The organism is Streptomyces chattanoogensis, from assembly GCF_001294335.1.
GTDB lineage: Bacteria > Actinomycetota > Actinomycetes > Streptomycetales > Streptomycetaceae > Streptomyces > Streptomyces chattanoogensis.
In genome coordinates, this window is the sequence record NZ_LGKG01000196.1 from 225,561 (window position 1) to 283,231 (window position 57,671).

The 57,671-nt window shown below is 72.0% G+C and carries 45 protein-coding genes, 2 tRNA genes and 1 pseudogene (2 of these 48 cut by a window edge); 11 read left to right on the forward strand and 37 right to left on the reverse strand.

Translation table 11 applies throughout. The annotated features are described in order from the left end of the window. The 3 genes from ADL29_RS37530 to ADL29_RS37540 all read left to right on the forward strand — a co-directional run. Nucleotides 1-1,019, forward strand: the 3' portion of a protein-coding gene (locus ADL29_RS37530; protein WP_053927952.1) for a hypothetical protein. Its footprint begins 1,516 nt before the window's first position; the window shows 1,019 of its 2,535 coding nt (coding positions 1,517-2,535); its start codon lies off the left edge, out of view; it ends in the stop codon at nt 1,017-1,019. 198 nt (nt 1,020-1,217) lie between these two features. After that, nucleotides 1,218-3,680 (forward strand): hypothetical protein, encoded by a 2,463-nt coding sequence (locus tag ADL29_RS37535; RefSeq protein WP_053927953.1) that lies wholly within the window; start codon nt 1,218-1,220, stop codon nt 3,678-3,680. Between the two features lie 145 nt (nt 3,681-3,825). Further along, nucleotides 3,826-6,231, forward strand: coding sequence for a hypothetical protein (locus ADL29_RS37540; protein WP_157878672.1), 2,406 nt, complete (start codon nt 3,826-3,828; stop codon nt 6,229-6,231). Between the two features lie 18 nt (nt 6,232-6,249). On the opposite strand, the gene ADL29_RS37545 is transcribed toward ADL29_RS37540, so the two are convergent. The 4 genes from ADL29_RS37545 to hrcA all read right to left on the reverse strand — a co-directional run bounded on the left by ADL29_RS37545 (nt 6,250) and on the right by hrcA (nt 10,356). Then, nucleotides 6,250-6,993 (reverse strand): 16S rRNA (uracil(1498)-N(3))-methyltransferase, encoded by a 744-nt coding sequence (locus ADL29_RS37545; protein WP_053927955.1) that lies wholly within the window; start codon nt 6,991-6,993, stop codon nt 6,250-6,252. After that, entirely contained in the window at nt 6,990-8,078 is a 1,089-nt protein-coding gene (locus ADL29_RS37550) for a nitronate monooxygenase (RefSeq protein ID WP_053927956.1), read from the reverse strand. Before ADL29_RS37550 ends, ADL29_RS37545 begins: the two co-directional genes overlap by 4 nt. A 124-nt stretch (nt 8,079-8,202) precedes the next feature. Next, on the reverse strand, nt 8,203-9,339 hold the full coding sequence (gene dnaJ, locus ADL29_RS37555; RefSeq protein WP_046928070.1) for a molecular chaperone DnaJ: 1,137 nt from the start codon (nt 9,337-9,339) through the stop codon (nt 8,203-8,205). Then, a complete protein-coding gene (gene hrcA / locus ADL29_RS37560) occupies nt 9,340-10,356 on the reverse strand; it encodes a heat-inducible transcriptional repressor HrcA (RefSeq protein ID WP_046928069.1) in 1,017 nt (338 codons plus the stop codon). It lies immediately after the preceding gene. A 216-nt stretch (nt 10,357-10,572) separates the two neighbouring features. Here hrcA and ADL29_RS37565 point away from each other — a divergent pair, with 216 nt between their 5' ends. Both ADL29_RS37565 and ADL29_RS37570 read left to right on the forward strand, forming a co-directional pair. After that, nucleotides 10,573-11,310, forward strand: coding sequence for an MBL fold metallo-hydrolase (locus ADL29_RS37565; protein WP_053927957.1), 738 nt, complete (start codon nt 10,573-10,575; stop codon nt 11,308-11,310). Nucleotides 11,311-11,375: 65 nt separating this feature from the next. Continuing rightward, nucleotides 11,376-12,209 carry a DUF3097 domain-containing protein gene (locus ADL29_RS37570; RefSeq protein WP_053927958.1) on the forward strand — a complete coding sequence of 278 codons (834 nt, stop codon included), beginning with the start codon at nt 11,376-11,378 and terminating at the stop codon, nt 12,207-12,209. On the opposite strand, the pseudogene ADL29_RS37575 reads toward ADL29_RS37570, so the two are convergent. From ADL29_RS37575 to lepA, 5 genes and pseudogenes are all read right to left on the reverse strand, one after another. Further along, nucleotides 12,187-12,766 (reverse strand): annotated as a pseudogene (locus tag ADL29_RS37575) (Uma2 family endonuclease). The gene ADL29_RS37570 and the pseudogene ADL29_RS37575 overlap by 23 nt on opposite strands. A 102-nt stretch (nt 12,767-12,868) precedes the next feature. Next, nucleotides 12,869-14,101: a radical SAM family heme chaperone HemW gene (hemW, locus tag ADL29_RS37580; RefSeq protein ID WP_053928075.1), complete on the reverse strand. Its 1,233-nt coding sequence runs from the start codon at nt 14,099-14,101 to the stop codon at nt 12,869-12,871. 46 nt (nt 14,102-14,147) lie between these two features. Next, nucleotides 14,148-16,244: a SpoIIE family protein phosphatase gene (locus ADL29_RS37585; RefSeq protein WP_053927959.1), complete on the reverse strand. Its 2,097-nt coding sequence runs from the start codon at nt 16,242-16,244 to the stop codon at nt 14,148-14,150. Between the two features lie 323 nt (nt 16,245-16,567). Further along, on the reverse strand, nt 16,568-18,454 hold the full coding sequence (locus ADL29_RS37590; RefSeq protein WP_053928076.1) for an AMP-dependent synthetase/ligase: 1,887 nt from the start codon (nt 18,452-18,454) through the stop codon (nt 16,568-16,570). A 361-nt stretch (nt 18,455-18,815) separates the two neighbouring features. Continuing rightward, on the reverse strand, nt 18,816-20,684 hold the full coding sequence (gene lepA, locus ADL29_RS37595; RefSeq protein ID WP_053927960.1) for a translation elongation factor 4: 1,869 nt from the start codon (nt 20,682-20,684) through the stop codon (nt 18,816-18,818). A gap of 327 nt (nt 20,685-21,011) precedes the next feature. Here lepA and rpsT point away from each other — a divergent pair, with 327 nt between their 5' ends. Continuing rightward, nucleotides 21,012-21,278, forward strand: a complete 267-nt coding sequence (rpsT, locus tag ADL29_RS37600; protein ID WP_046928064.1) for a 30S ribosomal protein S20 — start codon at nt 21,012-21,014, stop codon at nt 21,276-21,278. Nucleotides 21,279-21,626: 348 nt separating this feature from the next. Here the strand turns inward: rpsT and holA are convergent, their stop codons facing one another. Next, nucleotides 21,627-22,613 (reverse strand): DNA polymerase III subunit delta, encoded by a 987-nt coding sequence (gene holA, locus ADL29_RS37605; protein WP_046928063.1) that lies wholly within the window; start codon nt 22,611-22,613, stop codon nt 21,627-21,629. A 95-nt stretch (nt 22,614-22,708) separates the two neighbouring features. On the opposite strand from holA, the gene ADL29_RS37610 reads away from it, so the two are divergent. Beyond that, on the forward strand, nt 22,709-22,963 hold the full coding sequence (locus ADL29_RS37610; protein ID WP_046928062.1) for a hypothetical protein: 255 nt from the start codon (nt 22,709-22,711) through the stop codon (nt 22,961-22,963). A gap of 60 nt (nt 22,964-23,023) precedes the next feature. Here ADL29_RS37610 and ADL29_RS37615 read toward each other — a convergent pair whose 3' ends face one another. Continuing rightward, nucleotides 23,024-23,806 carry an arylamine N-acetyltransferase family protein gene (locus ADL29_RS37615; RefSeq protein WP_053928077.1) on the reverse strand — a complete coding sequence of 261 codons (783 nt, stop codon included), beginning with the start codon at nt 23,804-23,806 and terminating at the stop codon, nt 23,024-23,026. An 83-nt stretch (nt 23,807-23,889) separates the two neighbouring features. Continuing rightward, on the reverse strand, nt 23,890-24,378 hold the full coding sequence (locus tag ADL29_RS37620; protein ID WP_053927961.1) for an RrF2 family transcriptional regulator: 489 nt from the start codon (nt 24,376-24,378) through the stop codon (nt 23,890-23,892). A 220-nt stretch (nt 24,379-24,598) separates the two neighbouring features. On the opposite strand from ADL29_RS37620, the gene ADL29_RS37625 reads away from it, so the two are divergent. After that, nucleotides 24,599-26,137 carry a substrate-binding domain-containing protein gene (locus ADL29_RS37625; RefSeq protein ID WP_053927962.1) on the forward strand — a complete coding sequence of 513 codons (1,539 nt, stop codon included), beginning with the start codon at nt 24,599-24,601 and terminating at the stop codon, nt 26,135-26,137. Here the strand turns inward: ADL29_RS37625 and ADL29_RS37630 are convergent. The 7 genes from ADL29_RS37630 to ADL29_RS37660 all read right to left on the reverse strand — a co-directional run bounded on the left by ADL29_RS37630 (nt 26,067) and on the right by ADL29_RS37660 (nt 37,378). Beyond that, a complete protein-coding gene (locus ADL29_RS37630; RefSeq protein ID WP_053927963.1) occupies nt 26,067-28,715 on the reverse strand; it encodes a ComEC/Rec2 family competence protein in 2,649 nt (882 codons plus the stop codon). The genes ADL29_RS37625 and ADL29_RS37630 overlap by 71 nt on opposite strands. Further along, nucleotides 28,712-29,752 (reverse strand): ComEA family DNA-binding protein, encoded by a 1,041-nt coding sequence (locus ADL29_RS37635; protein WP_245689795.1) that lies wholly within the window; start codon nt 29,750-29,752, stop codon nt 28,712-28,714. Before ADL29_RS37635 ends, ADL29_RS37630 begins: the two co-directional genes overlap by 4 nt. Nucleotides 29,753-29,864: 112 nt before the next feature. Next, nucleotides 29,865-30,710 carry a DegV family protein gene (locus ADL29_RS37640; RefSeq protein ID WP_046928057.1) on the reverse strand — a complete coding sequence of 282 codons (846 nt, stop codon included), beginning with the start codon at nt 30,708-30,710 and terminating at the stop codon, nt 29,865-29,867. Nucleotides 30,711-30,888: 178 nt separating this feature from the next. Then, the gene (locus tag ADL29_RS37645) at nt 30,889-31,683 is read right to left on the reverse strand and encodes a hypothetical protein (RefSeq protein ID WP_053927964.1); all 795 of its coding nucleotides are present in this window, start codon (nt 31,681-31,683) and stop codon (nt 30,889-30,891) included. Between the two features lie 197 nt (nt 31,684-31,880). Next, a complete protein-coding gene (locus ADL29_RS37650) occupies nt 31,881-34,769 on the reverse strand; it encodes a leucine--tRNA ligase (RefSeq protein ID WP_053927965.1) in 2,889 nt (962 codons plus the stop codon). A 284-nt stretch (nt 34,770-35,053) separates the two neighbouring features. Continuing rightward, complete coding sequence (locus tag ADL29_RS37655; protein ID WP_053927966.1) at nt 35,054-37,012, reverse strand: S53 family peptidase; 1,959 nt, start codon at nt 37,010-37,012, stop codon at nt 35,054-35,056. A 293-nt stretch (nt 37,013-37,305) separates the two neighbouring features. Continuing rightward, a tRNA-Ala gene (locus ADL29_RS37660) sits at nt 37,306-37,378 on the reverse strand. 152 nt (nt 37,379-37,530) lie between these two features. Between ADL29_RS37660 and ADL29_RS37665 the strand changes: the two genes are divergently transcribed. Further along, complete coding sequence (locus ADL29_RS37665; RefSeq protein ID WP_063788606.1) at nt 37,531-38,865, forward strand: glycosyltransferase 87 family protein; 1,335 nt, start codon at nt 37,531-37,533, stop codon at nt 38,863-38,865. A gap of 102 nt (nt 38,866-38,967) precedes the next feature. Here the strand turns inward: ADL29_RS37665 and ADL29_RS37670 are convergent, their stop codons facing one another. The 9 genes from ADL29_RS37670 to ADL29_RS44350 form a co-directional block, all read right to left on the reverse strand. Continuing rightward, nucleotides 38,968-39,201, reverse strand: a complete 234-nt coding sequence (locus ADL29_RS37670) for a hypothetical protein (protein WP_030066616.1) — start codon at nt 39,199-39,201, stop codon at nt 38,968-38,970. A gap of 3 nt (nt 39,202-39,204) precedes the next feature. After that, nucleotides 39,205-39,453, reverse strand: coding sequence for a hypothetical protein (locus ADL29_RS42195; protein WP_107095181.1), 249 nt, complete (start codon nt 39,451-39,453; stop codon nt 39,205-39,207). A gap of 322 nt (nt 39,454-39,775) precedes the next feature. Further along, nucleotides 39,776-39,848: transfer RNA gene (locus tag ADL29_RS37675), tRNA-Ala, on the reverse strand. 111 nt (nt 39,849-39,959) lie between these two features. Beyond that, the gene (locus ADL29_RS37680; protein ID WP_053928080.1) at nt 39,960-40,613 is read right to left on the reverse strand and encodes a histidine phosphatase family protein; all 654 of its coding nucleotides are present in this window, start codon (nt 40,611-40,613) and stop codon (nt 39,960-39,962) included. Continuing rightward, entirely contained in the window at nt 40,610-41,044 is a 435-nt protein-coding gene (gene rsfS, locus ADL29_RS37685) for a ribosome silencing factor (protein ID WP_053927967.1), read from the reverse strand. Before rsfS ends, ADL29_RS37680 begins: the two co-directional genes overlap by 4 nt. Nucleotides 41,045-41,206: 162 nt before the next feature. Then, nucleotides 41,207-43,021: an LCP family protein gene (locus ADL29_RS37690; RefSeq protein WP_053927968.1), complete on the reverse strand. Its 1,815-nt coding sequence runs from the start codon at nt 43,019-43,021 to the stop codon at nt 41,207-41,209. A 23-nt stretch (nt 43,022-43,044) separates the two neighbouring features. After that, a complete protein-coding gene (gene nadD / locus ADL29_RS37695; RefSeq protein WP_053927969.1) occupies nt 43,045-43,656 on the reverse strand; it encodes a nicotinate-nucleotide adenylyltransferase in 612 nt (203 codons plus the stop codon). Between the two features lie 52 nt (nt 43,657-43,708). Continuing rightward, nucleotides 43,709-43,870, reverse strand: a complete 162-nt coding sequence (locus ADL29_RS44345; protein ID WP_169795290.1) for a hypothetical protein — start codon at nt 43,868-43,870, stop codon at nt 43,709-43,711. Nucleotides 43,871-44,010: 140 nt separating this feature from the next. Continuing rightward, complete coding sequence (locus ADL29_RS44350; RefSeq protein WP_169795291.1) at nt 44,011-44,166, reverse strand: hypothetical protein; 156 nt, start codon at nt 44,164-44,166, stop codon at nt 44,011-44,013. A 132-nt stretch (nt 44,167-44,298) separates the two neighbouring features. On the opposite strand from ADL29_RS44350, the gene ADL29_RS37700 reads away from it, so the two are divergent. Beyond that, complete coding sequence (locus ADL29_RS37700) at nt 44,299-45,399, forward strand: M48 family metallopeptidase (protein ID WP_053927970.1); 1,101 nt, start codon at nt 44,299-44,301, stop codon at nt 45,397-45,399. Between the two features lie 34 nt (nt 45,400-45,433). Here the strand turns inward: ADL29_RS37700 and ADL29_RS37705 are convergent, their stop codons facing one another. The 5 genes from ADL29_RS37705 to proB all read right to left on the reverse strand — a co-directional run bounded on the left by ADL29_RS37705 (nt 45,434) and on the right by proB (nt 50,750). Then, entirely contained in the window at nt 45,434-46,567 is a 1,134-nt protein-coding gene (locus ADL29_RS37705) for an SCO2583 family membrane protein (protein WP_053927971.1), read from the reverse strand. Between the two features lie 118 nt (nt 46,568-46,685). Next, the gene (locus ADL29_RS37710; protein ID WP_053927972.1) at nt 46,686-47,306 is read right to left on the reverse strand and encodes an SCO2584 family spore wall biosynthesis protein; all 621 of its coding nucleotides are present in this window, start codon (nt 47,304-47,306) and stop codon (nt 46,686-46,688) included. Nucleotides 47,307-47,414: 108 nt separating this feature from the next. Continuing rightward, nucleotides 47,415-48,683 (reverse strand): glutamate-5-semialdehyde dehydrogenase, encoded by a 1,269-nt coding sequence (locus tag ADL29_RS37715; protein ID WP_053927973.1) that lies wholly within the window; start codon nt 48,681-48,683, stop codon nt 47,415-47,417. Nucleotides 48,684-48,845: 162 nt separating this feature from the next. Continuing rightward, the gene (locus ADL29_RS37720) at nt 48,846-49,340 is read right to left on the reverse strand and encodes a hypothetical protein (RefSeq protein ID WP_053927974.1); all 495 of its coding nucleotides are present in this window, start codon (nt 49,338-49,340) and stop codon (nt 48,846-48,848) included. Nucleotides 49,341-49,622: 282 nt separating this feature from the next. Next, nucleotides 49,623-50,750, reverse strand: a complete 1,128-nt coding sequence (gene proB, locus ADL29_RS37725) for a glutamate 5-kinase (RefSeq protein ID WP_078971594.1) — start codon at nt 50,748-50,750, stop codon at nt 49,623-49,625. Between the two features lie 439 nt (nt 50,751-51,189). Here proB and ADL29_RS37730 point away from each other — a divergent pair, with 439 nt between their 5' ends. Continuing rightward, nucleotides 51,190-53,286 (forward strand): hypothetical protein, encoded by a 2,097-nt coding sequence (locus ADL29_RS37730; RefSeq protein WP_053927976.1) that lies wholly within the window; start codon nt 51,190-51,192, stop codon nt 53,284-53,286. Between the two features lie 148 nt (nt 53,287-53,434). On the opposite strand, the gene obgE is transcribed toward ADL29_RS37730, so the two are convergent. The 4 genes from obgE to ADL29_RS37750 form a co-directional block, all read right to left on the reverse strand. After that, the gene (gene obgE / locus ADL29_RS37735) at nt 53,435-54,871 is read right to left on the reverse strand and encodes a GTPase ObgE (protein WP_053927977.1); all 1,437 of its coding nucleotides are present in this window, start codon (nt 54,869-54,871) and stop codon (nt 53,435-53,437) included. A gap of 148 nt (nt 54,872-55,019) precedes the next feature. Continuing rightward, entirely contained in the window at nt 55,020-55,277 is a 258-nt protein-coding gene (gene rpmA, locus ADL29_RS37740) for a 50S ribosomal protein L27 (RefSeq protein ID WP_046928041.1), read from the reverse strand. A gap of 14 nt (nt 55,278-55,291) precedes the next feature. Beyond that, complete coding sequence (gene rplU / locus ADL29_RS37745) at nt 55,292-55,612, reverse strand: 50S ribosomal protein L21 (protein ID WP_046928040.1); 321 nt, start codon at nt 55,610-55,612, stop codon at nt 55,292-55,294. 244 nt (nt 55,613-55,856) lie between these two features. Further along, nucleotides 55,857-57,671 carry the 3' portion of an Rne/Rng family ribonuclease gene (locus tag ADL29_RS37750; protein ID WP_053927978.1) on the reverse strand. 1,662 nt of this gene lie beyond the right edge of the window, so the window shows 1,815 of its 3,477 coding nt (coding positions 1,663-3,477); its start codon lies off the right edge, out of view; it ends in the stop codon at nt 55,857-55,859.

Sequence of the window (57,671 nt, forward strand, 5' to 3'; positions counted from 1 at the left end):
CGATGGCCGCCTCCGACGACCTCTCGGCCGAACAGCTGGACTACCTCCGGGATCTCGACGAGCCGGCGGTGAACGCCCTGCTGTTCGGCTGCACCGGCCTCTTCGATACCCCTCTCCTCGAACGGCCCGAGCGGGAAAGGCTGCTGGCCGGACTGCTGGGCAGCGCGGACGGCCGCCCGGTCCCCAGGGAACTGCTCGCGGTCCTGGAGCGACAGCTCCACGGCCGGGACCGCAGCTGGCTGACGGCCTTCATGGAATCCGGTGAGGTGGAGGTGGCCCGCACGATCCTGAACGCACGGCAGCTCCGCATACCGGCCACCCGGCTGCGGCTGCTGGCCGCCGTGTGGGAGCGCGGCGGCCCCGACGCCGTACGGGAGATCCTGGCCATGGACCGCCTCCCGGTCACCCTCCGCCGCCAAACCGAAAAGCTCCTGGACGCCCCGGACGGACTGGAGCGGCTGCGCGGCCGGCTCGCCGAGGAGGACACACCGGACCGGCTCCTGGCGTTCCTCACCAACGCGCCGCGCCGGCCCGGGAAACAGCTGCGGCAGCTCCTCGAAGAGGGCCTGGAGCCGCCGTGGTCCGCGCTGGTCGCGGCGCAGAATGCCGGGACGCTCCCCGCCGGCCTGCTCGGCCCGCTGGCGGAACTCCCCGACTGCCCCCGCGAACTGCTCCTGGCGATGCTGGCGACCGACCCCACGTACGGGAAGAGCGACAGGGACGGGCAGACCGGCTGGGTCCGCGACGCCCTCCGGAGCGCCAGGCTCGCCTCCGACGACATCCTGAGCCATGCGGCCCCCGCCCGCGAAGCCCTCGCTCTTCTGCGGCGTCACACCGGCGACGGCACGGCCGCACCCGACGGGCGGCCGGCGCGGAAGCTCGGCGCGGCCCTGGCCCGGGAGCATCTGGCCGACGACGTCGAGGCCTGGGCCGTGGCGCTCCAGCTGCTGCCGACGTTCGCCGGCACGCTGCCCGAACTCCTCATGGCGGCCGGGGCGGTGACGCACAGACAGCAGTGAGGCCCCGGTCGCCGCGGTCCGTCCGGTGCGGTCCCGGCGTTGTCAGTGGTCCGTGCCACGATCGATGACGTACCGGGTTGACGTACCGGACTGACGTACCGGATGCCGTCGGGCAGACCGCCGTCCGGTTCGTTCGGCCCGGCCCGTCCGTCCCGTCCGTCCCGCCTGTCCTGCTCCGTTCCGTGAAAGGCCCCGCCCGTGACCGACAGCTCCCACTGTGCGCTTCGCCTCGCGCTGAGCCTGGCCGACCCGGCCACCGCCGATGCGCTCGCCGAGCGGCTGCGGCCGGAGCTGCTGGCCGCGCTCGCCTACCGGTTCGGGCTGCCGGAGGAGGCGGTGGAACACCTGGTGGGGGCGGAGCCCGCGCGGATGCGGGCCGCGCTGACCGCGGACCCCGAGGAGTGGCTGATACGGGCGGCGGAGCTCGGCGATCCGACGGTCGGGCGGGCGCTGTGGGAAGCGCGGTACCGGCCCGGCTGGGACATCCCGGTGAGCGCGCGGGATCGGCTGCTGCCGGTCATCCTGAGCGCCGCCGATCCCCGGGACGAGCGCTGGTACGAGGACGGCGGCCTGGTCGAGGCGATCGAGGACGAAGCCGACGCCCCCACCCTCTTCTTCGCCCTGACCAGCGGGTTCCCCCGGCTGATCGGCTATGCCACCGCAATGCTGGGCCCGTATCTCCCGCCGCCGGTCATGCTGGACGCCGCGGCCGCCGTCGCCGAGCTCACCGACGGCAACGGGGTCGCCTCGTTCGTCCGCGGCATCGAGACCATCCCTGAGCTGGGCGATCTGGGACACCCCTGGTTCCTGGACGTGCTGCGGCAGGCCGCGGATGCCCCCGACCCGGTGGCGTTCCTCAGGGAGCGCCGGCCCGCCGGGGAGTGGACCGACCCCGCGCACGTGCGCGCCCTGCTGGCGCTGCGCAGCGGCAACGGCCCCACGGTCCGTCCCGACGGTCTGGACTGGGAGCTGATCCGGCGCGAGCACGAGCGGCTCCCGTTCGGCCAGGAGACCGGCCGCACCCCGGACTTCCGGGTGGGCAGCCGGCTGCTCCGGCTCGTCCGCTGGGAGTGCTGCCCCGCCGACCTGGTCATGGACGGTTTCCGCGAGGCCCCGGAGGACACCGCACGGTCCGCCGAGCTGCCCTTCGAGGCGCTCACCATGCCCTCGAAGGCCAATCGCTGGCGCCTCCTCGCGGACGCCCTCGGGCCCGGCATCCGTGCCGGCCGGCTGTCCGCGGAGCGGGTGCTGGCCGAGGTGACACCGGCGGAGGCGGTGCTGGTCTCGCTGCCGTACGACCACGAACCGACCCGCAAGGCGCTGGCGGACCTGCTCGGCCGGCTGGGCACGGACCCCGTCAACTGGCTGACCTGCTACGCCCGTATCGGGCGCACCGACGGCAGCGTCGCCGACCTGATCGCCGACGCCTGCTCGACAGACACCCGCAGGACGCGCCGCACCAGCTGGCCGCGGCCGTCGGCGGCGCAGTTCCCGGCCTCCCCGCCCGAGAACACCCGGCCGGCGTTTCTGGCCATGTTCCAGTGCGCCTCCGAGGAGGCGCAGATCGCCGTCGTCCCGCACTTCGACGCGCGGGCCGTCCAGCACCTCCTGATCTACGGGGATCCCCCGCCGGCGGTCCGCGAGGCGGCGGTGGCCGCCCACGGCGTGCCGGCGCAGGTGGCGATGGCCGCCGCGCACGGCCTTGGCGACGAGAAGCTGGAGTACCTCCTGGATCTCGACGAACCGGCGGTGGACGCCCTGCTGTTCCACGACCCCGACCTCGACCCGTCGGAGCGGAAGCGGATGCTGGCCGGACGGCTCCGCGGCGGCGGCATCCGCCCGGTCCCCGGGGAACTGCTCGCGGTACTGGACGACCTGAGCGTCAGTCATGACCGCGACTGGCTGCTGGCCGGCCTGGAATCCGGGGACCTCGGCGTGGCCCGCAGGATCGTGGACCGGGTGCGGCTCCATGTGCCCGCGTCCCGGCTGCGGCTGCTGGCCGCCGTGTGGGAGCGCGGCGGCCCCGACGCCGTCCGCGAGATCCTGGCCATGGACCGCCTCCCGGTCACCCTCCGCCGCCAAACCGAAAAGCTCCTGGACGCCCCCGACGGACTGACGCAGCTGCGCGACCGACTCGCCGAGGAGGAGTCCCCGGCCAAGCTGCTGGCATACCTCAGCAGGTCGGCCCTCCATGCCGAGGAGCAGGTGCACCGGCTCCTCGGAGAGGGCCTGGAGCCGCCCTGGTCCGCGCTGGTCGCGGCGCAGAATGCCGGGACGCTTCCCGCCGGCCTGCTCGGCCCGCTGGCGGAACTCCCCGACTGTCCGCGGGGCCTGCTCCTGGCTGCGCTGACGAGCCCCGCCGTGCCCGCGATCGACTGGATCCACGACGCCGTCAAGAGCGGCAAGCTCACCCCTGTGGACATCCTGACCCACAAGGCCCCCGCCCGCGATGCCCTCGGCTCTCTGCGACGCTGCGGCGACAGCGGGCCGGACGCCCCGGGCCTGGAGCCGGTGCGTGAGCGGGCCGCGGGCCTGGCCCGGGAGCATCTGGCCGCGGACGCCGAGGCCTGGGCCGTCTGTCTCCAGCTGCTGCCGACGTTCGCCGGCACGCTGCCCGAACTCCTCGCCACGGCCGGGGCGGTGACCCGCGTTCACCCGTGAACGCGCAGGCCGCAGCGGTCCGGACGGTGCGCCCGCTGCGTTGTCAGTGGCCCGTGTCACGATCGAAGACGTCACGATCGAAGACGTACCGAACGAAGACGTACCGAACGGTGCGCACCGCCCGCCCCGCGAAGGGAATCGTCAGGTGAACAACAGGCCGCCCTCCGTACTTGGTCTCGCCCTGCAGCTCGCCGGGCCGGCCACCGCAGGCGCGCTCGCCGAGCGGCTGTGGCCGGAGACGGTGGCCGCGCTGTCCGAGCGTCTCCGTGTGCCGGAGTCGGCGGTGGAGACCCTGACGGCGTGGGAGGAGCAGGGGCTGTGGCGCGCAGCGACCGATGACGTCGGGGAATTCCTGCTCCGCGCGGCGGCGACCGGCGATCCGGAGATCGCCCGTGTGCTGTACGTCGAACGGCACCGCCGGGTACCCGAGTTCCTGTCGGCGATCCTGGCCGCGGCCGACCCCACGGACCCGCGCTGGTATGCGGCGGGCGGGCTGGTCCCGGCCGTGCTGGAGAACCCCGGCGGCCTCGAGCTCGAACCGGCCCTGCACGGCCCCTTTCCCGAACTGGTCGAGCACGCCGTCCTCCACCTGGGCCGGGACCTGCCGCTGCCCGTGGTGCTCGATGCCTGTCTGCACCTCGCCCGGCTTGCCGGTGCCCCGGCGATCGGGAACCTCGCCAAGAGCATCGAGGCGACGGCGGACGAGCTCGCCCACCCGGGGCTGGCCGAGCTGCTGCGCTCCGCCGCCGCGGCGCCGGACCCGGGGGCCTTCCTCCAGGAGCGGCGGCCGGCCGGCGAGTGGACGGACCCGGCCCATGCGCACGCCCTGCTGCGGGTGCGCATGGAGGAACGCGACGTCGAGCAGCCCGCCGGTCTCGGCTGGGAACTCATCCTGCGCGAGCACGACCGGCGGCCCTTCGGCGGGAAACGGGTTCCCTCCGAGAACCGTCATGCGAACCCCTTGGTCCGCCTCGTCGGGTGGGAGGGCTGCCCGGACGAGCTGATCGGGGAGTGCCTCCCCGACAGCTCCTGGGCGGTCCTCCGCGCCGGCGCCCGGATGCCCTTCGAGGAAGTGGCCAGGATGTGGACCGGAAAGGGGCCGGACGGCAGGATCGTCAGGCACGGTGTCCTCACGGGCCATCTCGACCGCGTGCTCGGCGAACTGACACCGGCGCGGGACGTGCTGGACGCCCTCCCCTACGACCATGAGCCGACCCGCGAGGCCGTCGCCGCTCTGGTCGCCCCGCTGGGCGCGGACCCGGTCAACTGGCTGACGTTCTACGCCCGCATGGGCCGCACCGACGGCACCGCCCCCGAGCTGATCGCCGACGCCGCCTCGGCCGGCTCCCCCAAGAAGCGCACCACCACCTGGCCGCGCCCCCTGGAGGCGGTGTTCCCGGTCACCGCCCCCGGGGATTCGCGCGCCGTGTTCCTCAACGTCCTGCAGTGCGCCCCGGAGGCCGCGCAAATCGCCGTCGTACCGCATCTGGACGCCCGCGCCGTACAGCACTTCCTGGTGTACGGCGATCCCGCCCCGGCCGTCCGGGAGGCGCTCGTGGCCACGCACGGCGTACCGGCCCTCGCCTCGTACGCCTCCAGCCGCAAGCTGCCCGACGCCACGCTGGAGTACCTCCTCGACCTCGACGAACCGGCCGTCGACGCCAACCTGTTCGCGCACTGCCACATCGACCAGCGGGAGCGGGAGCGGATGCTCGCCGGGCGGCTGCGCGGTGGCGGGACGCGCAGCGAGGTGCCCGGGGAGCTCCTCGACGCGCTCGACGAGGTCAATCTCGGCCACTACCGCCACTGGCTGATCGCGGGGCTGGAATCCGGCGATCTCGGGGTGGCCCGTAAGATCGTCGGCCGCCTCAGATTCGCGATGCCGGCGGCGCGGCTGCGGCTGCTGACCGCCGTCTGGGAGCGCGGCGGCCCGGACGCCGTCCGCGAGATCCTGGCCATGGACCGCCTCCCGGTCACCCTCCGCCGTCAGACGGAGAAGCTCCTGGACGCCCCGGACGGACTGGAGCGGCTGCGCGACCGGCTCGCCGCCGAGGAGGACCCGGCAAAGCTGCTCGGGCACCCGCCGTCGCGACTGGTCGGCGACGGCGTCCCGCTCCCCTGGGCCGCGCTGGTCGAGGCGCAGCGCACGGGCCGTCTCCCGGACCATCTCCCGGCCGCCCTGGCGGAGCTTGCGGACTGCCCACGGGAGATGCGGCTGGCGGCGCTGCGCAGCACGCCGCCCGCGCACCCCCGGGGCTTCTACGACCGCGGAAACTGGGTCTGGCGCACCCTGGCATCCGGCGCCCTGACCCCCGAGGACCTGCTGGCCCACGCCGCACCCGCGCAATCGGCCCTGCACCACCTCGTCGAGGCCGTCACCAAAGCGCCGGCCACGGACCGCCTGGCCTTGCGCGCCCAGGTCACCGCCCTCACCGACGCCCACCTCGGCGGCAATGCCGAAGCCTGGGCCGTCTGTCTCCAGCTGCTGCCGACGTTCGCCGGCACGCTCACCGAGCTGATATCCACCGCCGGTGCGGTGGCCCGCGTCTGACCGCGGGGCCGTCCGGGGTCAGCTCCAGCGCCCGGTACGCCCCAGCAGCAGCGCCGTGGCGGCCGTACCGGCGGTGGAGGTGCGCAGGACGGTCGTCCCGAGGCGGTACGGCTTGGCGCCTGCCTCGGCGAAGGCGGTCAGCTCCTCCGGGGAGACGCCGCCTTCGGGGCCGACGACGAGCACGATCGAGCCCTCGGCGGGGAGTTCGGCGGTGGCCAGGGGGGTGCTGCCCTCTTCGTGGAGGACGGCGGCGAAGTCGGCGTCGGCGAGGAGCGCGGCCACCTGCTTGGTCGTCAGCGGATCGGCGACCTGGGGGAAGGTGAGGCGCCGCGACTGCTTGCCCGCCTCGCGGGCCGTGGCGCGCCACTTGGCCAGCGATTTGGCGGCCCGCTCGCCCTTCCACTGGGTGATACAACGCGCCGCCGCCCAGGGCACGATGGCATCCACGCCGGTCTCGGTCATGGTCTCGACGGCGAGCTCGCCGCGGTCGCCCTTGGGCAGCGCCTGGACGACGGTGAGGGTGGGCACCGGCGGGGCCTCGGTGCGGATTCCGCTGACGGCGACGGTGAGGCGGTCCTTGCCCTCCACGGCGCCGACCGTGCCGTAGGCGCCCGTCCCCTGACCGTCCGTCAGCACGACCTCCTCGCCCACCCGCAGCCGCCGCACCGACACCGCGTGCCGGCCCTCCGGCCCGTCCAGGGTCAGCGAGCCGCCGGCCCGTACGTCCGCGAGGGAGTCGACGAGAAAGACCGGGGCGGTCATGAGGCGCCGCCCCCGGCAGAGAGGTTCAGCGCGGCGCGCGCCGCGTCCATCTCACCCGCCAGGATCTCGACGAGCCGCCCGGCGGGCAGCTCCCGGGCGAGCCGGTGCCCCTGCCCCGCCCAGAGGCTGAGGCCCTGTGCGTCACCGGCCTTGGCCGCGGCCTTGCGCACGGTGGAGGTGAGGTAGTGGACGGCGGGGTAGGCGGCCGGGGCGTACGGTCCGTGCTCGCGCATGAAACGGTTCACCAGGCCGCGGGCCGGACGCCCGGAGAACGCCCGGGTCAACTCCGTATGCGTGAACAGGGGGTTGGTCAGCGCCTGCTTGTGCAGCGGGTGCGCGCCCGACTCGGGGGTGGCGAGGAAGGCGGTGCCCAGCTGGGCCATCGACGCCCCGGCGGCCAGCACCGCCGCGATCTGTGACCCCCGCATCAGCCCGCCCGCGGCGATCAGCGGGATCTGCACCGCCTCGCGGACCTGGCCGAGCAGCGCCAGCAGTCCCAGCCCCGCGCCGCTCCCGTCCGCATGCGGATCGTCCCGGTGGGTGCCCTGGTGGCCGCCGGCCTCGATGCCCTGGACGCACACCGCATCCGCGCCCGACCACTGCGCGGCCTGTGCCTCGGCGGCCGTGGTGACCGTGACGACGGTGTACGTACCGACCTTGGCGAAGGAGTCGAGAACGGCCCGCGAGGGGCAGCCGAAGGTGAACGACACCATCGGCACCGGGTCTTCCCGCAGTATCGCGAGCTTGGCCTCGTAGCCGTCGTCGCTGGGCCCGTCGATGTCGCCGAGCTCGGTCTCGTACCAGGCGGTCTCGCCGGCGAGCTGCTCGCGGTAGACCTCGACGGCGGCGGGGTCGGCCAGCGAGGGCTGCGGCATGAAGAGATTGACGCCGAAGGGCCGGTCGGTCAGCGACCGCAGCTGTTTGATCTCCTGATACATGCCGTCGGCGGTCTTGTAGCCGGCGGCGAGAAAGCCGAGACCGCCGGCGCCGCAGACGGCGGCGGCCAGCCCGGGTCCGGAGCCGCCTCCCGCCATCGGCGCCTGCACGATCGGGTAGCGGCAGAGATCGGTCAGTGCGGTGGGCATGGCTACATCGTGTCACGGGACGCGCCGAGCCCCCGCATCAGGGGCTCGGCGCAGGTCAGGGGCCCAGAAGGTACGGACCTAAGGGCCGTTGCGGTGTCTTCCCGGGGGACAACCCCTGGTGGGACTACCGCCCGTTGAACGCATCCTTGAGGCGCGAGAACAGGCCCTGCTGCCCCGGCTGGAACTGCCCCGTGGGCCGTTCCTCGCCGCGCAGCTTGGCCAGCCGCCGCAGCAGCTCCTCCTGCTCGGGGTCGAGCTTGGTGGGCGTCTGCACCTCGACATGGACGATCAGATCGCCGCGGCCGCCGCCGCGCAGATGCGTGACACCGCGCTGGTGCAGCGGGATCGACTGGCCGGACTGGGTACCGGGCCGGACATCGATCTCCTCCACCCCGTCCAGCGTCTCCAGCGGGCACTTCGTGCCCAGCGCCGCCGCCGTCATCGGGATGGTGACCGTGCAGTGCAGATCGTCGCCGCGCCGCTGGAAGACCGGGTGCGCCAGCTCGTGGATCTCGACGTAGAGGTCACCGGCCGGGCCGCCGCCGGGGCCGACCTCGCCCTCGCCCGCGAGCTGGATGCGGGTGCCGTTGTCGACACCGGCGGGGATCTTGACCGTCAGCGTGCGACGGGAGCGGATCCGGCCGTCACCGGCGCACTCGGGGCACGGCGTCGGCACGACCGTACCGAAGCCCTGGCACTGCGGACACGGCCGCGAGGTCATGACCTGGCCGAGGAAGGACCGGGTGACCTGCGAGACCTCACCGCGGCCGCGGCACATGTCACAGGTCTGCGCGGACGTACCGGGCGCCGCGCCCTCGCCGGTGCACGTCGTACAGACGATGGCGGTGTCGACCTGGATGTCCTTGGTCGTACCGAAGGCCGCCTCGTTCAGCTCGATGTCGAGCCGGATCATGGCGTCCTGGCCGCGGCGGGTGCGCGAGCGCGGGCCGCGCTGCGAGGCCGTGCCGAAGAAGGCGTCCATGATGTCGGAGAAGTTGCCGAAGCCGGCACCGAAACCGCCCGCGCCGCCGGCGCCGCCCGACTGCGAGAGCGGGTCGCCACCGAGGTCGTAGACCTGCTTCTTCTGCGGGTCCGACAGCACCTCGTAAGCGGCGTTGATCTCCTTGAACCGCTCCTGGGTCTTCGGATCCGGGTTCACGTCCGGGTGCAGCTCGCGCGCCAGCCGACGGAAGGCCTTCTTGATCTGGTCCTGCGAGGCGTCACGGCTGACGCCGAGGACCGAGTAGTAATCCGTGGCCACTTACGACTCCGCGAGGATTTGTCCGACGTAACGTGCCACTGCGCGTACCGCTCCCATCGTTCCGGGGTAGTCCATGCGGGTCGGTCCGACCACGCCGAGTTTGGCGACTGCCTCGTCGCCCGAACCGTAACCGACGGCCACGACCGATGTGGACGTCAGGCCTTCGTGGGCATTCTCATGCCCGATACGTACGGTCATGCCCGAGTCCTTGGCTTCCCCGAGCAGCTTGAGCAGCACCACATGCTCCTCAAGGGCCTCCAGCACCGGGCGGATGGTCAGGGGGAAATCGTGTCCGAAGCGCGTGAGGTTGGCGGTGCCGCCGATCATCAGCCGCTCTTCGGTCTCCTCCACCAGAGTCTCCAGCAACACCGACAGCACTGTCGAGACCGTGCCGCGGTCGTCCTGCTCGAAGGACTCCGGGAGATCTTGCACCAACTGGGGCACATCCGTGAAACGGCGCCCCACCACACGGCTGTTGAGCCGCGCCCGCAGATCCGCGAGCGAGGTCTCGCCGAACGGCGCCTGGCAGTCGATCAGCCGCTGCTCGACCCGTCCGGTGTCGGTGATCAGTACGAGCATCAGCCGGGCCGGGGCCAGCGCCAGCAGCTCGACATGGCGGACCGTGGACCGGGTCAGCGACGGGTACTGCACCACCGCCACCTGGCGGGTCAGCTGCGCCAGCAGCCGGACCGTGCGACCGACGACGTCATCGAGGTCGACGGCGCCGTCGAGGAAGTTCTGGATGGCCCGCCGCTCCGGGGACGACAGCGGCTTGACGCCCGCCAGCCTGTCGACGAAGAGGCGGTACCCCTTGTCGGTGGGGATCCGCCCGGCGCTGGTGTGCGGCTGGGCGATGAATCCCTCGTCCTCCAGGGCGGCCATGTCGTTGCGGATGGTGGCCGGGGAGACGCCGAGCTTGTGGCGCTCCGTGAGCGCCTTCGAGCCGACCGGCTCCTCCGTGCCGACATAGTCCTGGACGATGGCGCGCAGCACTTCGAGCCTGCGTTCACTGAGCATTCCGCGCACCTCCAGTCCTGCCATGTCGCCATCCGGTCACTCCTGGCACTCACACGGGCCGAGTGCCAGACCGTAAGCCAGTGTACGGCCGGGTAGCGCAACCGCGGCAAGGGCAGCCGTAACGAACCGTCGCCGAACCTCCGCCGGGTGACCGTGATCGGTCGTTCTTGGCCGGTCTGTCGGGCAACGCTATCGCGATGGAGCTAGCGTCTCGGTATGCACAGTGCTTGGGAAGAGGCCGGGTGGGAACGGCTCGGTGAAGGTGTCGCCAGGCGGCGGATGCCGGGCTGGGACGAGACCATCGGCGTGATCGCCGGATCGACCGGGGTGATGATCGTCGACACCGGCGCGTCCCTGCGCGACGGCGCCGATCTGCGGCGTGCGATCCGTGGCGTGCTGGGCCGGGACGTGACGCATATCGCGCTCACCCACCCGCATTTCGATCATGTCCTGGGCACCGCCGCGTTCGCCGGGGTCGAGGTGTTCGGCGCGACCGGGCTGGCGGATCTGCTGCTGCGCGAGCGGGACGAGCTGCGGCGGGACGCGGAACGCCACGGCATCGACGCGCATGCCGCCGCCGAGGCCACCGATCTGCTGGTGCGCCCGCATCACCATGTGCACGACGAACTGGCCGTCGACCTCGGCGACCGGCAGGTCATCCTCGCCAATGTCGGCCCCGGGCACACCGCCCACGATCTGGCCGTCCTGGTGCCTGGCCGGCACGGCGCCCCCGCGATCGTCTTCTGCGGCGACCTGGTCGAGGAGTCCGGCGAACCGAGCGCCGGCCACGACGCGCTGCCGCAGCAGTGGCCGGCGGCGCTGGACCGGCTGCTGGCCCTCGGCGGCGAGGACGCGGCGTACGTACCGGGGCACGGGGCGGTCGTGGACGCCGCCTTCGTACGGGCGCAGCGGGATGCGCTCGCCGTGCGCTTCGGGGTGACGCCCCCCGCCTGATCCTCCCGCCCGGCAAGCCCGTCCCTTACGCCACCCGCTCACCAGAACAGGACCCCCGCCACCCCATGCGCAGCAAGCAGTACGGCCCCGACCTCACCCCTCCCTGGAAGAAGCAGCAGCCCGCGCCCGAGGTGGCGGCCGAGGCCGATCTCGTCGTGGAGGAGGTCACCACCGGCTTCTGCGGCGCCGTGATCCGCTGCGAGAAGACGGCCGAGGGGCCGACGGTCACCCTGGAGGACCGCTTCGGCAAGCACCGGGTCTTCCCGATGGCGCCGCGCGGATTCCTGCTGGAGGGCCGCGTCGTCACCCTCGTACGGCCCCGGAGCGGCCCGGCGCCGAGCCGTCCGGCCCGTACGGCGTCGGGATCGCTCGCCGTGCCCGGCGCCCGCGCCCGCGTCGCGCGCGCCGGGCGCATTTATGTGGAAGGGCGGCACGACGCGGAGCTGGTCGAGCGGGTCTGGGGCGACGACCTGCGGATCGAGGGCGTGGTCGTGGAGTACCTGGAGGGGATCGACGATCTGCCGGCGATCGTGCGGGGGTTCGCACCGGGGCCCGATGCCCGGCTGGGGGTACTGGTGGATCACCTGGTGCCGGGGTCGAAGGAGTCCCGGATCGCGGCCGAGGTCACCGGGGAGCATGCGCTGGTCGTCGGCCATCCGTACATCGATGTGTGGGAGGCGGTGAAACCGGCGTCGGTGGGGATTCCGGCGTGGCCGTCCGTCCCGCACGGCCAGGACTGGAAGACGGGGGTGTGCCGGGCGCTGGGCTGGCCGGAGAACACCGGAGTGGCGTGGCAGCGGATCCTGGGCTGCGTGCGGTCGTACAAGGACCTGGAGCCGGCGTTGCTGGGGCGGGTGGAGGAGCTGATCGACTTCGTTACGGTCGGCGGTGCGGCTTGACGTTGGGGAGGGTGCCGAACTCCGAGGTGTCCAGCTCGATGCCGAGCATGGGCAAGGACACGGACTCGCCGAATTTACTGATGTGCTGACACCGGTAGTCGGCCTCTTCACCGCTGTAGGCAGGATCGGTGAGCAGCACGCACTGAGCCATGATGGGGTCGATGATGAGGGATCTTTCCCGCTGCGTAGATCGAGCGCTTGACGCCGTAATCGCGGTCGACGCTGTTCTTGGAGACGACCTCGACCAGCATCGTGATGAGCTGGGCGGGCAGCAGGCGGCCTGATTCCGGCCCCGCATCGCGGTCCAGCACGACGAGGTCCGGCTGAGGCTCACTGGTTTCGCTCAGCAGATCGATGTTCTGCGTCTGGAGGCAGTCCCACTTCTGGTCCGGGATCTGCCGCAGCGCCCTCAGCACGATCCGGTTGTGCACCAGATCCGGCCCCGCCATCATCACGATTTCCCCCCGCAGGAGTTCCGCCTTGAACCCATCGGGAACCTCAAGGCCCTCGAACATCTTGACGATGTGTGTGATCGGCCGGTCATCCACCGCAGTCATCTCCGTGGCCCTCCGCTTCCACCATCGTCCTAGTACGACGGCAGCCTGGGGACAGCTCGGGCGGATGCTCAGCGCACCCGCATTGGTTCACTCGTACGAGTATCAGTCCACCAGATCCCGCACCACCGCGTCAGCCAACAACCGCCCCCGCAGTGTCAGAACGGCCCGTCCGGCCTCATACGGCCCCGCCTCCAGCAGCCCGTCCGCCAACGCCCGCTCCGCCGCCCGCGCCCCCGCGGAGGCCAGGATGTCCAGCGGGCAGCCGTCCGCCAGCCGCAGCTCCAGCAGGATGCGCTCCACCCGCCGGTCCTCGTCCGGCAGGATCTCGCGGCCCGCGCCCGGGGAGCGGCCCTCGGCCAGGGCCTGGGCGTAGGCGCCGGGGTGCTTGACGTTCCACCAGCGGACGCCGCCGACGTGGCTGTGGGCGCCGGGGCCCGCGCCCCACCAGTCGGCGCCGGTCCAGTACAGCTCGTTGTGGCGGCAGCGGGCGGCCTCGGTGGTGGCCCAGTTGGAGACCTCGTACCAGGTGAAACCGGCCGCGGCGAGGCGTTCGTCGGCGATGAGGTAGCGGTCGGCGTGGACGTCGTCGTCGGTCATCGGGACCTCGCCACGGCGGATCCGGCGGGCGAGCTGGGTGCCCTCCTCGACGATCAGGGCGTAGGCGGAGATGTGGTCGGGGCCGGCGCCGAGGGCCGCGTCGAGGGAGGCCCGCCAGTCGTCGTCGGTCTCGCCGGGGGTGCCGTAGATCAGGTCGAGGTTGACGTGCTCGAATCCGGCCGCGCGGGCCTCGGCGACGCAGGCCTCGGGGCGGCCGGGGGTGTGCGTACGGTCGAGGATCTTCAGGACGTGCTGCCGGGCGCTCTGCATGCCGAAGGAGATGCGGTTGAAGCCGCCGGCGCGGAGGTCGGCGAGGTAGCGCGGGTCGACGGATTCCGGGTTGGCCTCGGTGGTGATCTCGGCGCCCGGGGCGAGGCCGAATTCGTCGCGGATGGCGGCCAGCATGCGGACCAGATCGGCGGCGGGGAGGAGGGTCGGGGTGCCGCCTCCCACGAAGACCGTCTCCACCGGGCGCGGGTCGTCGCCCAGCACCTTGCGGGCCAGCCGGATCTCCTCGACGACGTGGTCGGCATAGTTGTCGCGAGAGGCCAGGGCGCCGCCGGAGCCGCGCAGCTCGCTCGCGGTGTAGGTGTTGAAGTCGCAGTAGCCGCAGCGGGTCGCGCAGTACGGAACGTGGAGGTAGAAACCGAGGGGTCGCCCGGCCGCCCCTGCCAGCGCAGAGCGGGGCAGCGCCCCGTCCTCGGGCATCGGCTCACCATCAGGCAGTGCGGAAGGCATGGCATCCATTGTCCGTCATGGCGGAGGCGTGGCGTCCCGCCGCCCGTTACGCCTCCCCCGCCGCCTGGAGGACCAGCAGCGCCAGGTCGTCGTCGGGCGGGGTGGGCGCGAAGGAGTGCACCGTGTTGCGGATGTGATCCGCGATGGCGGTGGCACCCAGGCCGGTGCAGGCGGCGAGGGCCGTGGCCAGGCCGTCCTCGTCGTCGAAGAGCCGGCCGTCGGAGCGGCGCTCGGTGACCCCGTCGGTGACGCACAGCAGCGTCTCCCCGGGGCAGAGGTCGAACGATTCGCTGACGTAGCTCGCGTCCTCGACGACGCCCAGCAGCATCTGCGGCGCGGCGACGACCCGGACCGCGCCGTCCGCGCCCAGCACCAGCGGGAGCGGGTGGCCGGCGCTGGCGAGGGTGCAGCGGGCGCCGCCGGGGCCGCCGTGGTACGGCACGATCTCGCCGTAGAGGAGGGACAGGAAGCGGGCCTGCTCACCCTCCTCGCGGATCTCGACGGGGGCCTCGGCGCCCGCGCCCGCGGCCGCCACGGCTGCCGCGACCGCCGCCACGGAATCGGCGGCCTCCCGCGCCATCGTCTTGTTGAGGCGGTCGAGGACCTCGGCGACCCCGAAGCCGTCGCGGGCCAGCAGCCGCAGCACCGGGCGGGCCAGGCCGGTCACCGCGGCCGCCTCGGGGCCGCTGCCGCAGACATCGCCGAGGGCGAAGCACCAGCGGCCGTCCCCGGCGTCGAAGAGGTCCCAGAAGTCGCCGCCCGCCCAGGCGCCCTCACGGGGCTCGTAGACCACCGCGGACTCCACGCCGGGCACCTGCGCGCGGCCCCGGGGCAGCAGCCGGCGCTGCAGAACCTGGCTGATGCGTTCCTGACGGCTGTAGGCGCGGGCGGTGGCCACGGCGCGGGCGACCCGGCGGCACAGGTCCTCCACCAGGCCGATGACCTCGTCGGGGAAGCGGAGCAGACCGGCCCGGCCGAGCAGGAGGGTGCCCAGGCGGCGGCCGCCCGCCACCAGGGGGCAGGCCAGGGCCGCGCCACCAGGGCCGTAGCCGTTCGGCTCCGGCGGCCAGGGCCAGCGGACCGCGGCGGGCGTGCTGCTCAGGCCGGAGTGGTGGCCGGCCATCGGGGGCGGGTCCTGTTCCAGGGCGCTGCGCAGCGAATCGATCCGGCTCTCGTGGGAGTGCCAGACGCGGGCCAGCCGCTGCGCCTCGCCGTCCCCCTCGATGCCGCGGCCGGGCGCGCCGCCGTCGCCGTCGTACAGCCACACCGCGCACCAGTCGGCGAGCCGCGGCACGGTCAGCTGGGCGGCGAGTGAGGCGACCTGGTCGGCGTCGAGCTGGCCGGAGAGCAGATCGGAGGCCTCGGCGAGGAAGGACAGGGCGCCCTGGTGCACCCAGTCGCCCTCGGAGACGTGCCGCACGGTGCGGCGCGGGGTGGGCGCGAGGAGTTCGGCGGCGTGCAGGCCGCGCTGCAGCAGCTGGTTGTCGAAGACGCCCTCCGCATCCGGCCGGGCGCCGTTCTCGGTGCCCGCGGGCAGCCGGAACCATACGGTCTTCCGGGCGCGGCGGTAGGTGATGCCCCAGGACTCGGCGACCGCGCTGATCAGCTGCAGTCCATGGCCGCCGCCTTCGGACGCCGGGGCCTCCTCGCGGGCGCGCACCGGGCGGGCCGGGTGGTGGTCGGAAACCTCGATGACGACGGCGGTGCGGGCCGTGCCGTCCGGCCTGTCGGGGTCCGGGGGCGGGCCTGCGTACGGATCCGGGCTCCCGTAGAGATCGGCGCTCCGGTACGGGTCCGGGCCCTGGTACGGATCCGCGCCCTTGTAGGGATCAGCGGTCTCGTAGGGATCAGCAGCCTCGTAGGGATCCGGCCCGTCCCCCGGCTCCAGGCAGCAGCGCAGCTCGACGGCGGTGCCCGCGTGCACCACGGCGTTGGTGACCAACTCGCTGACCAGCAGCACCGCTTCGTCCGCCAGCCGGTCGGTGAGATCCGCCGAGCCGGGCAGCCCCTGGGCGGTCCAGTCGGCGAACACGGTGCGGACGAACTGCCGGGCGGCGGCCGCGGCGCGCGGGTCGCCGGGCAGATGGGCGGCGCGGGAATGCCCGCCACGGGGACGGCCGTCGGGCATCGCGCACGCCGTCATGATGCCGGCCGGCAGGGCGTCCAGTGATGCGTCCGGTGGTGATGAAGTTGTCGTCCTCATTGACCAACTCCCGAGCAGCTCCGCGTCAGCGCCGGGTGCGCCACCGACAGAGTGACAGACCGAGCGCGGCCATAAGCACGGAGTCACCGAAGTTGCTGCTCAAGGGGGTCGATTCGGCTGACACGCCAAGGGAGTTGGCCGACATGTACCAGATGTCCGGTGGTGAACCCGCTCCCGGCCGCCCGTACGGGGCGGCGGGGCGGCCGGCGACGGCACTCACGCCACCCCGGGCCACCCCGCCCCGCCGGCCGGCGGGTCCGCCGTCACGCCTCCCGCGCCCCGGCGTACATCTCCTCGATCAGGTCCTTGAACACCCGCTCCACCACCGGCCGCTTGACCTTGAGGCTGGGCGTCACCTCGCCGTGCTCGATGTCCAGGTCGCGCGGCAGGATGCGGAACTTGCGGATCTGCTGCCAGCGCTGCAGCCCCTCGTTCACCCGCTCGACATAGCCGTCGACCAGCTCGCGGACCTGGTCGGTGGCGACGACCTCGGCGTATGTGGCGCCCAGGCCGCGCTCCTTGGCCCAGCCCATGATCGTCGGCTCGTCGAGCGCGATCAGCGCGGTGCAGAAGTTCCGGTTGGCACCGTGCACCAGCACATTGGAGACGAACGGGCAGACCGCCTTGAACTGCCCCTCGACCTCGGCGGGCGCGATGTACTTGCCGCCCGAGGTCTTGATCAGGTCCTTCTTGCGGTCGGTGATCCGCAGATAGCCGTCCGCGGACAGCTCGCCGATGTCACCGGTGTGGAACCAGCCGTCGGACTCCAGCACCTCGGCCGTCTTCTCCGGCAGCCCGTGGTAGCCCTGCATGATGCCGGGACCGCGCAGCAGGATCTCCCCGTCCTCGGCGATGCGGACCTCCGTGCCCGGCAGCGGCTTGCCGACGGTGCCGGTGCGGTACGACTCGCCGGGATTGACGAAGCTGGCGGCGCTGGACTCGGTCAGGCCGTAGCCCTCCAGGATGTGGATGCCGGCGCCGGAGAAGAAGTAGCCGATCTCCGGGGAGAGCGCCGCCGAGCCGGACACCGCGGCGCGCAGCTGCCCGCCGAACGCCTCCCGCAGCTTGGCGTACACCAGCGCGTCGGCGACCTTGTGCTTGGCGCCGAGCGTGAACGGCACCGAGGCGTTGCCGGTGCGCTTGAAGTTGTCCTGCGAGACCTTGGCGTACTCGCGGGCCACCCCGGCCGCCCACTGGAAGATCTTGTACTTGGCGCCGCCACCCTCCCGGGCCTTGGCCGCGACACCGTTGTAGACCTTCTCGAAGATCCGCGGCACCGCGGCCATGTAGGTGGGCCGGACCACCGGCAGATTCTCGATGATCTTGTCCACGCGGCCGTCGACGGCGATGACATGCCCGACCGAGATCTGACCGGCCGTCAGTACCTTTCCGAAGACATGCGCCAGCGGCAGCCACAGGTACTGCACATCGTCCTCGGTCACGAGCCCGGTCGCCTGGATCGCGCGCGCCATGTACGCCCAGCAGTCGTGCGGCAGCCGTACGCCCTTGGGGCGGCCGGTGGTCCCCGAGGTGTAGATCAGCGTCGCCAGCTGGTCGGCGCGCAGCGCGGCGACCCGCTCCGTGACGCAGTCCGGGTTCTCCTCCAGATGGGCGGCGCCGCGCTTCTCCAGGTCGGCCAGAGAGAGCACCCAGCCGTCGGGGTCGTCCTCGGCGGGCCGGGCGTCCGCCTCGTCGATGACCACGACATGCGCGAGCTCGGGCAGCCCGGCGCGCTGCTCGCGGGCCTTGGCGAGCTGGGCGGCGTCCTCGGCGATCAGCACCCGGCTGCCGGAGTCGGCCAGGATGTAGGCCGTCTCCTCGGCGTTGGTGCTGGGGTAGACCGTGGTGGTGGCGGCGCCGGAGCACAGCACACCGAGGTCGGCGAGGATCCATTCGACGCGGGTGTTGGCGGCCAGCGCCACCCGCTCCTCCGGCCGGACGCCCAGCGCGATCAGCCCGGCCGCGACGGCATGGACCCGCTGCGCGGCCTCGGCCCAGGTGAGCGCCTTCCAGCCGTCGGGGCCACTCCCCGAGGACGGCGGGACCGGATAGCGATAGGCCTCGGCATCAGGAGTGGCCGCCACCCGCTCCAGGAAGAGTGTCGCCACCGAGGGCGGCCGGTTTTCGATCAGCGTGTGGGTGTCCGTCACGGCATCCTCCGGGGCCCGCATCGTTGCTGGTGACTCGCGAGTAACCTTTGAGCGTGATCAGAGTAGAGCGCGTTGCGCCGACGCGTAAGGGGCTGCGGCCGACTCGTTCACGATGTGACCAGTGCGATAGGTGCACAGAGCACGCATAGGGCATGCGCATCCTCCGACAAAGCGCCCACGAGGCCCTGCGACAGGACTGAAACTCCAGGTCACGGCCGTATCACGGGGCACGCAAACCGGACCTGCAACGCTCCGTACGCGCCACGAATGCACCCCGCGTACGCGCCGATGCCCACCCGGACAGACGACAGGGCGCCGGTTCCCGGGGAACCGGCGCCCTGCTGTTCACGTGCCGTGTCGGCTACTTCTTCTTGTCGCCGTCGGTGTCCGAGGACAGCACCGCGATGAAGGCGTCCTGCGGCACCTCCACGCTGCCGACCATCTTCATCCGCTTCTTGCCTTCCTTCTGCTTCTCCAGCAGCTTCCGCTTACGGGAGATGTCACCGCCGTAGCACTTGGCGAGGACGTCCTTGCGGATGGCGCGGACCGTCTCACGGGCGATGACCCGGCTGCCGATGGCGGCCTGGATCGGCACCTCGAAGCCCTGCCGCGGGATCAGCTCACGCAGCTTGGCGACCAGCCGGACACCGTAGGCGTAGGCCTTGTCCTTGTGGGTGATCGCGGAGAAGGCGTCCACCTTGTCGCCGTGCAGCAGGATGTCCACCTTGACCAGGTCGGACGTCTGCTCACCGGTGGGCTCGTAGTCCAGCGACGCATAACCGCGCGTCTTGGACTTCAGCTGGTCGAAGAAGTCGAAGACGACCTCGGCGAGCGGCAGGGTGTAGCGGATCTCGACCCGGTCCTCGGAGAGGTAGTCCATGCCGAGCAGGGTGCCGCGGCGGGTCTGGCACAGCTCCATGATCGCGCCGATGAACTCGCTCGGGGCCAGGATCGTGGCCCGTACGACCGGCTCGTGGACCTGGTCGATCTTCCCGACCGGGAACTCGCTCGGGTTGGTGACGGTGTGCTCGGTGCCGTCCTCCATGTCCACCCGGTAGACGACGTTCGGCGCGGTGGCGATCAGGTCCAGCCCGAACTCGCGCTCCAGGCGCTCGCGGATGACCTCGAGGTGCAGCAGCCCCAGGAAGCCGACGCGGAAGCCGAAGCCGAGGGCCGCGGAGGTCTCCGGCTCGTAGACCAGCGCCGCGTCGTTGAGCTGGAGCTTGTCGAGGGCCTCGCGCAGCTCGGGGTAGTCCGAGCCGTCGAGGGGGTAGAGGCCCGAGAACACCATGGGCTTGGGATCCTTGTAGCCGCCGAGCGGCTCGGTGGCGCCCTTGGTGTGCTGGGTGATCGTGTCGCCGACCTTGGACTGCCGGACGTCCTTCACACCGGTGATGAGATAGCCCACCTCGCCGACGGAGAGGCCGTCCGCCGGCGTCATCTCCGGCGAGTTCGTCCCGATCTCCAGCAGCTCGTGCGCGGCACCGGTGGACATCATCTTGATGCGCTCGCGCTTGTTGAGCGTGCCGTCGACGACCTTCACATAGGTCACCACACCGCGGTACGCGTCGTAGACCGAGTCGAAGATCATCGCGCGGGCGGGCGCGTCCTTGACGCCGACCGGCGCCGGGACGTCGCGGACCACGCGGTCCAGCAGCTCGGGCACGCCGACGCCGGTCTTGGCCGACACCTTCAGGACGTCCTCGGGCTCGCAGCCGACCAGGTTCGCCAGCTCGGCGGCGAACTTCTCGGGCTGCGCGGCCGGCAGGTCGATCTTGTTCAGCACGGGAATGATCGTGAGGTCGTTCTCCATCGCCAGGTAGAGGTTGGCGAGGGTCTGGGCCTCGATGCCCTGGGCGGCGTCGACGAGGAGGATGCACCCCTCGCACGCGGCGAGGGAGCGCGACACCTCGTAGGTGAAGTCGACGTGGCCCGGCGTGTCGATCATGTTGAGGATGTGGGTGGTACCACTGCTCTCCTCGCCCTCGGAGGGCGACCAGGGCAGCCGGACCGCCTGGGACTTGATCGTGATGCCGCGCTCGCGCTCGATGTCCATGCGGTCGAGGTACTGCGCGCGCATCTGCCGCTGGTCGACGACACCGGTGAGCTGGAGCATCCGGTCGGCGAGCGTCGACTTGCCGTGGTCGATGTGCGCGATGATGCAGAAGTTACGGAGGAGAGCCGGGTCGGTACGGCTCGGCTCCGGCACGTTCGTAGGGGTCGCGGGCACGCAGGGTCCATTCAGTGAACGCGGGTTTGGCGGGACTCGGATATATGACGTCTCCCCCATGGTCCCATGCGCGGACGGCGCGGGTCGTTTTGGGCGGGGCGGGATGGGGCCGGGACGGGGATCCGGACGCTGCCGGGCGGGGGAGGCGAGAGCCGGTTTCCGGCCGCCGGGGCGGCTCCGGCCGGCTCCCGGGGAACGGCTCAGCGGACGGCTCAGGGCCGGTTTGGGAGGGCGTAGACCCTGCTGGTAACCTGGTCCACTGCGCTTCGTGCCCTCTCTCGTACGCGGCGCATCTCGAAACTCCAACGAACCTGAAAAGGCTCTTTCGTGGCGAACATCAAGTCCCAGATGAAGCGGATCAAGACCAACGAGAAGGCTCGTCAGCGCAACAAGGCTGTCAAGTCCGCTCTGCGCACCGCGATCCGTCGCACCCGCGAGGCCATCGAGGCCGGCGACGCGCAGAAGGCCGCCGAGGCCCAGGCCCTGGCTGCCAAGAAGCTCGACAAGGCCGCCAGCAAGGGTGTCATCCACAAGAACGCCGCCGCCAACAAGAAGTCGGCGCTGGCCAAGAAGGTCGCGGGCCTCAAGGGCTGAACCCTTCGCGTGACTGCTTGATCCGCAGTACCCCTGCCGACAGGGACCCAGCGGCCCCTCTCTCCGCTCCCTGATCGGTGCACCACCGCGCCGCACACGGCCTGCGTTCGCCACGCGGGTGCGGCGCACCCGGCCCGGCCGGCGGATCCCGCCGACGGAGCCGCAACTGCTCGAAACAAAGGCCCCGCCTTTGCCCCTTCCCCAGGGGCGGAGGCGGGGCCTTTGTTCGTGGGTGGCCGGTGTGGGCTGATCGCCGGTGTGGGCTGGTGGCCGGAACGGTGAGCGGGGCCCGGAGGAGCCCTCGGCGGCGTGCGGCCCGGCCAGGGAGCTGCGGCCCGGCCAGGGCCCTCAGCGGTGGGACCGCGCCGCGCGGGCGATGGCGACGACCGCCTTTTCCAGGGCGTACCCGGGGTCGTCCCCGCCGCCCTTGACGCCCGCGTCGGCCGCGGCCACCGCACGCAGCGCCGTGGCAACGCCGTCCGCCGACCAGCCGCGCATCTGCTGGCGCACCCGGTCGATCTTCCACGGCGGCATGCCCAGCTCGCGGGCGAGGTCGCCGGGGCGGGCACCGCGGGGGGCGGAGGCCAGCTTGCCGATGGCCCGGACGCCCTGGGCGAGGGCGCTGGTGATCATGACGGGGGCGACGCCGGTCGCCATCGCCCAGCGCAGCGCCTCCAGCGCCTCGGCGGCCCTGCCTTCGACGGCACGGTCCGCAACGGTGAAGCTCGAGGCCTCGGCGCGGCCGGTGTAGTAGCGCGCGACAACGGCCTCGTCGATCGTGCCCTCGACGTCGGCGGTCAGCTGCGAACAGGCCGACGCCAGCTCGCGCAGATCGCTGCCGATCGCATCGACCAGCGCCTGGCACGCCTCCGGCGTCGCGGACCGCCCGGCCGCCCGGAACTCGGCCCGTACGAACGCCAGCCGGTCCGCCGGCTTGGTCATCTTGGCGCAGGCCACCTCGCGCGCCCCGGCCTTACGGGCGGCATCCAGCAGCCCCTTGCCCTTGGCGCCACCGGCGTGCAGGAGGACGAGGGTGATCTCCTCGGCGGGCGCGCCGAGATACGCCTTGACGTCCTTGATGGTGTCCGCGGAAAGGTCCTGGGCGTTGCGCACCACGACCACCTTGCGCTCGGCGAAGAGCGAGGGGCTGGTGAGCTCGGCGAGGGTGCCGGGCTGCAGCTGGTCGGAGGTGAGGTCGCGGACATCGGTGTCCGCGTCGGCGGCGCGGGCGGCCGCCACCACCTGCTGCACGGCACGGTCGAGGAGCAGGTCCTCCTGGCCCACGGCGATCGTGACGGGGGCGAGCGGGGCGTCGTTAGCTGTCTTCCTGGCCATCGCGGTCCAGCATCCCACGCCCCACTGACACCCCTGTCCCGGCCGCCGTCCCGGCCGCCGCTCCGGGCGCTCTCCCGCTGCCGGACAATGGTCCGGTGAACGATGCACAACACCTACGGCATGTCCTGGTCCTCCCCGACCGCGATGCGGCGGAGGAGCTGGCCGAGCAACTGACCGAACATCTCGGCCTCCGCGAGGAACCCCAGCTCGTACGGGACGCCCTGGCCGGCGAGGACGACGCCGAGGACGCGCAGTGGCTGGTGGTGGTCGAGGACCCGGACGCGGCCTACGACCCGGCGCGGCTGGACGGGCTCGCGGCGGAGTACGAGGGGTGGCGGGAGGCGGAGTAGGGGGGGTGCCCGGGGCCGTGGTGGCCTGTCCGGCGCTCCCCCTACCCGGCCACCACCGGCCTACCCGGCCACCACCGGCTCACGGTCCAGGGTGATGCCGAAGTAGGTGCGGTAGGCGGCCAGCACCTCGCCCTCGGCCAGCTCGCGCGCGTCGCGGGCGGCGCCGAGCCCGGTGGTCACGAGCGACCGGCCGGAGAGGGTGACCCGCCCGGTCTCCGTCAGCCGCGAACAGACCAGGGACCGCACGAAGTGGGACCGGGGTGAGGTGCGGTGCCACCAGCACCCGGCCTCGAAGTCGGTGAGGACGCGCGGGCGTTGTTCGATGCGGTACTGCGGGGTGCCGTCGCGCAGGACGTCGAGGTCGCCGTCCGGCGTCTCCTCGATGCGGAAGACACCGCCCGGGTCCTCCTGGTCGGCCCGGCTGTCCAGCCGCAGCGGAAGGTGACTGTTCCTGCCGAAGCCGACGTCCGCGAGCCAGGGCCCGGTGGGCAGATCGACCCGCAGCACGAGATGGTCGTACGGGATGCCGAGCCCGTCGGGGCCGAAGACGCGGGCGGCCAGCAGCTCTACCTCGTAGCCCAGGCCGCGGAGCAGCGTGGCGAACGCCCCGTTCAGTTCGTAACAGAAGCCGCCGCGCCGGGCGTCGACGATCTTGTCGAGCAGCGGCCGTTCGGCGAGCACGATCTCCTCGCCGAGGTGGATGGAGAGGTTCTCGAACGGGACATGCCGCAGATGGCCCAGGTGCAGGGCGCGCAGCGCATCGACGTCCGGGGCGCCGGGGCGCAGGGCGCCGATGCGGAGGAGGTAGGCGTCGAGGGCATCGGGGCCGACCGCGGTGTCCATGGCTTCCATGATTTCCCTCGTGTTTCCGGTACGGGCGACGGCCGTGCGGGGTGCGCTGCCGGTGTGCGTCGGGCGTGCGATGGTCATCCGCCCGGCGTCCGCTCGGAGGCGAACCAGCGGCGGGTACGGTCGGCCACCGCGGCGGGCGTGCCCGCGATGACATCGGCGAGGGTCTGGGCGGCGAGCTCGCGGCGCCAGGCCAGCTCGGCCTTGCGCATCGCCGTCGAAATGCCGCAGGGCCGGCCGTACTCCCGGTCGGGCGCCTCGGCACCCGACCCCTTGCGGCGGATCTCGGTGCACCGGAACGCGTCCTCCGTGCCCTCGATCGCCGCAACGACATCCATCAGGCTGATCCGCTCCGGCGGCCGGGCGAGCCGGAAGCCACCGCGGGCACCAGGTGTGGAACTCAGGATTCCGGCCCTCACCAACGCCTGTAGCCGCTTGTTCAGATAGGCCTGCGGAAGCTCGAAGGACGCCGCGAGCCGAGCCGTCGACACGGGCCCTTCGCCCTCCAGCCAGGCCAGCGTCACACAGCAGTGCAGGCCCCACTCGACGCCCTCGCTCATCCTCATGGCCGCGAGTCTATCGAATCTGGAGGTTGGAGGTCCTGGTTCCGTGCCGTCTCCGTGCCGTCTCCGTGCCAGCGGTCGGCGGGCCTGCGCGGGGCGGCGGCCCGGCCCCGGAAGACGGTGGATGAATGGTGGATGACCGGCTGCCGAAGCGCCCTCGGAACCTCTGCCGCCTCCCTACATTGCAGACATCCCACCACCCGATCATCTGCGCGAGGTTGCCGTGGCTCTGCCGGACACCGAGACGATTCTGACCGCGGCCGGGCTCGTGGCGACGGCCGCCGTCTGGGCCATGGAGCGCTTTCTGCCGGGCCGGAAGCGGATCGGCTACCGCGTGCAGATGGACACCGCGATCGGCATGAATCCCCAGGACGCGCACAGCGTGGTGCAGTTGCGGCTGCTGCGGCAGGACCAGGAGATCCGTGACGCAACGCTGGCGCTGCTGCGGTTCGAGAACGACGGCGGCAAGGACATAGTGCGGCAGGACTACCAGGAGCCGCTGACCGTCGAGTTCGCGGGGCGCACCGTCATCGGGGTCGAGGTGCCGGACGCCAACCCGACGGATCTGGTCGGCATGCTGACCCGTAACGGCGGTGGGCTGCGGCACGACGGCGACCGGCTGCTCGTCCCCAAAGTGCCGTTGAACAAGCGCAATCACTTCAAACTGCTGGTGCTGCTCTCGGGCCCGGGGGACGGAGCCGACGGTGGGAACGGAGGCGGGGCCGGGAGCGGCGGCGGTCCCGGTGAGGTGACCGTCGGCGGGTTCATCAGCGGGGGCCGGATCCGGCGCAATGCGCAACGCTGGGGACCGCGCAAGCTCAGCCTCGCCCTGGGCGGCACCTTCATCGTGCTGCTCGGCCTGCTGGGCGGGCTGCTGCTCAACGGCCGCACGGCACCGGTGCCCAGCGAGTGCGCCGGCGGACGCCTGACCATCGACGGGTCCACGGCGTTCGCCCCGCCGATGCGGGAGATCGCCCGGCAGTACCGGGCCCGGTGCGCGGGCGCCGACATCACCGTCCTGGAGAGCGGGAGCCTGTCCGGCCTGGGCAATCTCAGCCGGGAAGCGAAACCGGCCACCACCGAGGGGCCGGGCTTCATCGCCGTGTCGGATGTACCGGCGCCGTCCCTCTACCGCCGTCTGGAGGGTGAGCGGGTGGGCGTCATCCTGCTCAGTCTGGTGGCCAACGAGAAGGCCGGGGTCGACGACCTCACCCTCGGCCAGGTGCGCAGGATCTACGACGGGACGTACACCAACTGGAAACAGCTGCACGGCAACGACCTGCCGATCCACCTCGTCAGCCGGGACGCGGGCTCGGGCACCCGGCGGGCGTTCGAGACGTCCGTGCTGCACCGTTCGGAGCCGGGCGTGGTGTCGTCGTACGACTGCGGCGACAAGGACCGTGACGAGCGAGCGCGCCTGACGCGCTGCGAGGTGAACGGCACCAAGAGCCTGCTGGACGCGGTGGACCGGGTGCCGGGTGCGATCGGCTACGCCGAGGTGTACGCGGCGGCGAAGCGGCAGCACCTGGTCAGCGTGCGGCTGGACGGACATGAGCCGGACATCGAATGGGGACAGCAACGTGATTACCCCTTCTGGACGGTGGAGTACCTCTACACGTACGGGCGGCCCGAGGACGGCTCACTGACCGCGAAGTTCCTGGCGTTCATGGACTCCGACACGGCGAAGAACATCATGCGGATGTACAAGCACGTGCCCTGCGCCGACCGGCAGAGCCTGCCGGACACCGTCTGCCGCCCCTGAGACCGCGCAGCCGCCTCTGCCGTCGCCGCAGTCCCCGCCGGCCGCGGACCGCCGCGGTCAGCCGGTCCCGGGTGCCCAGGACCGCGAGGGACCCGTCGGTGTCGGTGCGCAGCACCCGCGCGCCCTGGGCACGCAGCGCCGCGACGGTACGGGGCGCGGGATGGCCGTACGGGTTGCCGGCGCCGACGGATATCAGGGCCAGGCGCGGCGCGAGGCGTCGTATCAGCCGGGGGTCCTGGTAGGCGGAGCCGTGGTGCGCCACCTTGAGGACGTCCACGGAGGGCAGCTCGGGGTGAGCGGCCAGCAGGGCCTGCTGGGCGGGCGGTTCGAGGTCGCCGAGCAGCAGGAGGGTCAGCCCGCCGGTGCGGACGAGCAGGGTGACGCTGGCGTCGTTGGGGTCGGGCGGGACGGCGTCCGAAACCGGGGCGCCCAGTGGTGCGGGGGCGGGCGGCCAGAGGACTTCCCAGGTCAGCGGGCCCAGGCGGCGTCGCTCCCCTGGTACGGCACGGATGACCGGCACCCCGGCGGCCGCGGCCCTGCGGCGTACGAACGCGGCTTGGCCCGGGGGTTCTTGGAGCGTGGTGGTCTCGATGGCGCCGACCGCCCGGCCGTGCAGCGCTCCGGGGAGGCCGTCCACATGATCCGCATGAAAATGCGTCAGGACGAGAAGCGGGATACGGCGGACGCCCAGGTCCGTCAGACAGCGGTCGATGGCGCGGGGCTCGGGGCCGGTGTCGACGACGAGGGCCGTACCGTCTCCGGCGGCGAGGACCAGACCGTCGCCCTGCCCGACGTCACAGACCACGGCCCGCCATCCCGGTGGCGGCCAGCCGGTGAGGATACGGGTGAACGGGGCCGGGCGGCAGACCGCCAGGATCAGGGCCAGGACGCAGAGCACACAGAGCCAACGGCGGCGCAGTAGCCGGCGGCCGACCGTGACCAGGGCAACGGTGGCGGCCGCCAGCAGCAGACCGCCCGGCCAGCCACCCGGCCACCCGAGCTCGGCGCCGGGCAGCGACGCACCCGTACGGGCGATCACGGCGATGCCCTCGGCGGGCCAGGCCGCGCACCAGGCCAGGGCCTGTGCGACCGGTGGGGCGAGCGGGGCGGTGGCGAGGGCCGCGAACCCGAGGACCGTGGCCGGGGCCACGGCCAGTTCGGCGAGCAGATTGCAGGGCACCGCAACCAGGCCGACCCGGGCGGCGAGCACGGCGACGACGGGGGCGCAGACCGCCTGTGCGGCCGCCGCAGCGGCCAGCACCTCGGCCGCGCGGGGCGGCACCCGGCGCCGCTGGAGGGCGGCACTCCAGCGCGGGGCCAGCAGGAGCAGCGCGCCAGTTGCCAGAACGGAGAGCACAAAGCCGTAACTGCGGGCCAGCCAGGGGTCGTAGAGCACCAGCAGCAGGACCGCGGCAGCGAGCGCGGGGAGCAGGGAGCGCCGGCGGCCGCTGCCGATCGCGAGCAGGGTGATCAGCCCGCAGGCCGCGGCCCGCAGCACGCTCGGGTCCGGCCGGCACACCACGACGAAGGCGAGGGCGAGGGTGCCGCCGATGAGGGCGGTGGCCCGCAGGGACAGGCCGAGGCGCGGAGCCAGGCCGCGGCGTTCGGCGCGCAGCGCGAGATGCGGCGGCCCGATCAGCAGGGCGAGGACGAGGGTGAGATTGCTGCCGGATACGGCGAGCAGATGGGTCAGGTCGGTGGCGCGGAAGGCGTCGTCCAGGTCCGGCGGCACCCGGGAGGTGTCGCCCACGACGAGGCCGGGCAGCAGCGCCCGCGCATCGGACCGCAGCCCGTCGGTGGCCTCGCGCAGTCCCGCCCGCAGGCTTCCGGCCAGCCGCTGCAGGGTCGACGGCGGACCGGTCGTGACCGGTGGCTCGTCGGCTTCGGCCCGCAGCACGGCGGCGACCTGGTCCGTCGGCGACAGCGGCGGTGCGGCGCGCGCCACCACCCGGATACGCGTCGACGGCAGCAGCCCGCGCCACGCCGGGAACGGCCCGCCGTGTGCCTCGCCGCCAGGGCGCCCATGCCCCTGTACGACGGCCAGCACCGGAGTACGGACGGCCGTCACCGCGCCGTCCGGTGCGGTGACCCGGACCGCCTCGGCGGTGAACACCAGCGCCGGGGGCGTCCGCTGGGATCCGCGCACCTTGGGCCGGGTCAGCCGCGGATCGCCGGTGACCGTCAGCTCGGCCGTGACGCGCCCGTACCGCTGCGCCCAGCCGGGCAGCGGCCCGCGCCGCAGATCCGCCGCATGCAGCGCCGCGGACGCGGCCCCGGCCGCGGCACACAGCAGCACCGCCGCCAGCGCCACGAAGGCACCGGCCGACCGGCGCCGGGGAGAAGGGGCGCCCCGTCGGCGCACCACCGCCACCCGTAACGCGAGCGCCGCGAGCACCACCGCCCCGGCGCAGGCCCCCGCCACCACGCCGCCCGGGGCGCCCAGGCCCATCGCCGCGGCGCCCCAGGCCGCCAGCGCCGGCCCGACGAGACGGAGATCCGCCGGGCCCTCCTCATGCGGGTCCGAGTCGCCGTACGGCGAGCCCGCCGAGGCATGCGCCGGGGCGCGGGTGGTGGTCACGGCTGCACCAGCGGACGGAGGTCGGCGAACCGGCGCTCGCCGATCCCGGTCACCTGACGGAGCTGCTCCACGGCGGTGAATCCACGGTGCTGGGTGCGGAATTCGATGATGTGCCGGGCGAGGACGGGCCCCACCCCGGGGAGGGCATCGAGCTGCTGCTCGGTCGCCGTGCTCAGGCTGACCGGTCCGCCGGGAGCGCCCCCGCCACCCGGCGGACCGCCCCCGGCGCCGCCGGCTCCCGCGGCGGCGCTCCCGGCATCCGCCATGCTTCCCGCGCTCGCCTCACCCACCACGATCTGTTCGCCGTCGGTCAGGAGCCGCGCCCGGTTCAGCCCGCGGGTGCTCGCCCCGCGGAGGACTCCGCCCGCGGCCCCCAGCGCATCGGTCACCCGCGATCCCGGCGGCAGCCGGTGGATCCCGGGGTGCCGCACCTTGCCCGTGACATCGACGACCAGCTCGCGCGCCGTACCGCCGGGTGATCCGCTCGCCGCCGGGCCGGGCGGCGAGGAGGACGGCCGGGGGAGGCCGGCGTCCGGCGTCACCGCCGCCCGCGCGGCCGCCGGGGCCCGTACCGGCTCCGGACCCGCACCCCGGAAGTGCTGTACGGCGAGCCCCACGGCGACCACGAGCACCAGGGTCAGCGCGGCGAGCGCCTTCGGGTCGGTGCCGCACCGTAACTGCACCCACAGCGGCAGCCGTTCGCGCACCGCGAGCCACAACCGCTCCGGGCGGCGGCAGCCCGGTGGACCGGGCGGACCGGGCGGGGGCGTGTGGTCGTGAGGGTCCCGCGGCGGGTCGTGCCGGCGCCGGGGCGGGTCGGGCGAGTCGGGTGGCGTACTCGGCCCCGGGCCGGCCGGACCGGCTCCCGCAGCCGTATCCGCCTCGCTGAACAGGGCTGCGGCCCGCTCCCGGACCGACATGACCGAGCGGACAGAAGCCGACGAGGCGGCGGGAGGAGGAGGGGCGGAGGGAGGAGAGGCGGCGGCCGCGGCATCAACCGCACCGGACACGGACGACGAAACCGGTCGGGAGTTCATGTCCTCGACGCTAAGCACTTCGCGCCGACCTCGCCGGAGTGCCTCAATTTCTGTGGATGACGGGCCAGTTGTGGATAACCCCGTCACCCGAAGGAGACCACCGGAACCACCCTCACCTCGGTGACACCACAGCCGCCAGCAGCCCCGGCCCCGTATGCGCGCCGATCACCGCGCCCACCTCGCTCACATGCAGCTCGTGCAGGCCCGGCACCCGCTCCCGCAGACGCTGGGCCAGCGCGTCCGCGCGCTCCGCCGCCGCGAGATGGTGAACCGCGATATCGACCTCGCCCTCCCCCGCCCGCTCCGCGGCGATCTCCTCGAGCCGTGCGATGGCCTTGGACGCCGTACGGACCTTCTCCAGCAGTTCGATCCGACCGTCGGCGAGCTGGAGGAGGGGCTTGACCGCCAGTGCCGAGCCGAGCAGCGCCTGTGCCGCGCCGATCCGGCCGCCGCGGCGCAGATAGTCGAGGGTGTCGACATAGAAATAGGCGGAGGTGCCCGCGGCCCGCTTCTCGGCGGCCGCCACCGCTTCGTCCACGTCCCCGCCGGTCTCCGCCACCTCGGCCGCCGCGAGGGCACAGAACCCGAGGGCCATCGCGACCATTCCGGTGTCGACGACACGCACCGGCACCGGCGCTTCCTTGGCCGCGAGCACCGCCGCGTCATAGGTGCCGGAGAATTCCGAGGAGAGGTGCAGCGAGACAATGCCGCTCGCACCGCTCGCCGCGACCGCGCGATAGGTGTCCGCGAAGGTCGCGGGGCTGGGGCGCGAGGTCGTCACCGGGCGGCGCTTCTGCAGCGCCTGGGCGACGGATCTCGCGGAGATCTCGGTGCCCTCTTCCAGGGCCTGGTCCCCCAGGACGACGGTCAGCGGTACGGCCGTGATGTGGTGACGCTCGATTGCCGCCCGCGGCAAGTAGGCCGTGGAATCGGTGACGATGGCGACATGGCGGGACATGACTGGGAGGTTAGCCGGGGAACCCGGCGGCCGACAGTGCGGGCCCGTCCCCAAGATCTTCCAGGTTTCACCAAAGGTCTGCCAAGAGGCCTGCGGCCGCGTCGACGACGCAGAGCTTTTCTCTCCCCCCCGCCCCGCCCGCCCCCACCCCTCCCCGTTCCGCTCCGAGTCGTCGGGACTACGTACGCTCCCCCGGCGAAGCGCCACCGTCCCTTGACGCCCCACCGGCCCGTCGCGCGCCACCGGCCCGCGGCACGCCCTCCGCCTCCGGCTTCTTCTCCCACGGATACCCCGGCCGGGCATGCGGGTCCCGGGCAGTGATCGCCGGAGTCTCCTCACCCACCGGGCCCCAGGAGTACAGCCCGTCCGCCGCGGCCGCCTTCGCCGTCGGCTCACCCGCCGGATCCGACGCCGATTCCGGCACCGGCTCCCGCGTCCAGTGGCGCAGCGCACCCGCCTCGACATCGATCTGGTCGCTCAGCGCCGCCAGGTCGTCGTCCGCGAACTTGCGGGCCCGGTCGCGGGCCGCCCAGCGCAGGGACTCCGCGGAGTGAGTGATCCGCTCCATGCGTTCGCGCAGGTCCGGAAGGCGAGCGGCGATGGTGGCGCGGTCGGGCTCGCGCTCCAGGCACCTGAGCTCGTCGTCCAGCTCATGGCCATGGACGCTGAGGCGCTCGAAGAGGCCTGTCGACTCGGCGAGGGAGGCGTCGTCCGCCGAACCGGCGCGCAGCACCTCCTGCGTGGCGCGCATGGACGTACGCAGCGAGAGCCGCAGCTGTGCCAGCTCACCGACCACGCCCGGCTGGGCGAGCCGGCGGGCCCGCAGCCCGGTGTCCTCGACGGTGCGCCGGGCCTGGGCGACCGTGCGGTCCACCCCGCGTTTGGCCGCCTTGACTGCCTTGACCGTGACGAATATCCCGGCCGCGACGAACAGCACGAAGAGCAGCGCGAAAATGGCGAGGGCTACTTCCATGAGCTCTCCCCGGCGGTTTCCATGAGCTCTCCCCAGCGGTCTCGGCGCCGGTCCGTCCCCCGCGCCCCTTCCTCAACGGTAAACGGCGCGGGCAGGCCCGGGGTTCCCGCAGAACCCCCAACCTGCCCGTAGGGGAAATCCCTGATACAGCGGTCCACGGCGCGCCCGGAGCGGTCCCCGGGCGCGCCGCCGGCCGGTTACGCCGGGACGATGTTCACCAGCTTCGGCGCCCGCACGATCACCTTCCGGATGCCCGCGCCGCCCAGCGCCGCGACCACTCCCGGGTCGGCCAGCGCGGCCGCCTCCAGGTCCGCGTCGGAGATCGTCGGGGCGACCTCCAGCCGGGCCTTGACCTTGCCCTTGACCTGCACGACGCAGGTCACGGTCTCGTCCACGACATACGCGGGGTCGGCGACCGGGAAGTCCGCGTGCACCACGGATTCGGTGTGGCCCAGCTTGCGCCACAGCTCCTCGGCGATGTGCGGGGCCAGCGGGGCGATCAGCAGGACCAGCCGCTCCGCGACCGTGCGGGGAATCGGGCCGCCCGCCTTCGTCAGGTGGTTGTTCAGCTCGGTCACCTTGGCGATGGCGGTGTTGAAGCGCAGGTTCGCCATGTCCTGGGTGACGCCGTCGATGGCCTTGTGCAGGGCGCGCAGGGTGGCCTCGTCCGCCTCGGTGTCGACGACGGTGACCTCGCCGGTCGCCTCGTCCACCACATTGCGCCACAGGCGCTGCAGCAGGCGGTACTGGCCGATGACGGCCCGGGTGTCCCAGGGGCGGGACACGTCCAGCGGGCCCATCGCCATCTCGTACAGCCGCAGCGTGTCCGCGCCGTACTCGGCGCAGATCTCGTCCGGCGTGACGGCGTTCTTCAGGGACTTGCCCATCTTGCCCAGCAGCCGGGAGACCTTGCCGCCTTCGTAGTAGTACACGCCACCGTCGTGCTCCTCGACCTCCGCCGCCGGGACGGCGATGCCGCGGGCGTCCCGGTAGACGTACGCCTGGATCATGCCCTGGTTGTACAGCTTGTGGAACGGCTCGGCGGACGAGACGTGCCCCAGGTCGTGCAGCACCTTGGACCAGAAGCGGGCGTACAGCAGGTGCAGTACGGCGTGCTCGGCGCCGCCCACGTACAGGTCGACGCCGCCGTGCGGCTGCCCCTCGCGCGGCCCCATCCAGTACTGCTCGACGGCCGGGTCGACCAGCGCATCATTGTTGTTCGGGTCCAGGTAGCGCAGCTCGTACCAGCACGAACCCGCCCAGTTGGGCATGGTGTTGGTCTCGCGGCGGTACCGCTTGACGCCGTCGCCCAGGTCCAGCTCGACGTTGACCCAGTCCTCGTTGCGGGACAGCGGGGTCTCCGGCTGGGTGTCGGCGTCGTCCGCGTCGAAGGTGCGCGGCGAGTAGTCGTCGACCTCCGGCAGTTCCAGCGGCAGCATCGACTCGGGCAGCGCATGCGCCACGCCGTCCTCGTCGTAGACGATCGGGAACGGCTCGCCCCAGTAGCGCTGACGGCTGAACAGCCAGTCGCGCAGCCGGAAGTTGACGGTGCCCTCGCCGATGCCCTGGTCGGCCAGCCATGCCGTGATCCTGGCCTTGGCCTCGGTCACGCCCAGGCCGTCCAGCGAGATGGTGGTGTCGGACGAGTTGACGATCTTGGCGTCGTACGAGGAGAAGGCTTCGTCCCAGGTGGACGGGTCCGTGCCCCGGTCGTCGGACGGCTCGACGACACAGCGCATCGGCAGCTCGAAGGCGCGGGCGAAGGCGAAGTCGCGGCTGTCGTGCGCCGGGACGGCCATGATCGCGCCGGTGCCGTAGCCCATCAGGACGTAGTCGGCGATGAAGACCGGGACCCGCTCGCCGCTGACCGGGTTGGTCGCAAAGGCGCCGGTGAAGACGCCGGTCTTGTCCTTGGCCTCGGCCTGGCGCTCGACATCCGACTTGGCGGCGGCCTGCTTGCGGTAGGCGGCGACGGCGTCGGCCGGGGTCGCATGACCGCCGGTCCATACGTCGTGGGTGCCCTCGGGCCAGGCGTCCGGGACGATGGAGGACGCGCCGTCGGCGCCCGAGACCAGGTCGTGCTCCGGGGCCAGCACCATGTACGTGGCGCCGAACAGGGTGTCCTGGCGGGTGGTGAAGACGGTGATCTTGTTGTCACCCACCGGGAAGTCGACCCGGGCGCCCTCGGAGCGGCCGATCCAGTTGCGCTGCTGCAGCTTGATGGCCTCGGGCCAGTCCAGCGCGTCCAGGTCGTTCAGCAGCCGGTCGGCATAGGCGGTGATGCGCATGTTCCACTGGCGCAGCTTGGCCTTGAAGACGGGGTAGTTCCCGCGCTCGGAGCGGCCGTCGGCGGTGACCTCCTCGTTGGCCAGCACGGTGCCCAGGCCGGGGCACCAGTTGACCGGTGCGTCCGAGGCGTACGCCAGGCGGTACTCGCCCAGGACGTTGGCGCGCTCCAGGGCGCTCAGCTCGCTCCAGGCGCGGCCGTCGGGGGTGGGGCGGGCGCCGGACTCGAACTGGGCGACCAGGGTGTCGATCGGACGCGCCGCGTCCGCCTCCGGGTCGTACCAGGAGTTGAAGATCTGCAGGAAGATCCACTGGGTCCACTTGTAGTACGCCGGGTCGATCGTCTCGACCGAGCGGCGCGGGTCGTGGCCCAGGCCCAGGCGGCGCAGCTGGCGCCGCATGTTGACGATGTTGGCCTCGGTGGAGACCCGCGGGTGGGTGCCGGTCTGGACGGCGTACTGCTCGGCGGGCAGGCCGAAGGCGTCGAAGCCCAGGGTGTGCAGGACGTTGTGGCCCGTCATGCGCAGGTGGCGGGCGTAGACGTCGGTGGCGATGAAGCCCAGCGGGTGGCCGACATGCAGTCCCGCACCCGACGGGTAGGGGAACATGTCCATGACGAACTTCTTGGGGCGGGCCACCCGGTCGGCGTCGCCGGCCAGCTCTCCTCCGGGGTTCGGGGCCTCGTAGGTCCCGTTCTCCTCCCAGAAGTCCTGCCAGCGTGCCTCGATGTCGGCGGCCAGCGCGGCCGTATAGCGGTGCGGCGCTGCCGTGGTCTCGGCAGCGTTGGTCGTCTCGCTCATCGTCCTCAAAGCTCCATCATTCGTCTCTGCCTGCGGCTGCTGCGACACGGCTTTCTGCGGAAACAAAAATGCCCCTCGCACAGGAGGGGACGCCGCGCCGACACCGACCCGGGCGGCCACAGCGGTAGACCCGGTCGGGACTGATTCAGCGCGGCCCGCTAAGCAGAAGGCGTACGGCACGCATGGCGTCAGGGTACCGCAGGGCGTACGGGGCCCGCGCCGAGGATTCCCCCGGTGCGGGCCCCGCGCCCGTGCGCTCCCGTCTCAGGGACGGCCGCAGTGCCTCATGGGCGGTAGGAGCTCACATATCCGGCACCCGGCGAGCCCACACCGGTGACGTCGTCGTAGCCGACGGCCGCCTTCAGCGAGCTGTCCTTGCCGAGGCTGCGCAGCGAGGTCGTGGTGCCCTTGCTGTCGTCGGCGCCGTTGACGTAGTCGACCCGGACGACCGCGAGGTCCCGGCCGGCACCCAGCGGGTGGTCGGTGACGTCGTGGTACGCGGCGGTGCCGTAACGCTGGTAGATGGCGGGATTGGCGAAGCCGATGGCCACCCCGTGCCGGGCCTGCTGGGCCAGCGCCTGGACGCCCGCGATCACCGGCGCCGCCAGGGACGTGCCGCCGATGCGGTACTCGTCGTAGCCGAGCTTTCCGTCCGGCAGGGTCTGGGTCTGGCCGACCAGGAATCCGGTGTTGGGGTCGGCGACCGCCGCGATGTCCGGAACCGTGCGCATGGCGCCCTTCAGGGCGACGGCGGAGAGGCTGTCCGGCACGACCCCGCGCTGGTAGAAGGGCTGCGGCACGGTCTTGCTGACGCCACCGCCCGCGCCGCTGCTGAAGGCTCCCGGGAAGCCGGTCCAGTTCTCGCGGTCCGCCGACAGCGTCGCCTTCAGCGTGCCCCAGCCGGTCTCCCACTGGTACGCGTCACGCTTGCCGACGGCCAGAGAGGTGCCGCCGACCGCGGTCACCCAGGCGGAGTTCGCCGGGGTGTCCACCTGCTTGATGCCGGTGTGGGCGACCTCGTCACCGTTGTCACCGGAGGAGAAGTAGAAGCCGATGCCCTGGACGGCGCCCTGCTGGAAGAGCTGGTCGTACGCGGCGGCCACGTCCGGGGTCTCATTGGCCTCGATGTCGCCCCAGGAGTTGGAGACGATATCGGCGAGGTGCCCGTCGACGATCTTGCCGAGCGAGTCGAGCAGATCGTCGTCCGCGCAGGAGGAGGCGCCGACGTAGACGATGTCGGAGTCGGGTGCGACCGCGTGGACGGCCTCCACGTCGAGGGTCTCCTCGCCGTACCAGCCGGCCGCGTCGCACTCCTTGATGTGCGAGTACTTCTCGGGCAGCACCTGGGAGAGCTGGCCGGAGCGGTAGGCCGGGTCGCCGTTGCGGCCGGCGTACTTGCCCGCGTCGCGGGAGATGGTCGGCGAGGCGTAGGCGTCGGTGATCGCGACGGTGACGCCCTTGCCGGTCCAGTTCTTCGCCCCGTAGGCGGCGCGCAGCTGCTTGCCGGTGTATCCCTTGACCGCGTACGGCGCCTTGTGCCCGTAGGCCGACGGCAGGCCCCGGTCCGTACGGGAACCGTAGTACGAGGAGAACGGGCCGGAGTTACGGAAGACCGGGGACGGCGGCGGCAGCTGGGTGGAGTGGTGCCGGGCGAACCGCGGCGCGTTGTCCAGACCGGTGACCGTGAGCACCGCGTCGGCCAGGGAGGCGGGCGCGGAGGCGGTGGCCGACGGGGCGTGGTAAGTATGGCCGCTCTTGAGGTAGTTGTGCAGGTCGGTGGCGAAGGCGCGCTCGGCAGCGGCCGCGTCGCCCTTGACCGTGACATAGCGGTTGGTGGTGCCGGTGACCTTGAGGCCGGACTTCGTCAGCCAGTCGGTCACCTTGGTTATCTGGTCGCGCGTCGCTCCGTAGCGGGCGCGCACCTGGGCGGCGCTCAGATATTTCCCGTACGAGGCGGAGTGCGGGTCGGACACCGCCCTCGCGTAGCCCGCCAGGCCCTTGGCGTCGCGGCCGGCCAGATAGACGCGGGCGGTGATACCGGTGGAGTCGGCGGTGGCGCCCCGGTCGGTCTTGCTGGTGGCCCACAGCGGCTTGGTGCCCAGCAGCGCGTGCCGGCCGCCGTCGTGGCCCGCGGCGTCGGCCGCGGGTGCGCCGAGCGCGAGCGCACCGGCGACCAGCGGCAGCGCCGCCGCCCAGACCGGACCGGTGCGGACGCGCAGTGCTCTTGTGCGGCTTGATCTCATGTAACCCCCTGGTGTGGTGACGGTCACGCGATCCGCCACTCTTTCGGTGATCTGTTCATGTCAGGGGCATGCGATCGCCAAGAAGAACCCAAGGAATGGCAAGGACTGCACCGGAACGGGCACGGAGAGGGCCCGGAAGGGGATCAGGAGGGGCAGCCAACTCGCTCGACACGGCGAGCCACTGACGGAGCACCAGGACAACCCGGGAGAAACTCCCCACCGTCAGGGCGGTACCGCCCCCTTATACACAACAGAGCGGGTCGTCCGATTCGGACGACCCGCTCTGTCTACTGTGGAGCTAAGGAGAATTGAACTCCTGACCTCCTGCATGCCATGCAGGCGCTCTACCAACTGAGCTATAGCCCCTTGCTGTGTTTCCGCCCGGTTTCCCGCTGCGGCATCGCCTACATTACACGGCCCTCCCGGGCTTTCGCCAAATCGTTCTGCCGGGGCCCCGCGGAGGGCGCCGCGGTACTGTCGACGAGCCGTGCCCGATTCGTCCTGGGGAGCCGTACGCCGTGACCGCGCTGGAGCTGGAACAGCCCACCGACCCCCACGGCACCGCCCCCGTACGGAGCCTCCTGCGGCGGCACCCGACCCTGGCGGCGGCCCTGGCCTGCGCGGCCTCCTTCACCGCCTTCTGGATCGCGCAGCGGCTCGCCCACGTGACCATGATCGACCTCATGGTCTACCGCGCCGAGGGCTGGACCGCCCGCAACGGCCGGGACCTCTACGACATGGTGGCGACCTCCGCCAACCTCCCCAACACCTATCCCCCCTTCGCCGCGCTGCTCTTCACCCCGCTCACCCTCGTCGGCGTCCCGGCGATGCGCACCCTCGCCACCGCCGGCAATCTCGCGCTGTTCGTCTGTGCCGTACACCTCTCGCTGCGCCTGGCCGGCCGGCCGCGACACCTCCCCCGGCCCGCGGCGGCGCTGGCGGTCTCCGCGCTGCTGGTGTGGGTGGAGCCGGTCTGGACGACCCTGCGCTACGGGCAGATAAACCTCCTGCTCGCCGTGCTGGTGCTGTGGGACCTGACCCGCAAGGAGACCAACCGCTGGGCGGGGGCCGGGATCGGCGTCGCGGCCGGCATCAAACTCACCCCGGCGCTGTTCGCCGTCTTCCTCGCGCTGGCCGGAGCCGTCCGCGCGGGGCGGCTGCTGCGCTCCGGTGCGGGGGCGCGCGCCGCCTGGAACCCCTGGCTGCGGCAGGCCGCCGTCGCCACCGTCACCTTCCTCGTCACCGCCCTCGCCGCGGCCCTCGTACTGCCGCGGGACTCGCACCGCTTCTGGACCGAGATCGTCTTCGCCGCCGACCGGGTCGGTGAGGTGGAGATCACGGCGAACCAGTCGCTGCGCGGCGTCCTCGCCCGGCTGCTGCACACCCACGAGACGGGCACGGCCTACGTCGTCGTGGCCGGTCTGACGACCGTGCTCGGGCTGGCGCTGGCGGCCGGATCGCTGCTGCGCGGCGAGCGTGCCTGGGCCGCCGTCGCCTGCGGCGCGACCGCCCTGCTGGTCAGCCCGATCTCCTGGTCGCACCACTGGGTGTGGGGCGTACCGATGCTGATCCTGTTCGGCTCCGAGGCGCTGCGCCGCAGCGGCCGGGCCGCCCGGCGCTGGTGGGTGACGGCCTCGGTGACGGGCCTCGTGTTCTGCTCGTTCGCGCTGTGGTGGGTGCCGCACCGCTGGCACCGGCACGAGGAACTGCACCAGAACGGCGTCCAGATGCTGCTCTCCGCTGTCTATCCGATCGCGGGGCTGGCGCTGCTCGCACTGGCCGCGGCCCGGCTGTGGCGGCTCGGTGAGCCCGGTGGGCGGGACCTTGGCATCCGCCCCGCCGACGGTGGGTGAACCGGCCCCGCACACCTCGGAACTGACCGGCCGACGGGAGGCGTGACGCACCGGCGAACGGCGTCCGGCCGGCCGCGCCTTCCCCGGTCCGGGCAGCCGGTGTCAGGCCCTGGCGAAGGAGTAGAAGCGTTTCAGCGTGCAGTGCTCGTCCAGCAGCCGCCCGTAGATCGGCTCCCCGTCCAGTTCGCGGTAGGTCTCGATGGGGTCGCCCTTTATGACCAGAGCACGGGCGCATTCCTCGCACCAGTACTGGTAGTCGGAGTTGACCGGTTCCATGTCACGGACGATGGGCGTACCGCTGCCGCACCAGTCGCATTTTCTGCTGTGAGCGCCCATTCGTCAGCTCCAACTGTGGCCGCAGGCCGTACAGACGAAGGAAATACCGCCATTGTCGCCCAGCACCTGGGCGACATGGGAGGAACCACACGAAGGACACTGCAAAGCGGAAGCGACCCTCCCTCGGCAGTGGGCGCCGTGACCGTCAACGGGGCAGGTGAAGCGGAGCGCGTATTCGGGCAGCCAGTCATATCCCTGCGCCTCGGCCAATTCGAGCAGGTCATTGACCTCCTCAAGAATGCTTGTGGGCATCGCGATCACTCCTCCCCTGGGCGCCGTCCGATTCTGCCACGGACTACCGACGGGGTCAGGCCCGCCTTTGCGCCGACCCGGTGACCGCGCCGAGAGCCGCCGCGCCCGCCCGGGTGAGCACCCTTCCTTGCGTACGGACGCCAAGAGGGCTTCCCCACCCTCGCGTTGGCCCGCGCGGGAGACATCGGCCATCTGCGGCCCGGCTCACAGGGCCGCGCGGAACTGCGACGAGGTCCGGTCATACGAGGACGCCGACCCGGTGACGACCGGGTAACGCGAAGATCCCGCCCCCTCACAGGAGGGGACGGGATCATCCGGGCTGTGGAGCTAAGGAGAATTGAACTCCTGACCTCCTGCATGCCATGCAGGCGCTCTACCAACTGAGCTATAGCCCCGGGTCTTGTTCCGCTCCCCCGGGTTTCCCCCGGCGGCGCCGTGAACAAGAAGAACTTTAGCCTGCGACCTGCCCAGATGTGAAATCCGGTCCCCGGGGGCCGGTCCGGGCGTCAGTCGTCGTCGCCGAGGACCGGCTCGGGGAGCGTGCCGGCGTTGTGCTCCAGGAGGCGCCAGCCGCGGGCGCCCTCGCCCAGGACGGACCAGCAGCAGTTCGACAGGCCGCCCAGGCCCTCCCAGTGGTGGGCGTCCAGGCCGAGCAGGCGGCCGATGGTGGTGCGTATGGTGCCGCCGTGACTGACGACGACGAGGGTGCCGCCGTCGGGCAGCTTGTCGGCGTGGTTGAGCACCACCGGGGCGGCGCGGTCGGCGACCTCGGTCTCCAGCTCGCCGCCGCCACGGCGCACCGGCTCGCCGCGCTTCCAGGCGGTGTACTGCTCGCCGTACTGCGCGAGGATCTCGTCGTGCGTCAGGCCCTGCCAGGCACCCGCGTAGGTCTCGCGCAAGGCCGCGTCATGCGTCACCTCGAGCCGGGTGAGGACGGCCAGCTCGTCGGCGGTGGCGGCGGCGCGCCGCAGGTCGGAGGCGATGATCGCGTCCGGCTTGAGGGCGGCGAGCAGCCGGGCGGCGCGGCGCGCCTGGCCGAGACCGGTCTCGGTCAGCTCGATGTCCGTCGAACCCTGGAAGCGGCGCTCGAGGTTCCACGCCGTCTGGCCGTGCCGCCACAGGACGACGCGGCGGCCCCGGTCGGTCTTCGTGCCGTTCAGTGCAGCTCTCCGTCCTGCGCGCCCGCCGTGGCCTGGGCGTGGGCCGCGGCCTTGCCACGGGTGGCCTTGGCCTCCTCGGGCAGGTCGATCTCGGGGCAGTCCTTCCACAGGCGCTCGAGGGCGTAGAAGACGCGCTCCTCGCTGTGCTGGACGTGCACCACGATGTCGACGTAGTCGAGCAGCACCCAGCGGGCCTCGCGGTCGCCCTCGCGGCGGACCGGCTTGGCGCCGAGCTCCTTGTTCAGCCGCTCCTCGATCTCGTCGACGATCGACTTGACCTGACGGTCGCTGGGCGCCGACGCCAGCAGGAAGGCGTCGGTGATCGAGAGGACGTCGCTGACGTCGTACGCGATGATGTCGTGCGCGAGCTTGTCGGCAGCCGCCTGCGCGGCGGCATTGATGAGCTCGAGGGAACGGTCCGTGGCGGTCACAAGCGGCTTTCCGGGTCGGGGGCGGCCCGCCGGCCGGGGCGGCCGGGAGGCGGTCGAACACCCCTCAAGGGTCTCACGGACCTCCGACACTCCCGGAAGCCTTTTCGAAGCCCCCGGCCGGCGGCACCGTGGACCGGCCCGCCGACCGCTCTGACCTGCTGGTCAGCCCTTGTAGTCCTGGCCCAGCACGACCGTGATGTCGGCGTTCGGGGCACCCTTGCCCTGCCGCACCGCACCGGCCGGCAGCCCCAGCGTCTTGGCGACCTCGACGGCCTTCGCCTTCTTGGCGGCGTCCGCGTACGTCACCAGGGACGTGGCCCTGGCCACCGTCTCGCTGCCGTCGTCGACGAAGGTGTAGCCGCCGTTGAGCAGCGCGACCTGGGCCTTTCCGGTGGCGGCCTTGGTACCGCTGGCGTTGCGCACCGCGACGCGGGCGACCGCATCGGGGGCGGCCTTCTTGACCGCGCCGCCGAGCACGTCCTTGACCACGGCGTTCGCAGCCGCCTGGCTGAGCGTGCCGTTCGTCTGCACCGGCATCAGTGTCGTGCGGTAGGCGCCGGTCTTGGCCAGCTCCGCGCGCTGCGCCAGCGAGCTGCCCAGCTCGGCCTCGGTCAGCGGCGGGTCGAGGACCTGCAGCAGCGTCTTGACGGTGGCGGTGGCGCCGTCCGCGTCGCTGGAGACCTTCTTCAAGGTGGCCTGCATGATCTGCCCGAACCGCGCCAGCTGCTTGGTCTGGGTCTCGCCGGGCCCCTGGTAGGTGGCGTAGGCGACGGCCGCCGGGCCGTTCAGGTCCTGCGCGCGGCCCCGTTTGACCAGCGGGGAGTCGCCCTTCTTCGCGCCGGGCACCGTGGCGTCGGTGTCGAGGGTGACGCCGCCGACCACCTCGACGAGGTTCTCCAGATACGGGGTGTCCAGCCGCCAGCTGGCCTTGACGTCGGTGCCCAGGAGGGCGTTGAGGGAGTCCTTGGTGGCGTCGGCGCCGTCTTCCTTGACGGACTTGGCGAGCGTGGTGGGGGTGCCGTCGTCCTTGGTGAGGACGAGGCTGTTGGGCAGCAGCACGGTGGTGCCCTTGTGGGTGGTGGTGTTGTCGACCAGGAGCGCCGTCGAGCTGTTGCCGCTCTTGGTGTCGCGCAGGTGGACCACCAGGACGTCGCGCTTCTGCCCGCCGGCGGCGGCGGCCTTGTCCGCGCCCGGCCCGGCCAGCCCCGGCAGCTTGCCCGCCCACCACAGATAGCCGACACCGCCGGCCGCCAGGAGCGCGAGCACGACGCACAGCGCCACGATCCGGCTGCGGCCGCGCCGTTTGGCCTCCTCGCGCCGCTCGGTGCGGCTCTCGGTGAACTTCAGCCAGTCGATGACGTCTTCGGGGTCCTCGTCCTCCTCCGTGAACGAGAACTCCTCGCTGCGGTAGCCGCCCTCCTGCGCGCCCGGGGAGGGCTTGCCCGAGGGTGCCGCGGGGGCCGCGGCCCGGGGCTCGTCGTCGTAACGGGGTTCGTCGTCGTACCGGGGCTGCTCGTCGTACGGGGCCTGCTCGTACGGCGGCCGCGGGGCCTGCTGCGGGATCCAGTCCTGCTGGGGCTGGGCCTGCTGCTGCGTCTGCTGCCGGCCCGGCTGCTGCTGGGGCTGCGCATACGGGTCGTACTGCTGGCCGTAGCCCTGCTGCCCCTGCCCGCGGCCGTACGCGTCGTAGCCGTACTCCTGCTGCTCCTGGTAGGACTGCTCCTGGTAGGAGGGCTGGTGACCCTGCTGCCCGCCGTACTGGCCGTAGCCGTCATAGCCGTCGTACGACCCGGCGGCGGGCGCCACCGGCTGCCCGTACTGGTCGTAGGACTGCTCGTACGGCCCCTGGGAGGCGTCGCGGTACACCGGCTGCCCGTAGGCGTCATAGGTGTAGACCGGCTGACCCTGCCGCTCCTGGGCATACGGATCCTGGGCATACGGGTCCTGCGGCCCGTGCGGATCGTGGCGGTCGCTCACCGGTGCCCCTTCCCTCAGGTGCGTCAGCGGTCGCTGCGGTACAGCTGTTTCTTGTCGATGTAGCGCACCACTCCGTCGGGCACCAGGTACCAGACCGGCTCGCCCTCGGCGACGCGTGTGCGGCAGTCGGTCGAGGAGATGGCCAGCGCGGGCACCTCCACCAGCGACACCGCCCCTTCGGGCAGCCCCGGGTCCGCGAGGACATGGCCGGGTCTGGTCACCCCGATGAAGTGTGCGAGCGAGACCAGCTCCGCGGCATCGTGCCAGGTCAGGATCTGGCTGAGCGCGTCGGCGCCGGTGATGAAGAAGAGATCCGCGTCCCGGTGCTCGGCGCGCAGATCACGCAGCGTGTCTATCGTGTACGTCTTGCCGCCGCGGTCGATGTCGATGCGGCTGACGGAGAACTGCGGGTTCGACGCGGTCGCGATGACCGTCATCAGATACCGGTCCTCGGCCGGGGACACCGTCTTGTGGCTCTTCTGCCACGGCTGCCCCGTGGGCACGAAGATGACCTCGTCGAGGTGGAACTGGCTGGCCACCTCGCTGGCGGCGACAAGGTGTCCGTGATGGATCGGGTCGAATGTCCCACCCATCACTCCCAGCCGCCGCTTCACGGGCCCTGTGTGCTCTCCCATGCGGTCAGACCCTACTTGGCGCCGCGCGATGGCGGGGGCCCGGTGCCGGAGCTCAGCGGTCGCGGTTGAACCGGGTGGTGATCCACAGCAGCAGAAGCAGGACGAAAAGGGCGCCACCGCCGGTCAGGTACGGGCTGAGGCTGGCGTGGCCGCCCTCGTGACCGGGCTCGGAGGCCAGGGAAACCAGGGACTGTGCGGTGGTGTGCAGGCTCATCGTCGTCAGGACCAATCCGGGCTGGGGTCGGGCAGTAACGTCCGCCACATCGTATGCGTCACCTCACCGCGGGCTCACGGCGACTCCACCCACGGATGCCGGAGGGCACCTGCAGGGGTCAGTCAGGTGTCAGCCAGGAGTCAGTCCTGGCTGCCGTAGCCGCGCAGCAGGAACCACGCGAGGGCCACCGCGCCGAGGACACCGACGATGATCACGGTGCGCAGGATCCAGCCGGGGCCGCCGTCGGCGCGGGAGGTCTGCTCCACGGCGGCGAGCAGCATGCTCGGATGCGGCATGACGATGCGCTCCTTTTGTACGGGCGTGTACGGGCATTGGTGCGATCGCCAGCGTACGCCCGAGCATCCAATCCGCTGTCGGCGGCGTCCTCTAGTCTGAATCACACGCAGTCGAATCAGGGGGAGGCCCCAATGACGGAGAGCCCAGGCGGCAGCGAGAACGTACCCAGCCGGGACCGCAGGCGGTTTCCCGGAATCTCGTCCCGGGCGTACGAACATCCGGCGGACCGCTCGGCGCTGGTGGCGCTGCGCAAGCTGAGCGGGTTCGACACCGTCTTCAAGACGCTCAGCGGTCTGCTGCCGGAGCGCAGTTTGCGGCTGATGTTCCTGTCGGACTCGGTCCGCGTCAGCGACCAGCAGTTCTCGCATCTGCACGACATGCTGCGCGACGCCTGCTACATCCTGGACCTGGAGAAGGTCCCGCCGATGTACGTCAACCAGGACCCGACCCCGAACGCCATGTGCATCGGCCTGGACGAGCCGATCATCGTGCTGACGACCGGCCTGGTGGAGCTCCTGGACGAGGAGGAGATGCGGGCCGTCATCGGCCATGAGGTGGGCCATGCGCTGTCCGGCCATGCCGTTTACCGCACGATCCTGCTGTTCCTGACGAACCTGGCCGCGAAGGTCACCTGGATCCCGCTGGGCAATGTCGCGGTCATGGCGATCGTGACGGCGCTGCGCGAGTGGTTCCGCAAGTCGGAGCTGTCCGCGGACCGCGCCGGACTGCTGGTCGGGCAGGATCTGCAGGCCTCGATGCGCGGTCTGATGAAGCTGGCGGGCGGCAATCATCTGCACGAGATGAACGTCGACGCCTTCCTCAAGCAGGCGGAGGAGTACGAGTCGGGCGGCGATCTGCGCGACTCCGTGCTGAAGATCCTCAACCTGCTGCCGCGCAGCCACCCGTTCACCACCGTGCGGGCGGCCGAGCTGAAGAAGTGGGCGGCCAGCCGCGACCACCAGCGGATCATGGACGGCCACTACCCGCGGCGGGACGAGGACAAGGACACCTCGGTGTCCGACTCCTTCCGGGATTCCGCGGCCCACTACGCCGACTCGGTGCGCAACAGCAAGGACCCGCTGATGGGTCTGGTGCGCGATATCGCGGGCGGTGCGGGCGATTTGGGCGGCAAGCTGCGCGACACGGTCTTCGGCTCGCGGTCCGACGGCGGTGCCAACGGCTCCGGCGGCGGCAGCGGATCCGGGAGCGGCAGCGGCTCGGGCGGCTCCTGACGGGCCGGAGAACGACAGGGCGGACCGGACCGTACTAGCCGATCGGGTGGGCCGGGGTCGGCTGGGCGCCGGCCGCCAGTTCACCGCAGAGCGAGGGGTTGGCCCGGCTCCTGGCGTACGGGTCGGTGCTCGACGGCCGGTCGTTCCCGGCCTGCTGCCCGGCGAGCAGCGGGCGCAGGGTGTCGGCCGGCTCCGAGGAGCAGGCCAGCGGCCCCGCCTGGAGGTTGCTCTGCACGACTTCCAGGCGGTGGTCGGTCAGGTCGTCCCGGTCGATCCGGAAGTGCACCTCGCGCCGGACGGTGAACAGCGAGGCGGCGCCCGGGGTGACCTTGCCCACGCCCTGGTCGGCGGGGCCGTTCTTCAGCGCCTGGTCGGTGGGCCGTACGGCGTAGACAAAGGTGTAGTCGGCGGTGACATCGAGCGCGTCCGGGCTCAACTCCGCGGCCGACAGCGTGCCGTTGACCCGTACGTTCCGGTCGGCGAGCTTGATCTGCTGCGGGTCGAAACGCACCAGCCAGCCCGTCGCCGCATGGCGGCCGTTGTCGTCGGGGTGCGCCATGCTCCGGTCGAACTGGTCGAGTTGGCCGGTGTCCAGCAGCAGCCGCACCGGCCGTACGGAACCGCCGGTGAGCGTGGCCGAGTCCAGCGAGGAGCGGACGAGGTAGTCCTTCGCGATGGTCAGGGCGGAGACGATCTGGCCGTCGGAGAAGTGCTCGGTGCGGGCGACGGGGGGCAGGTTGATGCCCGCGGCGCCGACCCGGAAATCCTTCGCCGGGCTGTGCGCGAAGAGATCCTCGGGCGTCGCGCCGGGCACGGTGCGGGACGGTGCGAGCGGGACGACCGCGGAGCGCAGGGGCTGCACCCGGACCGTGTCGGGGGTCTTGTACGGATGGCGGATGCCCATGTAGACGGCGGTGCCGAAGGCCAGCACTATCAGCAGCACCAGCAGGATCGCCTGCCGGGAGCCGCCGGCGGCACGGAGCAGCCAGCGGTGCCGGGGCTTGACGGCAGGCGAGTGCTGCTCACCCAGCCGCTCGTCGGCGGAGAATTCCTGCAGCCGTGCAGCGCGCACGAACGATTCGTCGAAGACAACGGATCGGTATTCGTCCTCACCGCCTCCCGGGGCGCCGTTGGGCGTCCCCTCGGGAGGGTCACCAGGCCCGGTCATACAACTAGGGTAGGTCCGCCGCAGCGAAGGTAAACGCCGGGACGGACGCCAACTTCACCGGACCGCTCCGCATCTCCCGCCGGGCGCCCGGCGCACCGGCTGCCCCCGCCCATGCCGTTCAGTGCGCCCGGGGCGCCGCGGAGGCCGGCGGCGGCGCCGGTTCGGCCGATGCGGAGGGCAGCAGGCCGGGCCGTATCGTACGGGCGCCCCTGGGGCCGCCGGAGGACGGTTCGCCGGCGGCGGGCTCGGTGGAGGCGGGCCGAGGCGCCGGGCTCTGGTTCCTGCCCGAGGCCCCGCGGTAGACGGCGCTGAAGGCCAGGGCGACCAGCCCGATACCCATCACGACGGCCAGCACCCACGCCATCGGCCGGTGCCAGCGGGGCCCGCCCCGATAGGGCCGCAGCGAGCCGCCGTAGGGGCCGTACGGGCCGTGCTCGGAGTAGTCGCCGTAGTCGCCGTACAGGTCGTAGTCATCGGTGCGACGGGTGGTCCCGTCGCCGTCCGCGCTCTCGGTGCCGAAGCCGGGCCCCGAGCGGGCCGCCTCGGCCTCGGCGCGCGCCTCGGCGGCGGCCAGCATCCGCTCGACCGCCGAGGGCTCATGGATGCGTGCGGACCGGACGAATTCCTCGTCGAAGACCACGGAAGCGAATTCCTCATCCGCTCTTCCGTGGCTCCCGTGGTGGTGCTCGTCGGGCTCCTCGCCGTCCGGGAACGGCTGGCCCCCCACGTCGTCCGGCACCCGTCCAGGTTAGCCCCGGCCGCGCGTTTTGGGCAGGGATCCGGCTACGGAAGAACCACCCACCGCAACCTACAGCGGCCCCTGCCCGCCGCGCCCCGCCGCGGGGCGCTAGCGGGTGTGTCCGTCCCCGGTGACGATGTACTTGGTGGACGTGAGCTCCGGCAGGCCCATGGGGCCGCGGGCGTGCAGCTTCTGCGTGGAGATGCCGATCTCGGCGCCGAAGCCGAACTGCCCGCCGTCGGTGAAGCGGGTGGAAGCATTGACCGCCACGGTCGTGGAATCCACCAACTGGGTGAACCGGCGGGCGGCGGCCTGCGAGGTGGTGACGATCGCCTCGGTGTGGCCGGAGGTCCAGCGCCGGATGTGCGCCACCGCCGCGTCCAGGTCCGGCACCACGGCGGCCGCGATGTCGTACGAGAGGTACTCCGTCGCCCAGTCCTCGTCGGTGGCCGCGGCGACCAGCCCGGGGCCGGCCTGCTGCCAGGCGGCGTCGCCGTGCACGACCACACCGGCCTGGGTCAGCGCCTCCAGGGCGCGCGGCAGGAACTTCTCGGCGATCCCGGCGTGCACCAGGACCGTCTCGGCGGCGTTGCAGACGCTGGGCCGCTGGGCCTTGGAGTTGATCAGGATGTCGAGGGCCATGTCGATGTCCGCGGCCTCGTCGACGTAGACATGGCAATTGCCGGTGCCGGTCTCGATCACCGGGACGGTGGACTCCTCGACGACCGTACGGATCAGCGAGGCGCCGCCGCGCGGGATCAGCACGTCCACCAGGCCGCGGGCGCGCATCAGCTCCCGCACCGAGTCGCGGCTCTCGCCGGGCACCAGCTGCACCGCGTCGGCGGGCAGCCCGGCGCCCTCGACGGCGTCCCGCAGCACCTCCACCAGGGCGCTGTTGGAGGCGTACGCGGAGGACGAGCCGCGCAGCAGCACGGCGTTGCCGGACTTCAGGCACAGCGCCGCGGCGTCCACGGTCACATTGGGGCGGGCCTCGTAGATGATGCCGATCACACCGAGCGGCACCCGGACCTGGCGCAGGTCCAGGCCGTTGGGCAGGGTCGAGCCGCGGACCACCTCGCCCACCGGGTCGGGCAGCGCCACGACGTCGCGGACGTCCGCGGCGATCGCCGCGATCCGCTCGGGGGTGAGGGTGAGCCGGTCCACGATCGACTCCGAGGTGCCGGCGGCCCGCGCCTTGGCGATGTCCTCGGCGTTGGCGGCGACGATGGCGTCGGTACGCGCCACCAGGGCGTCGGCGATGGCGAGCAGCGCCCCGTCGCGGGCCGTACGCGGCAGCGGCGCCAGGACGGCGGCCGCCTCCTTCGCACGGCGGGCGGTCTCGAGGACGGGCGAGGTGTGGGATGCGCTGCTGGTCATGGCCGAAGCCTAGCTCGGCCGCCGACAACAGCTACGCCCGATTTCACAGTGCGGGACGCCGGTCACATCAGTGGGCCGGGCCTGTGGATCACGGACGTCACCCACCGCAACCCACAACGGCCCCTGCCCCGGCCCACCCCGGCGCGGGGTGCCATGCGGGGCCTAGTACGGATGCACACCCACCGGCGACGCCGGTGGCGGCCCGTAGCCCTCCGCGATGCGCTGGTGATAGGTCTCGCGGTCGATGACCTCCAGGCCGACGATCTCCCATGGCGGCAGCTTGGCCGTCGAGCGGTGTTCGCCCCACAGCCGCAGCGCGACCGCCGCGGCGTCGTGCAGGTCCCGGGCCTCCTCCCAGTAGCGGATCTCGGCGTGGTCGTTGGCATAGCGGCTGGTCAGCAGGAAGGGATGGTCATGGGCGAGCTGTTCGAGCGAGCGCCGGACCTCCTTCAGGGGAGCCTCCGCCCCCGAGACGCTCAAGGTGATGTGCCACAGCCGGGACGCCTCCCGGCGCCCGCCCTCCGGCGCCGCCGGTGCCGTCCCGTTCCGCTCCGTACGCTCGTCGTCCGGGCGTCCGGCGTCATCGCCGGCCCGGACGCTGGTCAGTGTGCGCTCCGCCGTCCCTCGGGGCAGAGCCCCCGGGCGCCCTCGTCTCACCGGCGGCCTCCTGTGATGCGAATCGCTCCGCCCTCCGGAGGTGCGGAGCCGATTGGTGCGGTCGTACTTCGGCGTGTGCGCTCGCGCGCTGCAGGCGCCGTTCCCCTGCGGCGCCCCGCATCAAAGTTGACCAGCCCGCGGGCCCTCGCGGGGCCGTTTTCGCGAAGGTCTCCGTGGAAAGGCTGGACTTCACGCCGCGCCGCGGACGGTGTTCCCCGGCGGCCGCGCAGTGATTTCCCGATGATTTCCCGCCGTGACGGCCGTCAGCGGCGCGTCAGGTGCTCAGTGGTGCAGCAGCACCAGATCGTCGCGGTGCACGACCTCCCGCTCATAGGCGGGGCCCAGCTCACGGGCCAGATCCCGGGTCGAACGTCCCATCAATCGGGGGATTTCCCGGGCATCGAAATTGACCAGACCGCGGGCCACCGCACGGCCGCCGCCGTCCCTCAGCTCGACCGGGTCCCCGGCGGAGAACTCCCCCTCGACGGAGGCGATGCCGGCCGGCAGGAGCGAGGAGTGCCGGTCCACGACGGCCTGGACGGCGCCGTCGTCCAGGACGAGCGCGCCCTGCGGCGTGGAGGCGTGCGCGAGCCACAGCAGCCGGTCGGCGGAGCGGCGGCCGGTGCGCAGGAAGTGGGTGCCGGTCGGGGCGCCGGCCAGCGCGTCCGCGGCGTGCACCGCGGAGGTCAGCACGACGGGAGTGCCGGCCGCGGCCGCGATCCGGGCCGCCTCGACCTTGGTGACCATGCCGCCGGTGCCGACGCCGGACTTGCCCGCGCTCCCGATGGAGACGCCCTCCAGGTCCTCGGGGCCGCGGACCTCCGCTATCCGGGAGGTGCCGGGCAGGGACGGATCGCCGTCGTAGAGGCCGTCCACATCGGAGAGCAGGATCAGCAGGTCGGCGCGGACCAGGTGGGCGACGAGCGCGGCCAGCCGGTCGTTGTCGCCGAAGCGGATCTCGTCGGTGGCGACGGTGTCGTTCTCGTTGACGATCGGTACGGCACCCATGGCCAGCAGCTGGTCCAGGGTGCGGTAGGCGTTGCGGTAGTGGGCGCGGCGGCTGGTGTCGTCGGAGGTCAGCAGGACCTGGCCGACGCGGCGGCCGTAGCGCGCGAAGGACGCGGTGTAGCGGGCGACCAGCAGGCCCTGGCCGACGCTGGCGGCGGCCTGCTGCCGGGCCAGGTCACGGGGGCGCCGCTCCAGCCCCAGGGGCGCGAGCCCGGCCGCGATGGCACCGGAGGAGACCAGCACGATCTCCTTGTCCTGGTGCTTGGCCAGCACGTCCACCAGGGCGTCCACCCGGTCCGCGTCCAGCCCTCCGGCGGCCGTCGTCAGCGAGGACGAGCCGATCTTCACCACGATCCGCCGGGCGTCCGTAACGTCCTGCCTTGCGCCCTTTGCGCCTGCCACCTGCACTACCCCTGTAATCGCTTGTATCGCTCGCCCCGTAATACGGCCCTACGGGCGCAATCTACGGCAGGACCGGCCACCGGTGCGCCCGGATATCGTCTGGCGGACGCCCCCGCGGACACCGGGGTTCGCCGCGGCGACGTCCGCGCCCGGTTTCCTGGCCGGACCGGCCCCGTATGACGGCCCGGTCTTCGCGGGAATTCCTCGAGCCGGCCTTCCCGGGAATTCCTTAAGACGGAAGCGGCATCCAGCGGGTTGCGTTCGATTGATCCGCTTTCGCGGTGATGAGAGCCACAGCAGATTGTCACCAAGGCCAACAAGGTCATACGGTCGGGTGTCCATCGGTCCCGTTTCGCCGCTCCGGCGGCGTCGCAGCGCGGGACCCGGCCGCCCCCCTCGGCCTCCCCCTGACCTTTATTGCTGCCAGGAGCCCTCCCCCGTGCCTTCCGCCGGAATCGTCCCCCGCCGAGCCGTACAGCTCGCGGCCCTTTTCGCGATGATGCTCGCGTTCACCGCCCAGCTCGTCGGTGCGCTGCTGCCCGTCATTCCGCTGTTCATCGCCGCATCCGTGGTCAACCTGGGACTCGACCTGATCCTCCAGCACAAGCAGCCCGGCCTGCTCTCCGTGCTCGGCCGGATCCGCTTCGATGTCACGGTGCGCCAGCTGCTGCGCGACATGCTGATACTGGTCGGTCTGCTGCACATCGACGGCATCAACCCGCTCGAGGAGCAGGCGCCGCTCACCATCACGCTGCTGCTCTTCTACGGCACCCACTTCGTGTGCCAGGCGGTCGCGGTGCTGGTCCGCCGGACCCGCAGCCTGCCGTTCGTGACGCGGAACATCGACGCGAGCGCGCTGCGGCTCTCGGACGCCCCGCCGCGCATCCTGTCCCGCCAGACCGGCCGGCGGCTGCTGCGCTTCTCGGTGCCCACCACGACGGGCATGATGCTGACCTCGATCACCACCGACGCCACCTGGGGCGGCATCGGCATCGCCGTCTCCTTCGTCCTGTCCACCGCCGGCACCGTCTACCTGGGCACCTGGCTGCTGCCCAAGAAGCGGGTCCTGTCCGAACAGCGCGCCCTGGAGTGGCTGGACAAGTGGCTCGCCGAGTACCGGCCGACGGTCGGCATGTACTTCTCCGGCGGCGCCTCCTCCGCCTACCAGGCCAACATGTGGCTGAGCACACTCGCCGACCTGGACGGCAACCCGATCATCGTGCTCCGCGAGCGCTTCATGGTGCAGAAGATCGAGGCCACGGACATCCCGATCGTCTGCATCCCCAAGGTCGCCAACCTGATGCGCCTGGAGCACTCCGCGCTCAAGGTCCTGCTGCACCCGGCGAACTCCGGCAAGACCTCGCAGATCCTGCGGATCCCCTCGATCAAGCACGCCTTCATCAACCACGGTGAGAGCGACAAGCTGTCCTCCTGCAACCCGTACGCGAAGGCGTACGACGAGGTCTGGGTGGCGGGCCCGGCGGCCCGCGACCGCTACCAGCTCGCCGACATCGGCGTCGAGGACAAGGACGTCGTCGAGGTCGGCCGCCCGCAGCTGTCCCCGATCCGTCCGTACCAGGGCGCGCCGAAGGACCGGCTGACCACCGTGCTGTACGCCCCGACCTGGGAGGGCTGGGACGGCAATCCGGGCAACACCTCGGTGATCCTGGCGGGCGAGAACATCGTCCGCGAGCTGCTGGCCGACGACAGCGTCCGGCTGCTGTACAAGCCGCACCCGATGACCGGCTCCGTCGACCCGCTGGCGAAGGCCGCCAACGCCCGCATCCAGGCCATGATCACGGAGGCCAACGGCCGGCGCAGCGGTGCGCAGCCCGCCCCGGAGGCCGCCGCCGAACTGGCCCGCCGTGACGAGGAGCTGCAGCGGCTCACCACCTCCGGCTTCCGCAAGAGCGCGGACGAGCTGGAGCGGATGCGGCTGCAGGGCACCCCGGAGGAGGGCCGCGCGGCCGCCGTCGCGGCCGCCGTGGACGCCTGGGAGGAGGCGTACTGGAACTCCTTCCCCGAGTGGCAGCACCTCGTCATCACCACCGCCCGGCCCGGCATCTTCGGCTGCTTCAACCAGGCCGATGTGCTGGTCAGCGATGTCTCCAGCGTCGTCTCGGACTACCTGACCAGCGAGAAGCCGTACGCGGTCGCCAACACCTCCGGCATGGACGAGGCCGACTTCCGGGCCAACTTCCCCACCGTCCGGGCGGCGACGATCCTTACGCCCGAGGCGGACGGCGTGGCCGCGCTCCTCGATGCCGTGCGCAACCCGGAGCACGACACCCTCGCCGCCGACCGCGCCGAGCTGAAGGAGCATCTGCTCGGCCCGTCCGACCCGCCGTCCCTGGTGCGCTTCAACCAGGCCGCGCAGGCGCTGTGCGCCAAGGCCGACGAGCGTCGGGTGCGGATGGAGAGCCGGCTCGCGGGCATCCCCGGGCAGCGCTCGCAGAACGATGTGGACGCCGTGGACGCCTCGGAGACGGCCGAGCACGAGTCCGACGACGCCACGGACGCACCGGCCGCCGTCTAGCCCGCAGCGGGGCGCCCACGGCCCCGTACAGCGGCTTTGCGACACCTCGCGGCCGCCGCGGCAGCCGCGAGGTGCCTGACAACGGGGAAGGCCCCGGGAGGAGATCCTCCCGGGGCCTTCCCCGTTGTCACTGCCCGCCCGGGGCCGTCTAGAAGGGGCGGAAGCCGTCGTACTCCTCGTCCGCCTCGTCGCGCGCCGCATCGCGGTCACGGCGGCGCTGCGTGGCCGGCCGGGGCGCTTCCAGACGGTGGTCCTCGCCACGGCGGCCCAGCATCTCCGCCCCGGCCGCCATCATCGGCTCCCAGTCGAACACGACGGCGTTGTCCTCGGCACCGATGGCGATGCCGTCGCCGGCGTGGGCACCCGCCTTGCGCAGCGCGTCCTCCACGCCCAGGCGGTTCAGGCGGTCGGCGAGGTAACCGACGGCCTCGTCGTTGTTGAAGTCGGTCTGGCGGATCCAGCGCTCGGGCTTCTCGCCCCGTACACGGAAGAAGTTCTCGCCCTCGGCCGTGACCGTGAAGCCCGCGTCGTCCACCGCCTTGGGCCGGATGACGATACGGGTGGCTTCCTGTACGGGCTTGGCCGCACGGGCCTTGGCGACGATGTCGGCCAGCGCGTACGACAGCTCCTTGAGGCCCATGTGGGCGACCGCCGAGACCTCGAAGACGCGGTAGCCGCGCTCCTCCAGGTCGGGGCGGATCATGTCGGCGAGGTCCTTGCCGTCCGGCACGTCGATCTTGTTGAGGACGACCACCCGGGGGCGGTTGTCGAGACCGCCGTACTGGGCGAGCTCCTCCTCGATGGTGTCGAGGTCGGAGACCGGGTCGCGGTCGGACTCCAGGGTCGCGGTGTCCAGGACGTGCACGAGGACCTCGCAGCGCTCGACGTGCCGCAGGAACTCCAGGCCCAGACCCTTGCCCTGGCTGGCGCCCGGGATGAGGCCCGGGACGTCCGCGATGGTGTAGACGGTCGAACCGGCCGTCACCACGCCCAGGTTGGGCACCAGCGTCGTGAACGGGTAGTCGGCGATCTTCGGCTTGGCGGCGGAGAGCACCGAGATCAGCGACGACTTGCCGGCGCTCGGGTAGCCGACCAGCGCGACATCGGCGACGGTCTTGAGCTCCAGCACGATGTCGCGGGCCTCGCCGGGCTCACCCAGCAGCGCGAAGCCGGGGGCCTTGCGGCGGGCCGAGGCCAGCGCGGCGTTGCCGAGGCCGCCGCGGCCGCCCTGGCCGGCGATGAAGGTGGTGCCCTGGCCGACGAGGTCAGCCAGAACCTCGCCGTTGCCGTCCAGGACCACGGTGCCGTCGGGGACCGGCAGCACCAGGTCCTGGCCGTTCTTGCCGGAACGGTTGTCGCCCGCGCCCGGCGCACCGTTGGTGGCCTTGCGATGCGGGTGGTGGTGGTATTCGAGGAGCGTGGTGACGGCCTGGTCGACAACCAGGATCACATCGCCGCCGCGGCCGCCGTTGCCGCCGTCGGGGCCGCCCAGCGGTTTGAACTTCTCCCGCATCACGGAGGCCACGCCGTGGCCTCCGTTACCCGCGGCGACGTGCAGCTCGACGCGGTCCACGAAGGTGGTCATGGTGGGGTGCCTCCAGATAACTGCGGGAAATGTCGTGGTGCTGTGCGAATGTCTCTGTCGTAACACGCCAAGGGCGGACCGGCCTTCCCGCTCTCGCAGGAAAAGGCGGTCCGCCCCTGAGTGCTGCTGTGCTACGTCCGGGCCGAGATTACTCGGCGACCGGGACGATGTTCACGACCTTGCGGCCACGGTGGGTGCCGAACTGCACCGCGCCGGCCTCAAGGGCGAACAGGGTGTCGTCGCCGCCGCGGCCGACGCCCGTGCCCGGGTGGAAGTGGGTGCCACGCTGGCGGACCAGGATCTCACCGGCGAGGACGGCCTGACCGCCGAAGCGCTTCACGCCGAGCCGCTGAGCATTGGAATCGCGACCGTTCCGAGTGGACGATGCGCCCTTCTTGTGTGCCATGTCTCCTCAGTCCCTTACTTCGCCGGAGCGTCGATGCCGGTGATCTTCAGCGCCGTGTGGAGCTGGCGGTGGCCGATCCGCTTCTTGTAACCGGTCTTGTTCTTGTACTTCTGGATCCGGATCTTGTCGCCCTTGTGGTGGTCGACGACCTCGGCCTGGACCTTCACGCCCGCCAGGACCCACGGGTCGCTGGTGACCGCGTCACCGTCGACGACCAGCAGCGTGGAGAGCTCGACGGCGTCGCCGACCTTGCTGGTGGAAATGCGGTCAACCTCGATGACGTCGCCAACAGCAACCTTCTGCTGGCGCCCGCCGGTGCGCACGATCGCGTACACGCGGAACTCTCTTTCGCTAGGTAACGGATCCTCTGATGCCAGCCGCTCACACGGGCTCGGGATGGCCCGTGGAATCCGTCTCGTGGACTCCGAGTGGACGAGCGGCCTCCCTCGGCGGAACCGAGAGGTGTTTGCTCAGGGGTTTGGTGTCACACAGACACCGACGGTCAAGGTTACGGGGCCTTGACCAGGGGGTCAAACCGGCCCCGGACCGCGGCATACGGTCCGGGGCGCGGGGTCACGCTCAGTCCTCCGCGGAAGCGGACACCGACGCGGCCGAGGTCTGCTCGGCGGCGGCGGTCTTCTTGGCCGCCGCCTTCTTCGTCGCGGCCTTCTTCACGGTGGTCTTCTTCGCCGTGGCCTTCTTGGCGGTGGTGGTCTTCTTCGCCGCCGCCTTCTTGGCCGTGGTCTTCTTCGCAGCCGTCTTCTTGGCCGCGGCCTTCTTGGCCGTCGCCTTCTTCGCCGTCTTCTTGGCGGCGGGCGCGGCCTCGGGCTCGGCCTCCGGCTCCGTCACCGGCTCGGCAACCGCCTCGACGGGCTCCGTCACCGGCGCCGTGACGACGACCGTCGCCGCGGCCACCTCGGCGGACTCCGGCGAACCCACCGGGGCGGACACCTTGCGGGTCACCCGGCGGCGGGCACGCGGCGGCGCGGGCTCGGCCACCGGAGCCTCGGCGGCCGGCGCCGCAACGGGCTCCGGCTCGGCGACCGGCTCCGCCACCGGCTCGGCCGGCAGCACGATCGCGGCGGCCTCCTCGGCGGCCTTGGGGGCACCCGCCGGAGCGGACACCTTCCGGCTCACGCGACGGCGGCCACGGCCACGCCCGGCAGCCGCCTCGGCCTCCGCCGGGCTGCTGAACCATTCGTCGGCACCGGCCACCGCGGGCTGCAGCTCGGCCTCCGTCACCGCGGCGGGCTCCAGCTCCGGCGCACCGCCGTCCGGCGTCGGCTCGGCGGCCTCGACCTCGTGGACGTGCGGCTCGACCGGCTCGGCCGGCGCGGCCTTGCCCTTCTTCTTGCGCTTGCCGCCCCCGCCGACCGTCGTCGGCTGGTCCATGTGGACGATGACGCCGCGGCCGTTGCAGTGCACACACGACTCGGAGAAGGACTCCAGCAGCCCCTGGCCGACCCGCTTACGGGTCATCTGGACCAGGCCCAGCGAGGTGACCTCGGCGACCTGGTGCTTCGTACGGTCCCGGCCCAGGCACTCCAGCATCCGCCGCAGCACCAGGTCGCGGTTGGACTCCAGCACCATGTCGATGAAGTCGATGACGACGATGCCGCCGAGGTCGCGCAGCCGCAGCTGGCGGACGATCTCCTCGGCCGCTTCGAGGTTGTTCCTCGTCACGGTTTCTTCGAGGTTGCCGCCCTGGCCGGTGAACTTGCCGGTGTTGACATCGATCACGACCATGGCCTCGGTCTTGTCGATCACCAGCGAACCGCCGCTGGGCAGCCACACCTTGCGGTCCAGCGCCTTCATCAGCTGCTCGTCGATGCGGTACGTCGCGAAGACATCGACGTCCGAGGTCCACTTCTGGAGCCGGTCGACGAGGTCCGGGGCGACGTGCGAGACATAGCCGTGGATGGTCTCCCAGGCGTCGTCACCGCTGACGATGACCTTGGAGAAGTCCTCGTTGAAGATGTCGCGGACGACCCGGACGGTCATGTCCGGCTCGCCGTAGAGCAGCGACGGGGAGCTCGTGGAAGCGGCCTTCGCCTTCTTCTGGATCTCCTCCCACTGCGCCTGCAGGCGCTGGACGTCGCGCGCCAGCTCGTCCTCGCTCGCGCCCTCCGCGGCGGTGCGGACGATGACGCCCGCGTCCTCGGGGACGATCTTCTTGAGGATCTGCTTCAGCCGCGCCCGCTCGGTGTCCGGGAGCTTACGGCTGATACCGGTCATCGAGCCCTCGGGCACATAGACCAGGTAGCGGCCGGGCAGCGAGACCTGGCTGGTCAGGCGGGCGCCCTTGTGGCCGATGGGGTCCTTGGTGACCTGCACCAGCACGGACTGGCCGGACTTCAGCGCGGACTCGATGCGGCGCGGGCCGTTGGACATGCC

What these genes read in the sequence shown, in the direction of transcription:
- ADL29_RS37550 (WP_053927956.1), bottom strand. Translation starts at nt 8,078, where the DNA reads ATGCCCACCGCACTGACCGATCTCTGCCGCTACCCGATCGTGCAGGCG.
- ADL29_RS37715 (WP_053927973.1), bottom strand. Translation starts at nt 48,683, where the DNA reads ATGACCAGCAGCGCATCCCACACCTCGCCCGTCCTCGAGACCGCCCGC.
- ADL29_RS37545 (WP_053927955.1), bottom strand. Translation starts at nt 6,993, where the DNA reads ATGACCGCCCCGGTCTTTCTCGTCGACTCCCTCGCGGACGTACGGGCC.
- ADL29_RS37615 (WP_053928077.1), bottom strand. Translation starts at nt 23,806, where the DNA reads ATGGACACCGCGGTCGGCCCCGATGCCCTCGACGCCTACCTCCTCCGC.
- ADL29_RS37640 (WP_046928057.1), bottom strand. Translation starts at nt 30,710, where the DNA reads ATGTCCCGCCATGTCGCCATCGTCACCGATTCCACGGCCTACTTGCCG.
- ADL29_RS37655 (WP_053927966.1), bottom strand. Translation starts at nt 37,012, where the DNA reads ATGAGATCAAGCCGCACAAGAGCACTGCGCGTCCGCACCGGTCCGGTC.
- rpmA (WP_046928041.1), bottom strand. Translation starts at nt 55,277, where the DNA reads ATGGCACACAAGAAGGGCGCATCGTCCACTCGGAACGGTCGCGATTCC.
- ADL29_RS37585 (WP_053927959.1), bottom strand. Translation starts at nt 16,244, where the DNA reads ATGACGGCGTGCGCGATGCCCGACGGCCGTCCCCGTGGCGGGCATTCC.
- holA (WP_046928063.1), bottom strand. Translation starts at nt 22,613, where the DNA reads ATGGCCAGGAAGACAGCTAACGACGCCCCGCTCGCCCCCGTCACGATC.
- nadD (WP_053927969.1), bottom strand. Translation starts at nt 43,656, where the DNA reads ATGGGAGAGCACACAGGGCCCGTGAAGCGGCGGCTGGGAGTGATGGGT.
- ADL29_RS37565 (WP_053927957.1), top strand. Translation starts at nt 10,573, where the DNA reads ATGCACAGTGCTTGGGAAGAGGCCGGGTGGGAACGGCTCGGTGAAGGT.
- ADL29_RS37635 (WP_245689795.1), bottom strand. Translation starts at nt 29,752, where the DNA reads ATGAACTCCCGACCGGTTTCGTCGTCCGTGTCCGGTGCGGTTGATGCC.
- ADL29_RS37570 (WP_053927958.1), top strand. Translation starts at nt 11,376, where the DNA reads ATGCGCAGCAAGCAGTACGGCCCCGACCTCACCCCTCCCTGGAAGAAG.
- ADL29_RS44345 (WP_169795290.1), bottom strand. Translation starts at nt 43,870, where the DNA reads ATGAGCCTGCACACCACCGCACAGTCCCTGGTTTCCCTGGCCTCCGAG.
- ADL29_RS44350 (WP_169795291.1), bottom strand. Translation starts at nt 44,166, where the DNA reads ATGCCGCATCCGAGCATGCTGCTCGCCGCCGTGGAGCAGACCTCCCGC.
- ADL29_RS37645 (WP_053927964.1), bottom strand. Translation starts at nt 31,683, where the DNA reads ATGGAAGTAGCCCTCGCCATTTTCGCGCTGCTCTTCGTGCTGTTCGTC.
- hemW (WP_053928075.1), bottom strand. Translation starts at nt 14,101, where the DNA reads ATGCCTTCCGCACTGCCTGATGGTGAGCCGATGCCCGAGGACGGGGCG.
- ADL29_RS42195 (WP_107095181.1), bottom strand. Translation starts at nt 39,453, where the DNA reads ATGCCCACAAGCATTCTTGAGGAGGTCAATGACCTGCTCGAATTGGCC.
- ADL29_RS37670 (WP_030066616.1), bottom strand. Translation starts at nt 39,201, where the DNA reads ATGGGCGCTCACAGCAGAAAATGCGACTGGTGCGGCAGCGGTACGCCC.
- ADL29_RS37700 (WP_053927970.1), top strand. Translation starts at nt 44,299, where the DNA reads ATGACGGAGAGCCCAGGCGGCAGCGAGAACGTACCCAGCCGGGACCGC.
- ADL29_RS37650 (WP_053927965.1), bottom strand. Translation starts at nt 34,769, where the DNA reads ATGAGCGAGACGACCAACGCTGCCGAGACCACGGCAGCGCCGCACCGC.
- ADL29_RS37705 (WP_053927971.1), bottom strand. Translation starts at nt 46,567, where the DNA reads ATGACCGGGCCTGGTGACCCTCCCGAGGGGACGCCCAACGGCGCCCCG.
- obgE (WP_053927977.1), bottom strand. Translation starts at nt 54,871, where the DNA reads ATGACCACCTTCGTGGACCGCGTCGAGCTGCACGTCGCCGCGGGTAAC.
- hrcA (WP_046928069.1), bottom strand. Translation starts at nt 10,356, where the DNA reads ATGCTCAGTGAACGCAGGCTCGAAGTGCTGCGCGCCATCGTCCAGGAC.
- ADL29_RS37620 (WP_053927961.1), bottom strand. Translation starts at nt 24,378, where the DNA reads ATGAGGATGAGCGAGGGCGTCGAGTGGGGCCTGCACTGCTGTGTGACG.